Annotated in this window: 48 protein-coding genes and 4 pseudogenes (2 of these 52 cut by a window edge); 27 read left to right on the top strand and 25 right to left on the bottom strand. The window is 71.6% G+C overall.

The features are described 5' to 3' along the window. Positions 1 to 919: pseudogene (locus ACIBL4_RS17675) on the bottom strand (cytochrome bc complex cytochrome b subunit) (it extends 562 nt beyond the left edge of the window). Continuing rightward, on the bottom strand, positions 916 to 1,848 hold the full coding sequence (locus ACIBL4_RS17670; protein ID WP_399410933.1) for a sigma-70 family RNA polymerase sigma factor: 933 nt from the start codon (positions 1,846 to 1,848) through the stop codon (positions 916 to 918). The pseudogene ACIBL4_RS17675 and the gene ACIBL4_RS17670 overlap by 4 nt, the downstream one beginning before the upstream one ends. A 186-nt stretch (positions 1,849 to 2,034) precedes the next feature. Here ACIBL4_RS17670 and ACIBL4_RS17665 point away from each other — a divergent pair, with 186 nt between their 5' ends. The 3 genes from ACIBL4_RS17665 to ACIBL4_RS17655 all read left to right on the top strand — a co-directional run bounded on the left by ACIBL4_RS17665 (position 2,035) and on the right by ACIBL4_RS17655 (position 4,600). Next, complete coding sequence (locus ACIBL4_RS17665) at positions 2,035 to 2,280, top strand: hypothetical protein (RefSeq protein ID WP_030845137.1); 246 nt, start codon at positions 2,035 to 2,037, stop codon at positions 2,278 to 2,280. A gap of 3 nt (positions 2,281 to 2,283) precedes the next feature. Next, the gene (locus ACIBL4_RS17660; protein ID WP_029181218.1) at positions 2,284 to 2,661 is read left to right on the top strand and encodes a hypothetical protein; all 378 of its coding nucleotides are present in this window, start codon (positions 2,284 to 2,286) and stop codon (positions 2,659 to 2,661) included. A 289-nt stretch (positions 2,662 to 2,950) separates the two neighbouring features. After that, positions 2,951 to 4,600 (top strand): RICIN domain-containing protein, encoded by a 1,650-nt coding sequence (locus tag ACIBL4_RS17655; RefSeq protein WP_399410930.1) that lies wholly within the window; start codon positions 2,951 to 2,953, stop codon positions 4,598 to 4,600. A gap of 59 nt (positions 4,601 to 4,659) precedes the next feature. On the opposite strand, the gene ACIBL4_RS17650 is transcribed toward ACIBL4_RS17655, so the two are convergent. Then, complete coding sequence (locus ACIBL4_RS17650; protein WP_399410928.1) at positions 4,660 to 5,829, bottom strand: lactate 2-monooxygenase; 1,170 nt, start codon at positions 5,827 to 5,829, stop codon at positions 4,660 to 4,662. Positions 5,830 to 6,142: 313 nt separating this feature from the next. Further along, a complete protein-coding gene (locus tag ACIBL4_RS17645) occupies positions 6,143 to 6,709 on the bottom strand; it encodes a hypothetical protein (protein WP_399410926.1) in 567 nt (188 codons plus the stop codon). A gap of 325 nt (positions 6,710 to 7,034) precedes the next feature. Between ACIBL4_RS17645 and ACIBL4_RS17640 the strand changes: the two genes are divergently transcribed. Then, a complete protein-coding gene (locus ACIBL4_RS17640; RefSeq protein WP_399410924.1) occupies positions 7,035 to 7,469 on the top strand; it encodes a protease inhibitor in 435 nt (144 codons plus the stop codon). 155 nt (positions 7,470 to 7,624) lie between these two features. On the opposite strand, the gene ACIBL4_RS17635 is transcribed toward ACIBL4_RS17640, so the two are convergent. The 3 genes from ACIBL4_RS17635 to ACIBL4_RS17625 are packed head-to-tail and all read right to left on the bottom strand — an operon-like array spanning position 7,625 to position 9,500. Further along, positions 7,625 to 7,831 (bottom strand): CDGSH iron-sulfur domain-containing protein, encoded by a 207-nt coding sequence (locus ACIBL4_RS17635; RefSeq protein ID WP_399410922.1) that lies wholly within the window; start codon positions 7,829 to 7,831, stop codon positions 7,625 to 7,627. Beyond that, positions 7,812 to 8,465, bottom strand: coding sequence for a HemK2/MTQ2 family protein methyltransferase (locus ACIBL4_RS17630; protein ID WP_399410920.1), 654 nt, complete (start codon positions 8,463 to 8,465; stop codon positions 7,812 to 7,814). Before ACIBL4_RS17630 ends, ACIBL4_RS17635 begins: the two co-directional genes overlap by 20 nt. Positions 8,466 to 8,486: 21 nt before the next feature. Further along, positions 8,487 to 9,500 (bottom strand): iron-containing redox enzyme family protein, encoded by a 1,014-nt coding sequence (locus tag ACIBL4_RS17625; RefSeq protein ID WP_399410918.1) that lies wholly within the window; start codon positions 9,498 to 9,500, stop codon positions 8,487 to 8,489. Between the two features lie 76 nt (positions 9,501 to 9,576). Here ACIBL4_RS17625 and ACIBL4_RS17620 point away from each other — a divergent pair. Continuing rightward, positions 9,577 to 10,177 (top strand): annotated as a pseudogene (locus ACIBL4_RS17620) (flavodoxin family protein). Between the two features lie 24 nt (positions 10,178 to 10,201). On the opposite strand, the gene ACIBL4_RS17615 reads toward ACIBL4_RS17620, so the two are convergent. The 6 genes from ACIBL4_RS17615 to ACIBL4_RS17590 form a co-directional block, all read right to left on the bottom strand. Beyond that, positions 10,202 to 10,390 carry a hypothetical protein gene (locus tag ACIBL4_RS17615; RefSeq protein ID WP_399410916.1) on the bottom strand — a complete coding sequence of 63 codons (189 nt, stop codon included), beginning with the start codon at positions 10,388 to 10,390 and terminating at the stop codon, positions 10,202 to 10,204. Between the two features lie 48 nt (positions 10,391 to 10,438). After that, positions 10,439 to 11,446, bottom strand: coding sequence for a Ppx/GppA family phosphatase (locus ACIBL4_RS17610; RefSeq protein WP_399410914.1), 1,008 nt, complete (start codon positions 11,444 to 11,446; stop codon positions 10,439 to 10,441). An 87-nt stretch (positions 11,447 to 11,533) separates the two neighbouring features. Then, positions 11,534 to 14,356 carry an NHLP bacteriocin export ABC transporter permease/ATPase subunit gene (locus ACIBL4_RS17605; RefSeq protein WP_399410912.1) on the bottom strand — a complete coding sequence of 941 codons (2,823 nt, stop codon included), beginning with the start codon at positions 14,354 to 14,356 and terminating at the stop codon, positions 11,534 to 11,536. Between the two features lies 1 nt (position 14,357). Next, positions 14,358 to 16,583, bottom strand: coding sequence for an NHLP family bacteriocin export ABC transporter peptidase/permease/ATPase subunit (locus ACIBL4_RS17600; protein WP_399410910.1), 2,226 nt, complete (start codon positions 16,581 to 16,583; stop codon positions 14,358 to 14,360). After that, positions 16,580 to 17,386, bottom strand: a complete 807-nt coding sequence (locus tag ACIBL4_RS17595) for an HlyD family efflux transporter periplasmic adaptor subunit (RefSeq protein ID WP_399410908.1) — start codon at positions 17,384 to 17,386, stop codon at positions 16,580 to 16,582. The genes ACIBL4_RS17600 and ACIBL4_RS17595 overlap by 4 nt, the downstream gene beginning before the upstream one ends. A gap of 116 nt (positions 17,387 to 17,502) precedes the next feature. Beyond that, the gene (locus ACIBL4_RS17590; RefSeq protein ID WP_020270762.1) at positions 17,503 to 17,718 is read right to left on the bottom strand and encodes a hypothetical protein; all 216 of its coding nucleotides are present in this window, start codon (positions 17,716 to 17,718) and stop codon (positions 17,503 to 17,505) included. Positions 17,719 to 18,462: 744 nt separating this feature from the next. Between ACIBL4_RS17590 and ACIBL4_RS17585 the strand changes: the two genes are divergently transcribed. Further along, complete coding sequence (locus ACIBL4_RS17585; RefSeq protein ID WP_399410906.1) at positions 18,463 to 19,881, top strand: S1 family peptidase; 1,419 nt, start codon at positions 18,463 to 18,465, stop codon at positions 19,879 to 19,881. A gap of 573 nt (positions 19,882 to 20,454) precedes the next feature. On the opposite strand, the gene ACIBL4_RS17580 is transcribed toward ACIBL4_RS17585, so the two are convergent. Then, positions 20,455 to 22,611 (bottom strand): SpoIIE family protein phosphatase, encoded by a 2,157-nt coding sequence (locus tag ACIBL4_RS17580; protein ID WP_399411561.1) that lies wholly within the window; start codon positions 22,609 to 22,611, stop codon positions 20,455 to 20,457. Between the two features lie 515 nt (positions 22,612 to 23,126). Between ACIBL4_RS17580 and ACIBL4_RS17575 the strand changes: the two genes are divergently transcribed. The 7 genes from ACIBL4_RS17575 to ACIBL4_RS17545 all read left to right on the top strand — a co-directional run bounded on the left by ACIBL4_RS17575 (position 23,127) and on the right by ACIBL4_RS17545 (position 30,458). Next, complete coding sequence (locus tag ACIBL4_RS17575) at positions 23,127 to 25,583, top strand: SpoIIE family protein phosphatase (protein ID WP_399410904.1); 2,457 nt, start codon at positions 23,127 to 23,129, stop codon at positions 25,581 to 25,583. Positions 25,584 to 25,852: 269 nt separating this feature from the next. Then, on the top strand, positions 25,853 to 26,272 hold the full coding sequence (locus ACIBL4_RS17570; RefSeq protein WP_356106719.1) for a CBS domain-containing protein: 420 nt from the start codon (positions 25,853 to 25,855) through the stop codon (positions 26,270 to 26,272). Positions 26,273 to 26,451: 179 nt separating this feature from the next. Further along, positions 26,452 to 26,634, top strand: coding sequence for a hypothetical protein (locus tag ACIBL4_RS17565; RefSeq protein ID WP_399411605.1), 183 nt, complete (start codon positions 26,452 to 26,454; stop codon positions 26,632 to 26,634). Positions 26,635 to 26,738: 104 nt separating this feature from the next. Continuing rightward, positions 26,739 to 27,806, top strand: coding sequence for a glucose-1-phosphate thymidylyltransferase (locus ACIBL4_RS17560; protein WP_356929738.1), 1,068 nt, complete (start codon positions 26,739 to 26,741; stop codon positions 27,804 to 27,806). Beyond that, positions 27,803 to 28,783, top strand: a complete 981-nt coding sequence (rfbB, locus tag ACIBL4_RS17555) for a dTDP-glucose 4,6-dehydratase (RefSeq protein WP_399410901.1) — start codon at positions 27,803 to 27,805, stop codon at positions 28,781 to 28,783. Before ACIBL4_RS17560 ends, rfbB begins: the two co-directional genes overlap by 4 nt. Then, positions 28,780 to 29,658 (top strand): dTDP-4-dehydrorhamnose reductase, encoded by an 879-nt coding sequence (rfbD, locus tag ACIBL4_RS17550; RefSeq protein ID WP_399410899.1) that lies wholly within the window; start codon positions 28,780 to 28,782, stop codon positions 29,656 to 29,658. Before rfbB ends, rfbD begins: the two co-directional genes overlap by 4 nt. After that, entirely contained in the window at positions 29,655 to 30,458 is an 804-nt protein-coding gene (locus ACIBL4_RS17545) for a class I SAM-dependent methyltransferase (protein ID WP_399410897.1), read from the top strand. The genes rfbD and ACIBL4_RS17545 overlap by 4 nt, the downstream gene beginning before the upstream one ends. Before the next feature lie 659 nt (positions 30,459 to 31,117). Here the strand turns inward: ACIBL4_RS17545 and rfbC are convergent. Together rfbC and ACIBL4_RS17535 are read right to left on the bottom strand one after the other, a co-directional pair. Beyond that, positions 31,118 to 31,726, bottom strand: coding sequence for a dTDP-4-dehydrorhamnose 3,5-epimerase (gene rfbC / locus ACIBL4_RS17540; RefSeq protein ID WP_399410895.1), 609 nt, complete (start codon positions 31,724 to 31,726; stop codon positions 31,118 to 31,120). Positions 31,727 to 31,730: 4 nt separating this feature from the next. Continuing rightward, entirely contained in the window at positions 31,731 to 33,671 is a 1,941-nt protein-coding gene (locus ACIBL4_RS17535) for a glycosyltransferase family 2 protein (RefSeq protein WP_399410893.1), read from the bottom strand. Positions 33,672 to 33,881: 210 nt separating this feature from the next. Between ACIBL4_RS17535 and ACIBL4_RS17530 the strand changes: the two genes are divergently transcribed. Then, positions 33,882 to 34,391, top strand: coding sequence for a metallophosphoesterase family protein (locus tag ACIBL4_RS17530; protein ID WP_399410891.1), 510 nt, complete (start codon positions 33,882 to 33,884; stop codon positions 34,389 to 34,391). Positions 34,392 to 34,435: 44 nt separating this feature from the next. Further along, positions 34,436 to 35,236, top strand: coding sequence for a methyltransferase domain-containing protein (locus ACIBL4_RS17525; RefSeq protein ID WP_399410889.1), 801 nt, complete (start codon positions 34,436 to 34,438; stop codon positions 35,234 to 35,236). A gap of 1 nt (position 35,237) precedes the next feature. Here the strand turns inward: ACIBL4_RS17525 and ACIBL4_RS17520 are convergent, their stop codons facing one another. Then, positions 35,238 to 36,344: an XdhC family protein gene (locus ACIBL4_RS17520; RefSeq protein WP_399410887.1), complete on the bottom strand. Its 1,107-nt coding sequence runs from the start codon at positions 36,342 to 36,344 to the stop codon at positions 35,238 to 35,240. A 197-nt stretch (positions 36,345 to 36,541) separates the two neighbouring features. Here ACIBL4_RS17520 and ACIBL4_RS17515 point away from each other — a divergent pair, with 197 nt between their 5' ends. Together ACIBL4_RS17515 and ACIBL4_RS17510 are read left to right on the top strand one after the other, a co-directional pair. Beyond that, the gene (locus ACIBL4_RS17515) at positions 36,542 to 38,524 is read left to right on the top strand and encodes a GTP-binding protein (protein WP_399410884.1); all 1,983 of its coding nucleotides are present in this window, start codon (positions 36,542 to 36,544) and stop codon (positions 38,522 to 38,524) included. A gap of 73 nt (positions 38,525 to 38,597) precedes the next feature. Next, positions 38,598 to 40,457, top strand: coding sequence for a cellulase family glycosylhydrolase (locus ACIBL4_RS17510; RefSeq protein WP_399410882.1), 1,860 nt, complete (start codon positions 38,598 to 38,600; stop codon positions 40,455 to 40,457). Here ACIBL4_RS17510 and ACIBL4_RS17505 read toward each other — a convergent pair. Next, positions 40,450 to 41,706 carry a YncE family protein gene (locus ACIBL4_RS17505; protein WP_399410880.1) on the bottom strand — a complete coding sequence of 419 codons (1,257 nt, stop codon included), beginning with the start codon at positions 41,704 to 41,706 and terminating at the stop codon, positions 40,450 to 40,452. The genes ACIBL4_RS17510 and ACIBL4_RS17505 overlap by 8 nt on opposite strands. Before the next feature lie 164 nt (positions 41,707 to 41,870). Here ACIBL4_RS17505 and ACIBL4_RS17500 point away from each other — a divergent pair. Then, positions 41,871 to 42,521 (top strand): annotated as a pseudogene (locus ACIBL4_RS17500) (TetR/AcrR family transcriptional regulator); the annotation flags it as partial. A 9-nt stretch (positions 42,522 to 42,530) separates the two neighbouring features. Here ACIBL4_RS17500 and ACIBL4_RS17495 read toward each other — a convergent pair. Further along, positions 42,531 to 43,562 (bottom strand): GlxA family transcriptional regulator, encoded by a 1,032-nt coding sequence (locus ACIBL4_RS17495; protein ID WP_399410878.1) that lies wholly within the window; start codon positions 43,560 to 43,562, stop codon positions 42,531 to 42,533. Positions 43,563 to 43,690: 128 nt separating this feature from the next. Here ACIBL4_RS17495 and ACIBL4_RS17490 point away from each other — a divergent pair, with 128 nt between their 5' ends. Continuing rightward, positions 43,691 to 44,581 carry an NAD(P)-dependent oxidoreductase gene (locus tag ACIBL4_RS17490; RefSeq protein ID WP_399410876.1) on the top strand — a complete coding sequence of 297 codons (891 nt, stop codon included), beginning with the start codon at positions 43,691 to 43,693 and terminating at the stop codon, positions 44,579 to 44,581. 24 nt (positions 44,582 to 44,605) lie between these two features. Here ACIBL4_RS17490 and ACIBL4_RS17485 read toward each other — a convergent pair whose 3' ends face one another. After that, the gene (locus ACIBL4_RS17485) at positions 44,606 to 44,974 is read right to left on the bottom strand and encodes a hypothetical protein (protein ID WP_399410874.1); all 369 of its coding nucleotides are present in this window, start codon (positions 44,972 to 44,974) and stop codon (positions 44,606 to 44,608) included. Continuing rightward, on the bottom strand, positions 44,971 to 46,578 hold the full coding sequence (gene ctaD, locus ACIBL4_RS17480) for a cytochrome c oxidase subunit I (protein WP_399410872.1): 1,608 nt from the start codon (positions 46,576 to 46,578) through the stop codon (positions 44,971 to 44,973). Before ctaD ends, ACIBL4_RS17485 begins: the two co-directional genes overlap by 4 nt. Before the next feature lie 105 nt (positions 46,579 to 46,683). Here ctaD and ACIBL4_RS17475 point away from each other — a divergent pair, with 105 nt between their 5' ends. The 3 genes from ACIBL4_RS17475 to ACIBL4_RS17465 all read left to right on the top strand — a co-directional run bounded on the left by ACIBL4_RS17475 (position 46,684) and on the right by ACIBL4_RS17465 (position 48,882). Continuing rightward, complete coding sequence (locus tag ACIBL4_RS17475; RefSeq protein WP_399410870.1) at positions 46,684 to 47,244, top strand: RNA polymerase sigma factor; 561 nt, start codon at positions 46,684 to 46,686, stop codon at positions 47,242 to 47,244. 479 nt (positions 47,245 to 47,723) lie between these two features. Beyond that, on the top strand, positions 47,724 to 47,891 hold the full coding sequence (locus tag ACIBL4_RS17470) for a hypothetical protein (protein WP_399410868.1): 168 nt from the start codon (positions 47,724 to 47,726) through the stop codon (positions 47,889 to 47,891). Then, a complete protein-coding gene (locus ACIBL4_RS17465; RefSeq protein WP_399410866.1) occupies positions 47,884 to 48,882 on the top strand; it encodes a CU044_5270 family protein in 999 nt (332 codons plus the stop codon). The genes ACIBL4_RS17470 and ACIBL4_RS17465 overlap by 8 nt, the downstream gene beginning before the upstream one ends. 24 nt (positions 48,883 to 48,906) lie before the next feature. On the opposite strand, the gene ACIBL4_RS17460 is transcribed toward ACIBL4_RS17465, so the two are convergent. Next, a complete protein-coding gene (locus tag ACIBL4_RS17460; protein ID WP_399410864.1) occupies positions 48,907 to 49,272 on the bottom strand; it encodes a nuclear transport factor 2 family protein in 366 nt (121 codons plus the stop codon). A 183-nt stretch (positions 49,273 to 49,455) separates the two neighbouring features. Between ACIBL4_RS17460 and ACIBL4_RS17455 the strand changes: the two are divergent. Continuing rightward, positions 49,456 to 49,737: pseudogene (locus ACIBL4_RS17455) on the top strand (hypothetical protein). Positions 49,738 to 49,796: 59 nt separating this feature from the next. Here the strand turns inward: ACIBL4_RS17455 and ACIBL4_RS17450 are convergent. Further along, positions 49,797 to 51,551: an ABC transporter ATP-binding protein gene (locus tag ACIBL4_RS17450; protein ID WP_399410862.1), complete on the bottom strand. Its 1,755-nt coding sequence runs from the start codon at positions 51,549 to 51,551 to the stop codon at positions 49,797 to 49,799. Between the two features lie 182 nt (positions 51,552 to 51,733). Between ACIBL4_RS17450 and ACIBL4_RS17445 the strand changes: the two genes are divergently transcribed. From ACIBL4_RS17445 to ACIBL4_RS17430, 4 genes are all read left to right on the top strand, one after another. Next, positions 51,734 to 52,819 (top strand): S-(hydroxymethyl)mycothiol dehydrogenase, encoded by a 1,086-nt coding sequence (locus ACIBL4_RS17445; RefSeq protein WP_399410860.1) that lies wholly within the window; start codon positions 51,734 to 51,736, stop codon positions 52,817 to 52,819. Further along, complete coding sequence (locus ACIBL4_RS17440; protein ID WP_399410858.1) at positions 52,819 to 53,448, top strand: MBL fold metallo-hydrolase; 630 nt, start codon at positions 52,819 to 52,821, stop codon at positions 53,446 to 53,448. Before ACIBL4_RS17445 ends, ACIBL4_RS17440 begins: the two co-directional genes overlap by 1 nt. Positions 53,449 to 53,538: 90 nt before the next feature. After that, positions 53,539 to 54,453 (top strand): SDR family oxidoreductase, encoded by a 915-nt coding sequence (locus tag ACIBL4_RS17435; RefSeq protein ID WP_399410857.1) that lies wholly within the window; start codon positions 53,539 to 53,541, stop codon positions 54,451 to 54,453. 176 nt (positions 54,454 to 54,629) lie between these two features. Then, entirely contained in the window at positions 54,630 to 55,325 is a 696-nt protein-coding gene (locus ACIBL4_RS17430) for a L,D-transpeptidase family protein (RefSeq protein WP_399410855.1), read from the top strand. A gap of 27 nt (positions 55,326 to 55,352) precedes the next feature. Here the strand turns inward: ACIBL4_RS17430 and ACIBL4_RS17425 are convergent, their stop codons facing one another. Beyond that, entirely contained in the window at positions 55,353 to 56,552 is a 1,200-nt protein-coding gene (locus ACIBL4_RS17425) for a Gfo/Idh/MocA family protein (RefSeq protein WP_399410853.1), read from the bottom strand. 31 nt (positions 56,553 to 56,583) lie between these two features. Then, on the bottom strand, positions 56,584 to 56,855 hold the 3' end of the coding sequence (locus ACIBL4_RS17420) for an ABC transporter substrate-binding protein (RefSeq protein ID WP_399410851.1). It continues 1,078 nt past the right edge of the window; the window shows 272 of its 1,350 coding nt (coding positions 1,079-1,350); its start codon lies off the right edge, out of view — the gene reads right to left on this strand; the stop codon is at positions 56,584 to 56,586.

Genomic DNA, 56,855 nt, shown 5'->3' with positions numbered 1-56,855 from the left:
GCCCCTCCGCGAAGCCGAGGTACCAGTCGGGCTGGGCGCCCGTGGACACCTGGTCGGCGCGGTAGGGGCCGTACGACCACACCGGGTTGATCGTCGCCACCGCCGCCATCAGTGCGAGCACCCCGGACACCAGGAAGAAGAAGCCGCCTGCCTTCGCGAGGTACACCGGTATGAAGGGCGCGCCCACCACGTTGCGTTCGGTGCGCCCGGGGCCCGCGAACTGGGTGTGCTTGTGGTAGACGACCAGCAGCACGTGGATGACGATCAGCGCCGCCATCACCCCGGGGATCAGCAGGACGTGCAGCGAGTAGAACCGGGCCACGATGTCGTCCCCGGGGAACTCGCCGCCGAACAGGAACATCGCCACGTAGGTCCCAACGATCGGCACGGACAGCAGCGCGCCGTGCACGAACCTCAGGCCCGTGCCCGACAGCAGGTCGTCCGGCAGCGAGTAGCCGAACAGGCCCTCGAACAGGCCGAGGAAGAGCAGCAGCCAGCCGAACAGCCAGTTGACCTCGCGCGGCTTGCGGAACGAGCCGGTGAAGAAGTGCCGCATCATGTGCGTCAGCATCCCGGCGACGAAGACCAGCGCCGCCCAGTGGTGCAGCTGCCGGATCAGGAGCCCACCGCGCACGTCGAAGCTGATGTCCAGCGTCGAGGCGTACGCCTCGGACATGCGCACGCCGTTCAGCGGCGCGTAACTCCCCTGGTAGGTCACCTCGTTCATCGACGGATGGAAGAACAGCGTCAGATACACGCCGGTGAGGACCAGCACCACGAAGCTGTACAGGCAGATCTCGCCGAGCAGGAAGGACCAGTGGTCGGGGAACACCTTGCGCAGGTACTTCCTGCCGAGCGTGTGGGTGCCGAGCCGGCCGTCGAACCAGTCGGCGAGACGCTCGCCGCGTCCGGCGCTCACGCCGCCTCCCTGGGCAGGTGGGCGAGCTTGTCCGGGTTGGCCACGACGTAGATGCCCCGCACCCGGTCGCCCTCCGGGGTGAGGTCCAGGACCAGCACGGCGAACGGTGCGTCGCCGTCGAACAGCACCGCCGCGTCGTCGCCGTTGACCCGCCGGTAGTGGAACACCGGGTTGCTCGGGCCGCCCCGCCCGGACGTGAGCAGGCGGGCCACTTTGTCCCGGCCGTGCACCGGGCGCAGGCTCGCCGGCTTGCGCTTGCCGCCGGCGTCCGTCCACGCCGTGACGTCCGGCGCGAGGACCTCCATCAGCTCGGCGATGTCCCCGCCGAGCGCCGCCCGCACGAAACGCTCGGTCGCCTCCCGCCGCACCCGCGGATGTGCCTCGTACCGCGGACGCCGCGCGTTCACGTGCTCCCGGGCCCGGTGCGCCAACTGCCGGACGGCGGCGGGGGACCGGTCGATGATCTCGGCTATCTCGGCGTGCGGGTAGCCGAACACCTCGCCCAGCACGAACACGGCCCGTTCCAGCGGGGTCAGCGACTCCAGGACCACCAGCATCGCCAGCGACACCGACTCCGAGCGCAGGGCCGGGCCGTCGGCGGTGTCGGAGCCCTCGTCGGCGACCAGCGGCTCGGGCAGCCAGGAGCCCACGTACGTCTCCTGCCTGCGGCTGATCACGGCGCGGCGCCGCAGCGCGTGGTTGACCGCCACCCGGACCAGATAGGCCCGGGGATTGTCGACGCCCTCCAGGGGAGCGCCCCCGCCGCGGGCCGTCCAGGACAGCCAGGTCTCCTGAAGGACGTCCTCGGTGTCGGCGACGCTGCCCAGCATGTTGTAGACGACGCCGGACAGCAGCTCGCGGTGGTCGACGAACACCCCGGTCGCCTCGTCGAGCGGGGCGGCGGTGTCGGGTACGGGGATCTCGGTCATGCGTGGTCCTCCCAGAAACGCGCTCCCTACCGCGAGCCGCGCGGGGACCCGGAATGTGACATCGGGCGGTGCGATGTGATGCAGATCTCAGCGGATGACCCGTGGCGCACCGCCTTTGGTACCGTCGGCTCAACCCTCTGACCTGGGCGTATTTACGAGTCAGTACCCGAGCGGTACCGTGAAGGCATGCCAGCTCTCAACGTGGAGTTCAGCGACCGCGAACTTGAGGACCTGCGGCAGATCGCCAAGGAGCGCGGTACGTCCATGAAGGCGCTCGTGCGGGAGGCGGCCGCCGCCGACATAGCCCGCCACCGGGCGCTGCAGGAGGGCGCGGAGGCCTTCCGCAGGTTCTTCGCGACCCACGCCGACGAGTTCGCCGCCGCCTTCCCGGACGACGAACCGCCCGCCAAGGGCGAGGGGCGGGCTGCCTGACCGATGGCACCCGTCCTCCATATCGACGTGCCCTGGCTGCTCCAGCGCCACGAAGAGGTCCTGCCGGACCAGCCCACCATCAACGACTTCTCCGCGTTGGTGGCCGCGGTCGCCCGGCACCGTGTCGACCCGCCCCGTCTCGGCGTCAACTCCGACCCGGCCTGGCGAGCCGCCGCGCTGCTGCACACCATCACCCTGCTGCGGCCGCTCCCGTCGGCCAACGCCCGCTTCGCGTGTGCGACGGCCGTGGCGTACATGTTCGTCAGCGGCGTCGGCATCGATCCGCCCTACGGCGCCCTCGTCGACCTCGCCCGCGATCTGATGTCCGGCACGACCGACGTCTACGGTGCGGCGGACCGGCTGCGGTCCTGGCAGATCTGAAAGGTCGAAAACCGGTACGAACGGCGTGCGCCTGTTCCTATTTCTGACTTTCTGTCAATGGGCTTGATGTTGCACCGGCGCCTTGTTGGTCGTGTGGGGGTTGTGCAAGAGTGAAACACACGTGCGGGGGGAATGGCCGGGTGTCGCACGCGTTTTGTAGACCGGGTCCGATTCGCCGTCGGTGAATTCGCACCTCCCGCGCCCCGTCAAAAAAGGTACGCACCAACCGGGCTCCTTTTTCGGCGGCAGGACTTCTGGTGCCACATGCGCGTGGGAAGGAACCATCTCAGTGCCCACCCCCCACCCCCCTCGCCCTCCGTATCCCCCGCCCGGCGGGGATCCCGGGGAATCCGATGAATCTCTCGCCGCCCCGCTGAGAGGCAGCCCGGAGGGCGGGGTCGCCGCCCATTCCGTCGCGCTGCTGATGGCGCGGCACTGGCAGCCGGTGTACGAGTACGCGGTCATCTGTCTGGCCTCGTCGGCGCAGGTCGCCGAGATGGTCACCGGGACCGCCTTCCACCGGACCCTGAACCGCCTCGCCTTCGGTGAGTCGGCCGTCGCGCTGCGCCCGGCGCTTCTGGTGACCGTGCGCGACACGGTCCGCCAGTGGTCCGGCGACGATCGAATATCCGCCGTACTGCCGGCGTTGCAGAAACCGGCCGGAGGGCGCGGGCTGCGCGCTGCGACGTCCATGACGCCCGAAAATCGCGTCCTCGCGGAGCGGGCATTTCAGGCACTTCCCGCAGCCGCGCGCTGTTTGCTCTGGCATGTCGAGGTCGAGGCCGATGCTTTAAGTGTCCCGGCCGGTCTGCTGGGCATGGATACCGACCTCGCGTCGGCCGCACTCGAACAAGCGCGTGATAAATTCCGCAAGGGTTGTGTACATGCCCATAGTGAACTCGCGCCGACGCAGGATTGCCGCTTCTACAACCGCCTCCTCGACGTGCCGATCCGCCGCGGCGGCGCACTGCTGCCCGACGTCCAGGAACATCTGGCGGAGTGCCGCTACTGCCGCGACGCGGCCGAACAACTGAGCCACTTCGAGGGCGGGCTCGGCCTGCTGATCGCCGAAGCGGTCCTCGGCTGGGGCGCCCGACGCTACCTCGACTCCCGCCCGGGCCGGAGCGCGCACGGCACGCGGGGCGGACGCGCGGGCCGGCGCGGCGCAGGGCGCGGTGACGGGCGGCCCGGGGGCGGACGCCACCGCCTGCTGTCCCGGATCCCCGTGCAGGTCCGCCGGGTCCAAGGCGTGCGCATCCCGGACGCGCTGCGCTCCTCACGGGCGCTGCTCTCGGGCGTCGGCGCGGTGTCGGCCGGGGTGCTGGCCACCGTGCTCATCATGAGCGCGTCGTCCTACGACGGCGGCCAGGCCGACCCGGCCGGCTCCAACAGCGCCGCCGGCGGCAACGGCGCCGAGACCGGGACCCCGCCCGACACGGCCGGGCTTCCCACGGCACCGGGCGTGACACGGCTGCGCAACGCCGGCGCCGACCTGTGCCTCGACGTCCGGGACCGGCCGAAGGAGGGCGCGGGGACCGAGCTGGCCGAGTGCTCGGCGGCATGGACCCAGCAGTGGACGTACGAGAACGACGGGCTGCTGCGCAGCGTCGCCGATCCCGGCCTGTGCCTGGACTCGCACAAGGACGCCGGCGTCGTCGTCCTCGGCACCTGCGCCGAGGAGGACACCGAGCGGACCGACGACGTGCGCTACGACCTCACCGTGCAAGGGCAGTTGCTCCCCCGCTGGGACGAGCAGCTCGCCCTCGCCGCCACCCACGACGACCCCGGTGCCGACATCGTCGTCAAGGTCCGCGACCGCTCCGACACACAGCGCTGGCAGGCCGAGCCCGTGCCGACGACGGCGGGTTCCCTGTCGATCGAGGAGCCGGAGGAGCCGACGGCCCGGCAGGTGACCCTGCCCCAGGGCCGGACGGCGTGAGCAGGGGCCCAGGAGCCTGAGCGGGGCCGCGCGGCGCACGCGTCGCGCGGCCCCGCTTCTCAGGCCGGGTTCTCGACGAGGTCGGCCGGGCCGATCGTGCCCGGCGTGGCGTGGCCCGACAGGGCGAGGGTCAGGTCGAGTTCGGCCAGCAGGCAGCGGATGACGTGCTCGACGCCCGGCCGGCCGTCGAGGCCGAGGCCGTAGACGTACGGGCGGCCGACGAGGACGGCGCGGGCGCCGAGGGCGAGCGCCTTGAAGATGTCGTCGCCGGTGCGGACTCCGCTGTCGAAGAGGACGGTGAGCCGGTCGCCGACGGCCTGCGCGACGCGGGGCAGCGCGTCGGCCGCCGCGACGGACCCGGCCACCTGGCGCCCGCCGTGGTTGGAGACGACGACCCCGTCCATGCCCGCCTCCGCTGCCTGCCGGGCGTCGTCCGGGTGCAGCACGCCCTTGAGGACGATCGGGCCCTCCCAGTTCTCCCGCAGGAACGCCAGGTCCGGCCAGGACTTCGCCGGGTCGGCGAACATCCCGACGAAGTGCATCACGGCCGCGTTCGGATCCTCGTGCACCGGCTTGGCCAGACCCGTCTGGAAGGCCGGGTCCGAGAAGTAGTTGGCCGTGCCGACGCCGTGCAGGAACGGCAGATACGCCTGGTCGAGATCGCGCGGCCGCCACGCCAGCAGCGGCGTGTCCAAAGTGACCACGAGGACGCTGAACCCGGCCGCCTTCGCCCGGTTCAGGAAACTGCGGGCCACCTCCGGGTCCCTGGGCCAGTACAGCTGGAACCACCGCTCGGCGTCGCCCATCGCCTCGGCGACCTGCTCCATGGGCGTGCTCGACGCGGACGACAGCACGAAGGGCACGCCCTGCGCGGCGGCGGCCCGGGCCGCGGCGGACTCGGCGTCCGGGTGCATGATCGACAGCACGCCGACCGGAGCCAGCGCCAGCGGGGCCGGCAGGGCACGGCCCAGCACCTCGACCGACAGGTCCCGTTCGTGCACGTCCCGCAGCATGCGCGGCACGATCCGGCGACGCTCCAGGGCGGCCCGGTTGGCGCGGGCCGTGCTGCCGTTGCCCGCGCTGCCCGCCACATAGCCGACCGGGCCGGGCCCGAGCCGCTGCTCGGTCAACTCCTCCAGCCGCGTCAGATCGGTGGGCAGCCGGGGTACGGCACCCGTCATCCCGTTCAGATAGATCTCGTACTGGAAGTCCGCCCAGTGCTTGCCCACCGTACGCAGCCGCCTCTCGTCGTCTCCTCGTCGAGACCGTGCTTCACGCCGACGATACCGAGCGGTATGGGCGACGGGGGATCAGGGGCCGACCGCCGACACGAGGACCGTGGTGACCGCGCAGGCGAGGCGGTGGAGCGCGGGGCGGCGCGGTGGCGCGGCGGACGGCCGCTCGCCGACGCGTGGGTGTGCGGCGGCGTGCGGGCCCCGTCCTCTGGGGTGCTGCCGACGGTAGGGCGCCGCCGGCGAGCGACACCACAGGACGGTTCATCCGTTCTCGGTGCGGTGAGTGGATCAATCCTCCACCCCGTGGTCACTCCTCGTCATCCTTGTGCCCGGCGTGATCCGCTTGATCCGGCTCGGCGTCCGGCCCCTGGGCCCGGACCCGCTGCACGTGTTCGAGGGAGTCGCGCAACTCCGCCAGCCAGTCGTCGGTGTGGCGCTGGACCAGGCGCACGCACCAGGCCAGTGCGTCACTGCGGCTGCGGGCGACGCCGCCGGCGATCAGGGTGTCGAGGACCTGGCGCTCCGGCTGGCGCAGCCGCGTCATGACGGGCGCGGCCACGTGCGTGAAGAGCGATCGCCGCCCGCCGCACTCCACACCCCAGGACACCTTCCGGCGGAACCGGTGCTCGGCCTCCCGGGCCACGGACATCCGGTCCTCGCGCGTGCGTTCCCGGAACTCCTGCACCCGGCTCTCCAGGGCCGCCTCCCGCTCGGCGGCCGGGGCGTCCTCGGCCAGCCGGGGTGCGGGGATGCGGCCGATCACGGTGATCTCCTCGCGGTCGACCGTGATCTCGATCAGTTCCTCGAAGAGGTCGTCGGGAAGGCGGCCGGCGAACCAGCCGCGCAGTTTCTCTCGCTGCTCTGTCGTAATCATGTAATGACGATTACTCGACCAGAGCATGAATACAAGGGGTAACAAAGCAGTCGGCCGAGAGCGGAATCGGAATGTTTCAGGCCTATTAACGAACGTGTGGGAATCGGCCATCTGGCCGCTTCGCGTCCCCGGAACCCGTGCGGTTACGGGCTTCACGCGGGCCGATTCCGTAACTTCACGCCACTGATTCAACACGCAAGGTTACTGAAACCGGTGGGGTCGATGTGTGCTTCGGCGATGGACTCGGCAGACTCGCGTTCGCCGTCCCGGGCACCGACCGAGCGCGGGCCGGCACACCCTGTAATCGAGCGGAAGGATGCACACAATGCGGAACACCGCGCGCTGGGCCACGACTCTCGGCTTGACGGCCACCGCCGTCTGCGGACCCCTCACCGGGTCCGCGCTCGCCACTCCGGGTCAGGCCCCCACCGCGCTCTACGCCCCGTCGGCCCTCGTTCTCACGGTGGGTCACGGTGAGAGCGCGGCCGAAGCGACTCCGGAACGCGCGGTCACCCTGACCTGTGCCCCGACGCCCTCCGGCACGCACCCGGTCGCCGCCTCCGCCTGCGCGCAGCTGCGCGGTGTCGGCGGCGACATCCACGCCCTGACCGCCACGGACGGCGTGATGTGCACCAAGCAGTACGACCCGGTCGTCGTCACCGTCGACGGTGTCTGGCAGGGCCAGAGGGTCTCGTACGAGCGCACGTTCTCCAACGAGTGCGTGAAGAACGCCTACGGTTCCGGCGTCTTCGCGTTCTGAGGGACCGGGATCGCGCTGTTCCCGTGAGGCACAGCGGTTCGAGGCTGGGGAGCCGGGCCGCTGTCGCGGGGACCTGCGATCTCGCACAAGGGGGCCGGCGGGCGGAGTGGGGCCACCCGCCGGCCCCTGGGCTCACCGGCCACCGTGCACCGGGCTCAGACCCGGTCGCGGTGGCTCGTGTCGCACCACGGATAGCGGCGGCTGCGGCGACAGGTACACAGGGCCACGCGGAAACGGTCCGAGGTGACGACGGAACCGTCCTCCAGCTCCACTTCGACGGGGCCTTCCATCAGCAGCGGGCCCTTGCGCTGGACCGTGACGCGGCGCGGCGCCGCGGACCGGTCAGACGGGGAGTTCGGCACGGACGACCACCAGCTCTTCCTTGTCCTCGGCGGCGGGCAGCAGCCCCCGCTCCCGCAGCCAGCGTTCCCGGCCGCGCAGCACCGGGCCGAACGCGATCCGCCGCCGGCGCGTCACCGCGGCCTTCAGGCCCGACGAGCGCAGCTGGCCGACGGTCAGGTCCGGGCCGCTGAGCGCGGACTGCACCAGCAGCAGCACCCCGCCCGGACGCAGCAGGTCAGGCGCCTCCCGGCAGATCCGGTCCACGACCAGCCGTCCGTCGTCGCCCGCGTCCCAGGCGCGGGCCGCGCCCCGCGGCCGTCGGGTGCCGCCCGGCGCCGGCACGTACGGCGGATTGGCCAGGATCAGGTCGAACGACTCGCCGCGCACCGGATCAAAGAGATTGCCGTGCCGGATGCGGACCGGCAGCCCAGCCCGTACGGCGTTCAGCCGTGCGGCCCACACCGCCCTGCGGGACACGTCCACGGCCGTGACGCGAAAGCCCCGGCGCGCGGACTCCAGGGCCAGGGCACCGGTGCCGGTGCCGACGTCCAGCACCTCCGCGCCCGGCGGCAACGGCTCGTCGGACAGGGCTCCGGCCAGCAGCTCGGTGTCTTCCTGCGGGGCGTACACGCCCGGGGGTACCAGTGGGTTCACGGCGCTCGGGTACCCGGCTATTCAGGAGATATGGGCCGCTTCAGGGGCAATCGGTGCGCGCAGTGACGAACGTGACACACGCCAGTCGGCGAGCAGCCGGGCGCCGAAGCGGTCCTCGACGAACCCGGTGGCGTCGATCCCGAACGCGACATCCGCGGCCAGGTGCGGCTCCTCCGCCAGCAGACCGCCGATGACGTCATGGCGCACCACCTGCTCGTGGACGGCGTCGGCCTCGACGTGCTCGTCGTAGAAGTGCTCGGCCGCCGGCCCGGCGCCGGTGCGGCGCATCGCCTCGGCGAGCCGCCGGGAACCCGGCGACGAGGTGATCTCGACCGTCGCGAAGTGGCCGACCAAGGCGCCCCTGAGGGCCCGGTGCAGGCCGAAGAGGGACATGAGGTTCACCGTGACCAGGGCCTCGGCGCACACCGCGTCGAGGTAGCGGCCATAGGTGGTGTCCAGGCCCAGGTCCGTCATCAGGTCGGCGAACAGCCGGGCGTGCACCCGGTCGGCCCGGCCGCCGCCCCACTCGTCGAACTCCACCGCCGCCATCCCGGCCTTCGCCCGGCCCCACAGCCTGGGCAGCACCCAGGCATGCGGGTCCGCCTCCTTGAGGTGGTACAGGGAGCGCTGGGCCGCGTACTCGCGCAGCTGCCACAGCTCGCCCTCGTCGCGCAGGAAGTGGCTGACGCCCGTGCCGTCGACGGGCTCGACCAGGAGGTCCGCCAGCGCCTCGTCCACGCTGTCGTGGACCCGGGCGTCGGCGCGCAGGGCCGACAGGAAGCGGTGCTCCAGGGCCGCGCGGGTGCGCAGCAGCTCGGGATCCCATTCGTGGTCGGGGGACACGCCCGCGAACCCGCGGTAGTGCAGCTCGTAGCACACGTACAGGGCCAGCTGGAGATCCTCGCCGTACACCGCGGCCCGGGCGACGTCCTCCAGGCGGGGCAGCCGGCCCGCACCCCGCAGGTACGCCTCGACGCCCCCGCTCAGCGGGCCGCGCGGGGAGGGCAGTCCTGGTGCTCCACGGTCGTGCTCCATGCCGGCCGGGTACCCGGCCGGCGTCCGGAGTCACCTACCCGCGTAGCTCCGGTGCGGACGAGTACTCCGGCACCTCATGAAGGCACTCGTGGTCAACTGCACCCTCGAGAAGTCGCCGGAGACCTCGAACGCCGAGGCATTGGCGAGCGTCGTCGTCGAGCAGCTGGAGAAGGAGGGTGTCGCCTCGTGCGGGCGGTCGACCTGGACATCGGCCCGGGGGTGACCAGCGAGCCGGTGCACGAGGGCGATGCCTGGCCGGACGTGCACGAGTGGCTGCTGGAGTCCGAGATCCTCGTCATCGCCTCGCCGACCTGGCTCGGCGGGCCGTCCTCCGTCGCCCAGCGGGTGCTGGAGCGGATGGACGCGATGATGTCCGAGACCGACGACGAGGGCCGGCCGGTCGCCTACAACCGGGTCGCGGGCGTGGTCGTCACCGGCAACGAGGAGGGGCGCACCATGTGATCAACGAGATCACGGGCGCCCTGGAGGACATCGGCTACACGATCCCCGGTCAGGCGTGGACCTACTGGAACCAGGGGCCGGGCCCGGGGCCCGGCTTCCTGGACGCCGAGCGCGGCCGCGACTGGTCGCGGTCGACCGGACGGGCCATGGCGGCCAACCTGCTCGGCGTGGCGCGGGCCCTGGCGCAGCGGCCGCTCGGCCCGCCGCCGCAGTAGCCCGGGCCCGCCCAGCCCCTCCTTTCAGTCCCCGTGGGACTCCTCCTGGGCGCGCGTGTTGGGGGTGATGGCCTCTCCGGCCTCGCCCCGGCGGCGTCGCTGCTCGGCGGATTCCTCGGTGCGGTTCTCGGCGTCCTCGATCTCGCGCAGAACCTCCTCCAGCGCCGTCTCGGGCTTCTTGTCGGAGCCGTCGTGGTCGTTGTCCTGGGACACGGGGGTCTCCTTCCTGTCTTCGGTGCGTCCGTTGTCGTCTGCCGGCGTTCAGGTGGAGGCGGTGGCGATGCGCAGCGGCACCGGGTCGGGAGGGGCCGCCTCCTCGGTGCGGCGGGTGACCTCCGCCCACCAGGCCGGGCCGTCCTCGATGTGCCGCAGCAGCACGCCCTCGCGGATCGCCCAGGGGCACACCGTGACGGACCTGAGGCCGGTCAGTTTCATCGCGGTGTGCGCGACGACCGCCCCGGCCAGGCTCTGCGCGGCCCGCGGGGCGGAGATGCCGGGCAGCTGCGCGCGTTCCGCGGCGGGCAGGGCGGCCAGCCGCGGGATCGCCTCCCGCAGCGCCGCCCGGTGCAACCGCCGGTCCACGAACGGGCCGTGGCGTCCGGGCGCCGTACCGCACAGCCGTCCCAGCTGCTGGAAAGTGCGTGAGGTGGCGACCGCGGTGCGCGGGCCCTCCCAGCGGATCCGCGCCGCCACGTCCCGCAGCTGGTGACGGACCCTGCGGCGCAACGCCCGCACCCGCTCCGGCGACGGCGGGTCCTCGTCCTCGAAGAACTCGTGGGTGAGCCGCCCGGCGCCCAGCGGCAGCGAGGCCACGAAATCGGGCAACCGGCCGCGTCCGAAGGCGACTTCGAGCGAGCCGCCGCCGATGTCGAGCAGGGCGAGCGGACCCGACCGCCAGCCCATCCAGCGCCGGGCACCGAGAAACGTCAGCTCCGCCTCGACCTCGCCCGGCAGGGTGCACAGGTCCACGCCGGTACGGGTACGGACGGCGTGCAGCACCTCGTGCCGGTTCGACGCGCCGCGCACCACGGCGGTCGCGAACGCCAGCGGGGCCGCAGCACCCCACCGGGTGGCGGTCCGGCTCGCCTCGGCGACCGCGTGCACCAGTTGTTCGACGGCCTGCTCAGGGATGGGTCCCCCCGGTGTGACCTGCTCGGACAGCCTGAGCCGCCACTTGGCGGTGTGCACCGGAAGCGGCACGCCACCGTCCGCGTCGGCGACCACCAGTCTGACCGTGTTCGATCCCACGTCCACCACGCTGATTCGCATGGGCCGTGGGTACCCACTTCCGGGAGAGCCCAACGGTCGGGGCCCCGGAGTACGGCGAAGACGCGCCACCGGGCGGACCGGGCCTCGTCACGCCATCTGGCGCCGCACCAGCTCGTGCAGTCGGCCGCCGGTGTCGGCGAGCAGCTGGGCGGGCGGGCCCTGCTGGACGACCTTGCCGTCCTCCATCACCACGACCCGGTCGGCGTCCAGCACGGTCGACAGGCGGTGGGCGATGACGATCCGGGTGGCGTTGAGGGCCTTGGTGCTCTCCATGACCGTGCGCTGGGTCTCGTTGTCGAGGGCGCTGGTCGCCTCGTCGAAGAAGAGGATGCGCGGCCGGCGGATCAGTGCCTGGGCGATCATCAGCCGCTGGCGCTGGCCGCCGGAGACGGCGCCGCTGCCCGAGACGATGGTGTGCAGGCCCATCGGCATCCGCTTGATGTCCTCGGCGAGACCGGCCATCTCGGCCGCCGCCATCGCCTCCTCCGGCGTGTACGGCTCGGTGCCGCAGATGACGTCCAGGATCGAGCCGGTGAACGGCTGCGCGTGCTGGAGCACCACACCGCACTGGCGGCGCACCGCCGACTGGTCGAGCGCGGCCAGGTCCTGACCGTCGTAGAGGACGCTGCCCGACACCGGGCGGTCGAAGCCGATCAGCAGGCGCAGCAGCGTCGACTTGCCGCAACCGCTCGGGCCGACGACCGCGACGAACTCGCCCGGCCGCACCTCGAACGACACGTCGTCCAGCACCAGCGGACCGTCGTCCGAGTAGCGGAAGGACAGCCGCCGCGCCTCCAGCGCCCCGGACAGCGGGCCCGGACGCGTGCTCGCCGTGCGCACCTCCGGTGTCGCGTCCAGCACCGGCTTGATCTCCTCGTACATCGGCAGCGCCGCCACGGCCGAGACGAAGGCGTTCGTCAGCTGGGTCACCGAGGTCAGCACCATCGTCACCGAGGTGTTGAAGGTGAGGAACGCGGCCGCCGACATCGAGCCGCGGGCCGGACCCGCCAGCAGCATGAACATCAGCAGCGTGCACAGCGGCAGATACACCGCGCCCAGCACCGACGTGAGGTTCTTGATGCGCCCGACCTTCTGCTGGAGCTCGCGGCTGCGCGCGAACCGGGACGCCCACGCGGCGTACGCGTAGTTCTCGGCGGCGGCCACCCGCAGCTTGGGCAGACCGCGCAGCGTCTGGAAGGCCTGGTTGTTCAGCTTGTTGGAGAGCACCACCAGCCGTCGCTGCCACCGCACCTGCCACAGTCCGAGCCCCAGGAACACGGCCGCGATGACCACGAGCATGCCGATCGCGGCCATCGCCATCGGCACGCTGAACCACAGCAGCAGCCCCAGGTTCATCGCCCCGACCGTCACCGACTGGGCGACCGTCGGACCGACTCCCGCCAGCAGCCTGCGGATCGAGCTGATGCCCATGGCCGCACTGGCCAGTTCGCCGGTGGAGCGCTCGGTGAAGAACCTCGTCGGCAGCCTGAGCAGCCGGTCCCACACGGCCGGCTGGAGCGTGGCCTCGATGCGGCCCTCCAACCGCAGGATGGTCAGGTTCTGCAACAGCATGAAGGCCGCCGCCACCACGCTGCTGAGCATCACCGCCAGACACACCTGCACGATCAGGTCCGTCTGCGCCTTCGGCACGAACTCGCCGAGCACCTTGCCGGTCGCGATGGGCACCAGCGCGCCGATCGCGACCGTGACCAGTCCGCTGAGCAGCAGCCCGGTCAGGTCGCCGCGCGTGCCCTGCATGCAGAACCGCAGCAGCCTCAGCGGACTGAGCCCGCGTTCGGGGAGCGGGCGGTAGAACATCACCGCGCGCGGCTCGAACTCGTCGGCGTTGGCCCTCTCGACCGGCGTCTCACGGCCGGTGGACGGATGGACGGCGACGTATCCGCCGCGCCTCCACAGCAGCGCCACCGGCGCTCCGGACAGGGCCCGGTGACCGACGAGCGGCCCGACGTTGTCCCGCCACCAGCGGCCGTCCAGGCGCACGGCCCGGGTGCGGACGCGGGAGGCCAGGGCGACCTGCTCGACCGGGTCGAGGCGGTCGCCGCCGGTGCCCTTCTGGGTGGGCTCGGTGAGGCTGATCCCGGCCGCCTGCGCGACGAGCTTGCACGCCGCGTACGTGGCGTCGGCGTCGGCCGCGGTGGTCCGCTTCGACGACCGCTTCCCGATCGAGGCGAGCAGCGTCTGGTCGGCCTGGGCGCGCACCGCCTCACCGGCCTTGATGCCCTCGGCCGTGCGCGACTCGTGGGTGCGCTCCAGCTGCTCGATCCAGCGGTCCAGCGTGGTCAGCAGGCGGTACTGCTGGTCGACCATGGACTGCCACAGCGCCGGGTCCATCAGCAGGTCGGCCGCGGCCTCCGCGCCGTACAGCGAGCCGTACTGCACGCTGCCCGGGGGCACCTGCATCCAGAACACGTCGTCGTCCGTGGGCGCGGCGGCCCGTTCGGTGGCCATCGGCGCCTGGAAGAGGATCGACAGGCTGCGGCCGACGCCCAGGGCCAAGGCGTACTCCAGCGGGCTCGTCGTCGGCGGCACGTACTGCGGGTTGCCGTACTCGTCGTACGACCAGGTCGCGGTGTTGGCGGGCTGGTACAGCTCGCGCAGGCCGATGCGGTGCACCACGCAGTCCCGCAGCGGGCGGGCCACCAGGGTGTGCTGGGGCCCCGCCACGGGCCCGAGCACCAGCGAGCCCGCCTCCAGCCGGCCCAGGTGGTGCCAGTGGCCCTGCCCGCCGGCGTCCACCGCGAACAGGTCGACGGCACCCGAGGCGACCAGCCACAGCACCTGCGGGCCCTCCAGGTCCAGGCGGTTGAACCCGGCGCAGTCGATGCGCGAGCCCATCTGCCCGAAGGCGTTGAGGACGAGGTCGCCCTCGTGTCCCTGAACGGCCGTCATCTCACCGCTCCCTGACCAGTGCCGCGTACGCTCCGCCGCGCGCCACCAGATCCTCGTGCCGTCCCCGCTCCACGATCGTGCCGTGCTGGAGGACGACGATCTCGTCGCTGTCGCGGACCGTACTGAGCCGGTGCGCGATCACCACACAGGCACAGCCGCGCCTGCGCAGGTTGTCCATCACGACCAGCTCGGTCTCCGCGTCCAGCGCGCTCGTCACCTCGTCGAGCACCAGGATGCTCGGCCGGCGCACCAGCGCCCGCGCGATCTCCAGGCGCTGGCGCTGCCCGCCGGAGAAGTTGCGCCCGTCCTGCTCGACCTTGCTGTGGATGCCGCCCGGACGCCGCGCGATCACGTCGTAAAGGGCCGCGTCGCGCAGCGCGTCCTCCACCGCCTCGTCCGGGATGGACGGGTCCCACAGCGCCACGTTGTCGCGGACCGTGCCCTCGAAGAGGAACACGTCCTGGTCGACGAAGGAGACGGAGGCGGCCAGCGCCCCGCGCGGGATGTCCTCGATGCGCTGTCCGTCGATGCGGATCACGCCCTCCCACGGCGCGTACAGGCCGGAGATCAGCCTCGACACCGTGGACTTGCCGCTGCCGGACCCGCCGACCAGCGCGACCTGCTGCCCGGGACCGACCGTCAGGTCGAACCCGGTGAGCAGGGGCTTGTCGAGCGGGCTGTAGCCGAAGGTGATGTTCTCCAGCTCGACGTGGCCCTGGAGGCGGCGCGTCGACTCGCCGGACTCGGGGCGGCCGTAGAGCGGATCGGCCTTGAAGTTCTCCACGTCCTTCAGCCGCGCCACGTCGGCCGCGAAGTCCTGGATGCGGCCCGCGACGCCGTTGAGCCGGGTCAGCGGGGCCGTGAACCGGGTGACCAGGGCCTGGAAGGCGACCAGCAGACCGACCGAGATGTGGCCCTCGACCGCCCGCATGCCGCCGATCCAGAGGATCAGCGCGCTGTTGAGGGTGGCCAGCGTCGGCGCGACCACGCCCAGCCAGGCACTTGGCACACCGAGCCGCTGCTGCTCCTCCAGCGTGGTGGCGTGCTGCCCGGCCCACTTGCGGAAGTAGCCGTCCTCGCCGCCGGTCGCCTTCATCGTCTCGATCAGCTGGAGGCCGGTGTAGGCGGTGTTGGTCAGCCGGGCCGTGTCGGCGCGCAGCTTCGCCGTGCGCGTGGCCCGCAGCCGGATGACGACCCGCATGGCCACGACGTTCAGCAGCGCCACGCCGATGCCGACGAACGTCAGCTGCGGGTCGTAGGTGTAGAGCAGCACCGCGTACAGGACGACGACGACCGCGTCCACGCCCGCCGCCGCGAGGTCGCGGGACAGGGTCTCGGCGACCGCGTCGTTGGACTGCAGCCGCTGCACCAGGTCGGCCGGGCTGCGCTGGGAGAAGAACGTCACCGGCAGCCGCAGCAGATGGCGCAGGAAACGGGCGCTGGACAGCGTCGAGGAGATGATGCGGCCGTGCAGCAGATTGGCCTGCTGGAGCCAGGTGAGCACGACCGTGAGCAGCACGCAGGCCGCCATCGAGGCGAACAGCACGCCCAGCAGCGAGGTCTGGTTGCCGATCAGGAACTCGTCGATGTAGGTGCGGCTGAGCGCGGGCACCGCCGCGCCGACCGCCACCAGCAGCAGGCTCGACAGGACGGCGGCGGGCATCGTGCCCGCGGTGCCGCGCAGCCGCGCGGGCATCGCGCCGAGGATGCCGGGCTTGCGGCCGCCCCGGGTGAAGTCCTCGCCGGGCTCCATGACCAGCACGACACCGGTGAAGCTGCCGTCGAAGTCCTCCATGGGGACGAAGCGGCGGCCCTTGCCGGGGTCGTTGATGTAGACGCCACGGCGGCCGAAGCGGCGGCCCATGCCGTCGTAGACGACGTAGTGGTTGAACTCCCAGAACAGGATGGCCGGCGACTTCACCTCGGCGAGGGCGGCCAGGTCCATCTGCATGCCCTTGGCCGTCAGGCCGTAACTGCGGGCGGCCTTGAGGAGGTTGCTGGCGCGCGAGCCGTCGCGGGAGACGCCGCAGGCGATGCGCAGCTCCTCCAGCGGGACGTGCTTGCCGTAGTGGCCGAGCACCATCGCGAGGGAGGCGGCGCCGCACTCCACGGCCTCCATCTGGAGCACGGTGGGCGTGCGGACGGTCTTCGCCCCGGCCTTGGGCACCTTGCGCTTCGGCGGGGCGGCGCGGCGGCGGCCCCGGGTGTCCGGTGCGGTCGCGGTCACGGCAGCAGCCAGTCGACGGGACGCTGGTCGGCCAGCCGGATCGACCCCGAGGCCAGCGTCATGGAAGTCAGCTTGAACGGCGGCCCGTCCGCGGAGGACCACTGGTACCCGCTCTTCGTGGCGGACGACTTGTCCAGCCGGACCGTCACGGCCACCGGCCTGCCCTTCTTCGTGAACTGCTCGCCCAGCTGGCTGTCCCCGAGGAACGCGGCGATCTGCTGCGGGGACTGGGCCGAGCGGTCCACCGACTTCACATGGCCGCGCAGCACGCCGTACTCCTGCGTCGGCACCGACTGCACGGTCAGGTCGACGGCGGCGTCGTCGGGGATCGATGCGGCGTTCTCGGCCGGGACGTAGACCGTCGCGTACAACGCGTCCGTGGTGTGGGCGACCTTCTCGACGGAGGCGACGTTCGCGCCGGTCTGGATGATCTGCCCGACGGTCGCGGCGAGCGCGGAGACACGGCCCGCGTCGAGCGTGCGGACGACGGTCTCGCCCTTGGGCGTACGGACCTTGAGCACAGGGGAGTTCGCGGGCAGCGTCTCGCCCTGCTTCGCGAGGACCGCGGTGACCTGGCCGGCGACGGGGCTCTGCAGGAGGTAACTGCCCTGCCCATGCGTGAGGATGGCGGGTGCGCTGACGGTGGAGGTCACCGAGCCGGTCACCGCCCACACCGAGGCGGCCGCCATCGCGACGACCGTCACCGAGAGCACCAGCCAGCCCTGCGGGCGGGCGAAACGCACCGGCAGGTCGAGTTCCTCGGGTGACTGGAGCTTGGCGAGGGCCTGTTGGCGGAACTGCAAGGAACTTCCCTCACCCGTAGAAGAGGTTCTTACGGCCGTAGCAGAGGCTGTTACGGCACCCGAAGATCCCGGAACCGCCGGCTGCGGCTCCGGGAGTCAACGGCACTGGGGCTCGATCAGAGACCGGAGACCAGGTTGGTGACCGGGGCCGTGTTCAGGCCGGTGACACCCTCGACCGTGCCGACGGCCGTGTCGACCAGGCCGGAAACCGGAGCGATGCCGTCGACGGTGTCGGTGACGGTGTTGACAGCGTTCACGGACAGGCCGCCGGAGATGGCGTCGAGCTGGGCGTCAGCGATCTCGACGGTCTCAACCTGGGGGGTGGAGTTCATGATGGAACTTCCCTTCGTATGGATATCTCACAAGGGGGGAGCGGCCCCCTCTGGGGACAGATGACGGCCGCGACCGCGGGTGCCGGACTCTCGTTTCCGAGTGCCCTGTGCGGCCCCTGCGGTGCGATGGATCAAAGCACGCTGCGGGCGCGGGCTTCCAATCAACCACCCGTCTCACCAGGCAACTTGCGCCCCAGCCGCACCGAAGCGTGCAGGTCTGCGCACGTCTTCGTGGCCAGTTCTTCACATGCGTCACGGCATCGGCTCACCCGGCCCCTGTTCCGGGGAGCGGCGAATCCGGCACTCCCGCCCCAAAGGCGTGACCGACGCGGCCGGCGCGTGGTCAATCCTCGACTCGGTGACCGGGTTGAGCAATCGGTGTGCAGATTCGCTGAAGGTGGGATTCGACTCGGCGATCGCAACAGATAGTTTCCGTCCGGATACGGACCGTGTCTGTTCGGTGGGTCGTCACTGGAGCCGTGGCTGAAACGCCGTCATCCGGCCAAGGGGCGGTCGTGGGCCGTCGCCCTTCCCCTTCTCCGGCGTGCCGCTGTGACCAGGACGGTCGCAGACCGTGCGGTTCGGTGCGCGGGCGGCGGGAGTTGGCTGATTCCGCGATGCGAACGGATCACTTGCAAACGGAATTGAACGCCCCAGGAGGCCCGTGCGTACCAACAGCCATCCAGGCGCCCCCCAGAGCTGCCGGACGGCGGCACCTACTCCGTTCCCCAGGAGGAGAGAAGTTTGAGTCACAAGCGAATTCCGAAGCGCAAGGCCGCGATAGCGGCGGGCAGCGTGGTGGCGCTCGGCGCGGCCGCGATCCTGCTCCCCAACGCCAACGCCTCGCAGGACGGTTCGTCCGACGACGCGGCGGCCGCGCCGAAGACCCTGAAGGCGGGCGACGCCTCGGATCTCGCCTCGCAGCTCTCCGGGCTCCTCGGTGAGGCGTTCGGCGGCTCCTACTACGACAGCGACAGCCAGCAGCTCGTCGTCAACGTCGTACCGGGCGACAACAACAACGTGGTCGTGCAGGCGAAGGCGGCGGGCGCGAAGGTCCGCGAGGTCGACAACAGCTGGTCGGAGCTGAAGAGCGGGGCGCAGACCCTGAAGTCGGACGCGACCATCGCGGGCACCTCGTGGTCGATCGACCCGGTCACCAACAAGCTCCTGGTGACGGCCGACAGCACCGTCACCGGTGCCAAGTGGGACAGACTGGAGTCCACCGTGCAGAGCCTCGGCTCCGGCATGGCGACCCTCAAGAAGTCCTCGGGCACCTTCAAGCCGTTCGTCTCGGGCGGTGACGCCATCTTCGCGGGCGGCTCGCGCTGCTCCCTCGGCTTCAACGTCACCGCGGGCGACGGCTCGCCGGCCTTCCTGACGGCCGGTCACTGCACCCTCGGCGGCAACGAGTGGTCGGACACGCAGGGCGGCCAGCCGATCGCCACCGTCGACCAGTCGACCTTCCCCGGCGACGGCGACTTCGCGCTCGTGAAGTACGACGACCCGGCGACCGAGGCGCCCAGCGAGGTCAACACCGGCGACCAGACCGTCCAGATCACCGAGGCCGCGGAGGCGACCGTCGGCCAGGAGGTCTTCCGGATGGGCAGCACCACCGGGCTCAACGACGGCCAGGTCCTCGGCCTCGACGCCACGGTGAACTACCCGGAGGGCACGGTCACCGGCCTCATCCAGACCAACGTCTGCGCCGAGCCCGGCGACAGCGGCGGCTCCCTGTTCACCCAGGACGGTCTCGCGATCGGCCTGACCTCGGGCGGCAGCGGTGACTGCACGGCCGGCGGCGAGACATTCTTCCAGCCGGTGACCACCGCCCTGGAGGCGGTCGGCGCGACCCTCGGCGCGGGCGGCGCGGCCGGTGGCGCGGGCGAAGAGGCCGGTGCCGGTGAGGAAGCCGGTGCGGGCGAGGACGCCGGCGCGGGTGCCGGCGCCGGTGCCGGTGAGGAAGCGGGCGCCGGTGAGGAAGCCGGAGCCGGCGAAGAGGCCGGTGCCGGTGCCGGTGATGAAGCCGGTGCGGGCGAAGAGGCCGGCGCTGGTGCCGGTGAGCAGGCAGGAGGCGAGGAAGCGGGCGCCGGAGCCGGTGCGGGTGCCGGTCAGGACGCGGGCCAGGGTGCCGAGGACCACTCCGGTCTGACCGAGTCCCGCTGACCCGGAAACGTCGGCAGCCGGTCCGACGATGCCGGCCCGGTCCCGCCCCCTTCCTGGCGGGACCGGGCCGGCCCACCGGCGTTGTCGGCCGTCGAGCGGACTGAGGCGCGGTTGCGGGCCGGCGGCTCCCAGCGGCGTTTCGGCCGCTGAGCGGCTTGAGGCGGGCTTGGGCTGGTCCGCGTCGTGCCTGTTGGTGTTGTCGGCCGTCGAGCGGGCTGAGGCGCGGTTCCGTGTCGCGGTGACCATGGCGTTCCGGGCCGCCGAGCGGCCTGAGGGCGGGCTTGGGCGGGCCCGAGCCCGGTGCGCCCACCGGCGGTCCCGGCCGCCGAGCGGCTTGAGGCGCGCTTGGTCCGGTCCGGGCCGGAGGCCCCCGGGCGTTCAACGTCACCGATCAGACTGAGCCGCGCTCTCGTGGTTCCGGCCGGAGGCGCTCCCCGGCGTGCGAAGCCGCCGACCGGCCTGAGCCGCGCTCTTGCGGTTCCGGCCGGCGGTGGAGTGGGCCGGTCCTTCGGCGGGAGGGCAGGTCCGTTCGCGTGTCAGTGGAAATCCGCAGGAGCGCGGAACGCCGGGGCCCTAACCGACGGCCCTGAGCAGCAACAGGGCGATGTCGTCGAGTCGTTCCTCCCCGTCCGTGCGGTGGCGCTCCGGGTGGACGAGGCTGTCGGCCAGTTCGTCCAGCGGCTGGTCCCCGGCGTCGGTCAGGCGACGGCCCAGGGCCGCGAGGGCCTCCTCGAAGTCGGTGCCGGGGGACTCGACCAGCCCGTCGGTGTAGAGGACGAGCAGGGAGCCGGGGGCGAAGGCGACCTCCGTCGTCGGGTACACCGCGGAGGCGTCGATGCCCAGCAGCGGGCCGCCGGCCAGGTCGAGCACGCGCACCCGCCCGTCCGGGCGTCTCAGCAGCGGCGGCGGATGCCCCGCCCGCGACATCACGGCCCGGCCGCGCGCCGGGTCGAGCCGCAGGTACAGGCAGCTTGCGAACAGGTCGGCCCCCAGGTCCAGCAGCAGCCGGTTGGTGCTGCGCATGACCTCCTCGGGCGCCTGGCCCACGGCCGTGTACGCGCGCACCGCGGTGCGGACCTGCCCCATGAGCCCGGCCGCCGTGACGTTGTGGCCCTGCACGTCCCCGATCACCGCCGCCGCCATGCCCTGCGTGCGCACCAGGTCGTAGAAGTCGCCGCCGATGTCCATGCCCTGCGTGGCCGGCACATAGCGGGCGGCCGCCTCGATGCCGGGCAGCGACGGCAGGGAGTGAGGCAGCAGCGCCTCCTGGAGGCCGTGCGCGAGCCGGTGCTTGGCGTCATAGAGCAGCGCCCGCTCCAGCGCCTGGGCGATCAGCCCGGCCAGGCTGGTCATCACCGCCCGTTCCTCGGTCGGGAAGGGGTGCGGCTCGGTGTAGGAGAGCACGCACGTCCCCACCGGCCGGCCCTGGGCGATCAGTGGCAGATACGCCCAGGCCGCGAACCCGTCGGGCGTCGCGACCCGCGCCGGGTAGAGGCGCTCCAGCTGTTCCTGCGACTCGAAGAAGGCGGGCACGCCCGTCCGCAGCACCTGTGTGCCGGGGGTCGATTCGGTCAGCGGCATCCCGTCGAACCGTTCCACCACGTTCGCGTCCTGGTACCCGCGATGCCCGAGCACCCGCAGCCGGTTGGCCCGCGAGCCCAGCAGGACCAAGGCCTGGCTGCCCACGGCCGGGGCGATCTCGTCCGCGACCAGCTGCACCACGTCCTGCACCCCCACCGCCTCGGTGAGCGCGCTGGCCAGGTTCAGCACCTGCGTGATGGTGACCAGCCGGGTCGGCGTCCCGTCGGGCGGCGGTGCGGCCCGGTTCATCTCCGCCACGGCCCGGGCCCTGGTGATCCGGACGCTGAGGCCCGTCGTGCTCGGATACAGCCGGAACGACAGCCACTCGCCGGGCGGACGCAGCGCCACGAAGGAGGCGGTGTGCTGGCTCATCAGCGCGGCCCGGTAACGGTCCTCGTAGACCGGGTCGTTGAGCCACGGCACCGACGCCCACAGCTGTGTGCCGAGCAGCCGGCTGACCGGGACGTTCAGCAGCTCGGCCGCCGCCGCGTTGACGAAGCCGATCCGCCCGTGCAGATCCAGGGAAACCAGCCCGTACGGCAGCCGGCTCACCATCCGGGCCGCCTCGACCGTGCCGAGCGTGCCGGCCATCCCGCCGACCAGGGGTGAGGCGACCAGATCCGTCTCGGGATGCGGCGGGATGCTGTGCTCGGCGGCCCGCTCCAGCCGGACCGCCAGCCGCCCGCAGGCCGCCGTCAGATGCTCGCGCTCCCGGTCGGACAGCTCCGGCGGATGCCCGCCCGGCCAGGTCACGAACACCGCGCCGTACACGGTGGACTCGGTGGCCACCGGCACGGCGGCCAGGGCGAACGGATACGGCAGCACCATGGCGATCCGCGGGTAGCGGCGGGCCATCTCCTCCTCGCCGCCGACCCACACCAGCCGCCGCTCGCGCGCCGCGTCGGCGACCGGGATCGGCGCGCTCAGCCCCACCCGCTCCCAGGGCGCCGCGAACGCCCGGGGCAGCCCCGCCATCACCGCCATCTCCAGCACCGGCTGGTCCCGCCCCAGCAGGTACACCGCGCCGGAGTGGGCGTGCACCTCGTCCATCATCGAGGCCAGCGCCAGGGACAGCAGGGGACGGCCGACCGGCGTCCTGGCGGCTGCCGGCGCCTGCGCGGACGACTGCCCGTCGGACACGCCGACCACCTCCTCGCACGGCCGCGCGACCGGACTCAGGAACAAATGTCCTCCCTGGCGGCCCGTCGCGCACGACGAGCGGCCGGCCCGGGGACAGACCTGGTTGGCATCGGTCACACTCACGGGGTCCCGTTGCAGGCGCCCGCGTACCCCGACCGCCGCGACCCATGCCGCCGAAGTCGAAGCGCGGCAGGGTGTAACGGGCGCTGCGCGTGCGCCCCCGCGCACCCTGATGGCCGGGTCATCGCGCCCACGCAGGGCCACGGTCCCGAACAATGGGGCACGCGCTCAACACGACGAGGTCGACGAGCGCGTACACCTCGTACCGCTTGTCCATGCGTCCCCCTGTCGTGACGGGCACCGAGCCTTCCAGCCACGCGACGGGCCCGGACAGTCACGCCTGTCACCAGAACACCGTGCGGAACGCATGGGTAAAGACATGTTCGGTGGCTTTCGAGCGCCCGTACCGGCCCGGCTCCACGGAACGCTCACAGGGGCTGCGCAGGTGTCTCATAAGCGCTGTAATGGCCAACGTGGTCAGTGAGGGCGCCGAAGAGCGCGGAACGCGAACGGTGCGTGCCGAAGGTGCCCTCAAAGCGATCGCGGCCGATCAGGAGTCGCCCGCACGGGTGCACCGCACCCTCGAACAGGCACTCGTCTTCGCCGGTGCCGCGTTCGTCGCCGTGTACGCACCCGGTCAGGACGGCGAACTGCTCTGCCTCGTCGAGTCGGCCGGGGTGCCCAGGACGCTGTACGGCCTGCGCGACAGCTACCCACGCGCCGGGCGGTCCCCGGTCGCCGAGACCCACCGCGGTGGGCGGCCGGTCTCGCTGGGCCCGGCGGAACTCGCCGAGCACGCCCAGGCACGGCGCGTGCCGTCCCGGGACTTCCATCTGCTGGCCCTGCCCGTGCACGGCAACGGCGGCGGCTGCCTGCTCGCCGTGAGCGAGCGTCCCGCCGGGTTCGACACCGACGACCGCAAGTGCCTGGAACTCATCTCCGAGGCGGTCGCCCTCACCGCGCCGACCGCGCTCGCCGAGGGGGGTGAACTGCCGCCGGGCGCCTTCAGCCTCGCCATGGACACCGGACGCGTCCGGGCCGGCGACGATCTGCTGGACCTGTTCGGGCTGGACCCCGTGGAGTTCGACGGCCGGGTCGAGACCCTGCTCGGCCTGACCGTGCCGGAGGACCTGCCCTCGCTGATGTCCGTCGTGGAGGCGGACCACATGTCCATCGGCGACCGCGAGCTGGAGTTCCGCGTGCTCCAGCCCACCGGGCCGCCGAAGTGGCTCCGGCTCAGCGGGCGTCTCCTGCCCGGCGGCGAGGGCCACCCGGCGCGGCTCGTGGGCACCGTCGCCGACGCCTCCACCCTGCGCTCCGACGTCACCGACGTCGCCCGTGTCCAGCGCCTGGCCACCGCGCTGGCCACCGCCGTCACCGTCCGCGACGTCGGCAACGCCGTGGTCGCCGCCCTGCGCCGACCGCTCAGGGCCGACCGGATCGCCCTCGCCGAGCTGGAGAGCGACCGGCTCGTGGTCACCGTCCTCGACCCGCCCGAGCCCGAGGCCTGGCCCGAGCTGTGGCGCACGGAGTGGCGCGGCGAGTGGCCCGACGCGCCCGTGCGCGCCATGCCCACCCTCGCCGCCGCGCTGCGCGAGGGCCGCGCCCGGATCTGGCCCGCCGGCAGCCCCCTGGAACGCGCCCTGGCGGAGGTCGGCCCCGGCGGCCTCGCCGTCCTGCCGCTGCCCGCCGGGAACCGCATGGCCGGGGCCTGCCTGATCGGCTGGGACACCCCGCACGACTTCGGCACGGACGAGCGCGCCCTGCTCACCGCCTGCGCCGGCCTCGCCGGACAGGCCCTGGTGCGGGCCCGGGCCTTCGACGCCGAGCACGAACTCGTCGGCATGCTCCAGCGCCAGCTGCTGCCACGCCGCCTGCCCCGGCTGCCCGGCGCGGTGGCCGTCGCCCGCTACCTGCCCAGCACGGCCGGACTCGAACTCGGCGGCGACTGGTACGACGTCATCCCGCTGCCCGACAACCACGTCGCCCTGATCATCGGCGACGTCCAGGGCCACAGCGCGGGCGCCGCCACCCTCATGGGCCAGATGCGCACCGCCCTGCGCGCCTACGCCGTCGAAGGGCACCCGCCCGACGTGGTCGTCGCGCACGCCAACCGGCTGCTCATGGACATGGAGAGCGACCTCTTCGCCACCTGCGCCTACGTCGACATCGACCTGGAGGAGGGCTCCGCCTGGTGCGTGCGCGCCGGGCACCTGCCGCCGGTGCTTCGCTACCCCGACGGCCGGACCGAGATCGCGGAGGCCGAGGGCGGCCCGCCCCTCGGGGTGATCACCAGGGCCGACTTCCCCATGAGCCCGCTGCGCCTCCCGCCCGGCACCGTGGTCGCCCTCGCCACGGACGGCCTCGTCGAGACGCCCGGCACCGACATCGACGAGAACATGGACCGCCTCGCCGGCCGGCTGGCCGAAGCCGCCCCCGCCGACCTGGGGCTCGTCGCCGACGCCCTCCTCGGCAACGCCCCGCGCAGCGACGACGTCGCCCTGCTCCTCCTGCGCTACGACGGCATGGACCTGCGCCCGCTGCGGGAGAGCTGGACGGTGTGGCGCGTCCCGCAGGCGGTCGGGCACGCCCGCCGCTTCGCCCGGCGCACCCTGCGCTCCTGGGGCGTCACCGAGGACATCGACGCCGTCCTGCTCATCGTCTCCGAACTCGTCACCAACGCCCTCGTCCACACCGACGGCCAGGTCCGCATGGACCTCACCCTCATCAACAACCGCCTGCGCGTCGCCATCGCCGACGCCTCCCCGCGCAGCCCGGTCCGGCCGACCAGCATCGGCTGGGAGGCCACGGGCGGCCGGGGCATCCTCCTCGTCGAGGCCCTGTCGGCGACGTGGGGGACCCTGCCGGTCAGCGGCGGCAAGCAGGTGTGGGCGGAGGTCGTGCTCGGGCCTGTCGTTTGATCAGGCCGCAGGAAACTGACGGTGCTGGTCGATGCCGGTGAGCGGGGTCCGGTGCGTGCAGCTGCAAGGCGGAGGAGGGCGTCGACGCGGAGCGTCGGCAACCGACGACAACGCGGCAGAAGTGCGTGCCAGACCCCGCGTCTGCGGCGTGATCCAAACGACAGGCCCCAGGGCGGTGAACACGTCCACGATCACCTGTGATCGGGTCGGATCGCCGGGTACCCGGGCGGCGCAAGACGGAGAACCCGAGCCGAAGGAAGAGGAACGTCATGGCTCAGCATGTCCGCGACATCATGACCAGCGATCCGGCCACGGTCGAGCCGCAGACCTCCGTCGCCGAGGTGGCCCGCATCATGCGCGACGAGGACCTCGGCGTCGTCCTGGTGACGGACGGCGACGATCTGCGCGGCGTGGTCACCGACCGTGACCTGGTGGTCCGGTCCATCAGCCAGGGCGGTGACCCGGAGCAGACCACGGTGGCCGGCGCGTGCAGTGACGACCTGGTCACCGTCAGCCCCGATGACGACCTGGACCAAGCGGTGCAGCTGATGCGGGAGCACTCCGTGCGCCGTATCCCGGTCGTCGACCACGGCCACCCCGTGGGCATCGTCTCCCTGGGCGACATGGCCATGGAGCGCGACCCGGACTCGGCGCTGGGCGACATCAGCGCCGCGCGCCCCAACACCTGACCACGGCACCCGGCCGGCCGGTCCCGCGCACGCACGGTGCGCGGGACCGTCGTGTGCCGGGGCCAGCAGCCTTGCACGCAAGGGGCTCGGAGCGCCGCCGAGACGTCACGACTCGTGTTTGTCCGGTTTGTTCATGGGGACTCGAACAGCAGCGGAACGCAGAAGGAAGATGATGAGCCGTGACGACCATGGAGACCAGTGACAAGCCCCTCACCCGTCGGCCCGAGACCGGCTGGTCGGAGGCACGCCGCCTGCGCGGCAAGGCCGCGCTGCGGACCTGCCTCCCCGCCGTGGAGGACCGGGCCACCGCCAGGACCGCGAGCTCCGAGCCGGACTGGAACATCGTCAGGGGCGAGGACTGACCGCTGCCCAGGGGGCCGCGCGGTGACGACGGTCGTAACTCCGCGCATCGACAACTAAAAGAAGTGATGTTCACATCCGCCGGATCACGACTAAGGTGAACCGAATGAAGGCTCTCGTGCTGTCCGGCGGCGCAGGAACAAGACTGAGGCCGATCACACACACGTCGGCCAAACAACTGGTGCCAGTGGCCAACAAGGCCGTGCTTTTCTACGGGTTGGAGTCGATCGCCGAGGCCGGCATCACCGACGTGGGCATGATCGTCGGGGACACGGCCGCTGAGATCGAGGAAGCGGTGGGCGACGGGTCGCAGTTCGGCCTCAAGGTCACCTACATCCCCCAGGAGCGGCCCCTGGGGCTGGCCCACGCGGTGCTGATCGCCCGGGATTACCTCGGCGACGACGACTTCGTGATGTACCTCGGCGACAACTTCATCGTCGGCGGCATCACCGACCTCGTCGACGAGTTCCGCGGCAACCGGCCCGACGCCCAGATCCTGCTCACGCGCGTGGCCGACCCACGCGCCTTCGGCGTCGCCGAACTCGACCCCTCCGGCCAGGTCGTCGGCCTGGAGGAGAAACCCGACCGGCCCAAGAGCGATCTCGCCCTGGTCGGCGTCTACCTGTTCACCCCCCTGATCCATGAAGCGGTACGCGCCATCGAACCGTCCTGGCGCGGCGAGCTGGAGATCACCCACGCCATCCAGCACCTGATCGACTCCCGCGCCGACGTGCGCTCCACGGTCATCACGGGTTACTGGAAGGACACCGGCAACGTCGGCGACATGCTCGAGGTGAACCGCATGGTTCTCGAGGGCATGGACCGCCGGATCGACGGCGACGTGGACACCACGTCGGAGACCATCGGGCGCGTGGTGGTGGAGGAGGGCGCGCGGATCGTCAACTCCCGCATCGTCGGCCCCGCCGTCATCGGTTCCGGAACCGTCATCAGCAACTCCTACGTGGGTCCCTTCACCTCCATCGCGGAGAACTGCCGGATCACCGACAGCGAAGTCGAGTTCTCCATCGTGCTGCGGGACTCCTCGATCCAGGGCGTCGGCCGGATCGAGGCCTCGCTGATAGGCCGGCACGTCGAGGTGACGCCGGCCCCCAGCGTCCCCAGCGCCCACCGCTTCGTCCTCGGAGACCACAGCAAGGTGCAGATCACTTCATGAACCTCCTCGTCACCGGCGCAGCCGGGTTCATCGGCTCCCGCTACGTCCGCGCAACTCTCGCCCAGGACACGCCCGACGCGCCGCGCATCACCGTGCTGGACAAGCTCACCTACGCCGGCACCCTCGACAACCTCGAACTGGGCCATCCCCGGCTGGAGTTCGTGCAGGGCGACATCTGCGACGCCGAACTGGTCGACAAGCTCATGGCCGACGCGGACCAGGTCGTGCACTTCGCCGCCGAGTCGCATGTGGACCGCTCGATCACCGGCGCGGCCGACTTCGTCCGCACCAACGTGCTGGGCACCCAGACCCTGCTGGACGCCGCCCTGCGCCACGCCGTGGGCCCCTTCGTGCACGTCTCCACCGACGAGGTCTACGGCTCCATCGAGACCGGCTCCTGGCCGGAGGACCACCCGCTGCAGCCCAACTCCCCGTACTCGGCCTCCAAGGCCTCCTCCGACCTGCTCGCCCTGGCCTACCACCGCACCCACGGCCTGGACGTGCGCGTCACGCGGTGCTCCAACAACTACGGCCCGCACCAGTTTCCCGAGAAGGTCATCCCGCTGTTCGTCACCAACCTCCTCGACGGCCACAAGGTGCCGCTGTACGGCGAGGGCCGCAACGTCCGCGACTGGTTGCACGTGGACGACCACTGCCAGGGGATCGACCTCGTCCGCACCAAGGGCCGGCCCGGCGAGGTCTACAACATCGGCGGCGGCACCGAGCTCACCAACAAGGAACTCACCGGCCTGCTCCTTCAGGCCTGCGGCGCGGACTGGGACCGGGTGGAGTACGTCGAGGACCGCAAGGGCCACGACCTGCGCTACTCCGTCGACTGGTCCAAGGCCCGCGACGAACTCGGTTACAGCCCCCGCCACGACTTCACCACCGGCCTCGCCGAGACCGTCGCCTGGTACCGCGACAACCGTGCCTGGTGGGAGCCACTGAAGCAGCGCGTCGCCCAGGGGCACGCATGAGGTGGCTGGTCACCGGGGCGGGCGGCATGCTCGGCCATGACGTGGTCGAGGAGCTCACCCGGCGCGGCGAGGAGGTGGTGGGCCTGGACCGGGCGGCCCTGGACATCACCCGGTCCGCGGTCGTCGACACGGTTGTCCGTGACCACCGGCCCGACCTGGTCGTGAACTGCGCCGCGTACACGGCCGTCGACGACGCCGAGAGCGAAGAGGCCCGCGCCCTGGAGATCAACGGCGACGGACCGCGCCTGCTGGCCCGGGCCTGCGCCGCGCACGGCGCCCGCATGATCCACGTCTCCACGGACTACGTCTTCTCCGGCGAGGCCCGCACGACCCCCTACCCGGAGGACCACCCGACGGGCCCGCGCACCGCCTACGGCCGCACCAAGCTGGCCGGGGAGCGGGCCGTGCTGGAGGAACTGCCCGGGGCGAGCGCGATCGTACGCACGGCTTGGCTCTACGGGGTCCACGGCACTAACTTCGTGCGGACCATGATCGGTCTCGAAGCCCGCCGCGACACCCTCGACGTCGTCGACGACCAGCGCGGGCAGCCCACCTGGAGCGCGGACGTCGCCGAGCGGATCGCCGACCTCGGCGTACGGCTCGGCCCCGACGCGCACGGCGTCTTCCACGCCACCAATTCCGGCGAGGCCACCTGGTACGAGCTGGCCCGCGAGGTGTTCTCCCTCGTCGGCGCCGACCCGGACCGGGTGCGCCCCACCAGCAGCGCGGCCTTCCCCCGGCCCGCGCCCCGCCCGGCGTACAGCGCCCTCGCGCACCGCCGGTGGCAGGAGATCGGCCTGCCGCTGCCGCGTGACTGGCGCTCCGCCCTGCACGAAGCACTGCCCCGTATCCGCAAGGAAGGTCCCCCTTCGTGAAACGCCATGAGTTCCTCCGGGAACTGCACAAGGTCAGCGCCAATCGCAACTACCTGGAGATCGGCGTCAACGACGGCCGCAGCCTGACGTTGTCCCGCGTCCCCAGCATCGCGATCGACCCCGCCTTCAAGGTGGTCTCGGAGCTGAAGTGCGACGTCCACCTGGTGAAGGCCACCAGCGACGACTTCTTCGCCCGTGACAACCCCCTCCAGCACCTCAAGGGCGGCCGTCACCCGCTGCGCAACCTGCGCCGCGGCCGCAGCCCGATCGGCTACTGGCGCAAGACGACCCTGGACCTGTCGTTCATCGACGGCATGCACCTGTTCGAGTTCGCCCTGCGCGACTTCATGAACGTCGAGAAGTACTCGGACTGGTCCAGCGTGATCGTCCTCGACGACATGCTGCCGCGCAGCGTCGACGAGGCGGCCCGGGACCGGCACACCAACGCCTGGACCGGCGACGTCTTCAAGATCACCGAGGTGCTGGCGCGTTACCGCCCCGACCTGGTCACGGTCCAGGTGGACACCGCGCCCACCGGCCAGCTCGTCGTCTTCGGCGCCGACCCGAACAACCGGGTCCTGCACGACAAGTACGACGAGATCATGGCCGAGTACAAGATTCCCGACCCCCAGAAGGTCCCCGAGGCGATCCTGGAACGGGCCGGTGCGGTGCGCCCCGAGGCCCTCGTGGAAGCGGGCTTCTGGCGCCCCCTCGTTCAGGCCCGCAACCGCGGCCTGCCCCGCTCCATCGGCTGGGAGCCCCTGCGCAAGGCCCTGCAGCAGGTGGGCGTCAGCCGCTGACCCCTCAGGGGCCGGTCTTCCCGACGCCTTGCGGATCCAGGCCCGGGCGCTGCACGTGCCCGGGTCTTCGGTGTGCCGGAGAGATGCGGCTCGGCCATTGCGCGGTGCGGCGGCCAGTGGTCCCGGGTGCGGGGCGACTCACCTGAGGCGCCTCGGCGGATTGCCGGTATGCCTTCCCGAATCAGCCCTCCGCCTACCGGGGTACCGGCCTCGGGCGCCGAGCACGGCCGCCCTGTCGCCTCCGGCGTGTCACGTGCACTGCGCGGACCGGCCCACGGCGTGTCGCGTACGCCGCTCAGGCGGTCCAACGGCGTGTCGAGGGAGGGAGCCCCTCCGGGCGGCGACGGGCGCGGGCCTCTGGCGCTGTGCGTCCGGGCCCGGACGCGCCCCGGACGGTTCGGCTCAGCCTCGCGCGCCGCACGAGATGCCGGACGGGGAGGGCGGCCCGGTCCCCGGTCGGCGTCCGCAGGGCCCGGGCGCCGCGGCCGGCGCACGTCCGCGCCCGGGACCTCGTGCTCGCCAGGATGCCGCGCAGCATCGGGCTGCGGCCGTCCGGCATCGATCCCCCGCGGCCTGGCACGGGGACCGTCCTGCCGTCCGCGGCCTCGGGTGTTGCGCGCCCCAATGGACCCGCAACGCCCCACATGCCGGAGAAGACGTCAGCCGTCCCCCCGCCGCCCCCGCAGCTCCTCGTAGTACGCCAGGCACGTCTCGTACGACGGCAGCAGGCCCTCGCGTTCCGCCTCGGCCAGGGTCGGGGCCTGGTCGTCCTTGGAGGAGAGGAGCGGCTCGATGCCGTCGGGCCACTCGATGCCCAGGGCCGGGTCGAGCGGGTGGATGCCGTGTTCGCGTTCCGGGGCGTAGCCCGCCGAGCACAGGTACACCACCGTCGCGTCGTCCGTCAGGGCCATGAACGCGTGGCCCAGCCCCTCCGCGAGGAACACCGCGTGCCGGGTGTCGTCGTCGAGCCGCACGGCCTCCCACTGCCGGTAGGTGGGAGAGCCCACGCGGATGTCGATCACCACGTCCAGCACGGCACCGCGCACACACGTGACGTACTTGGCCTGGCTGGGCGGCACATCCGCGAAGTGCACGCCCCGCAGCACGCCCCGCCGGGAGACCGAGCAGTTGGCCTGGGCCAGGGACAGGTCGTAGCCCGTGGCCTCACGGAACTCCGCGCCCCGGTACCACTCGTGGAAGCTGCCCCGGTCGTCCGGGAAGACCTTGGGCTCCAGAACCCAGGCGCCCTCTATCCCCAGTGGTCGCATGCTGTCACTGCCCTCCGATCCTGAGACGGGAAACCTTCCGGCGCGCGGCACCGAGCACGCGCCGGGCACGCCGCGCCACCCGCAGCGCGACACCCGGCTGCGGCACGGGCGCCACCCGCACACTCCCACCCGCGGCGCGCAGCGCGAACGGCAGCCCGGTGTACAGCGGCCGGGCGGCGTCCGGGCCCAGGCACAGGGCCACCCGCCAGATCCCGCCCGAGCGGCTCTCCGCGGGCAGCGCCGCCGTCAGCACCGCCTCCGTCCCACCCGCGGCGGGGGAGAGCGTGCCGGACGCCTCGAGCATCTGCTGGGCGGAGACGAACCGCAGCCGCACCTCCGTGTCGCCGGGGACGTACAGCGGAAGCCGCGCCCGCACCTGGTCCCCGGTGACGGTGACGGCGGACTGCTGCACACGGCTCAGCCCGAGGCGCTTGCCCCGCGGGCCGAGCTCCAGGGAGAGGTTGCCGTGCGGTTCCGTCCAGTACGGCAGCGCCGCACGGCCCCCGACGACCCCGGCCTCCGGCCTGGGCCGGCTCTCCGTAGGCGCCGGGCCCAGCCGGCATTCCTTGGTCCAGCCGCCCAGCTTGACCCGGACGAGCGCGTCCCAGACGCCGTCGCGCGGCAGTTCGGCCGGATCGACGGTGGCGGTCGCCCGCAGCACCAGCCGGACCTCCTCGCCGTCCCCGACGGGCACGGTCTCGCGGGTGAACTCCACGGGCTGGAAGTACTGCGCGGCACTGGACCGCTCCCGCAGCAGCAGGTCGGCGGTGGCCTGGCCGAAGCGCGCGGCGGTCTGCGCGGCCACCCACTCCACCGCCTCCGTGACGTCCTTGGGCGCGTCGTCCAGCGGCGTCGCCCCGGCGTCGGCGGGGAAGGTCATCGGCTCGCCGCCGGAGGTGTACTCGGCCGTGAAGCCGATGCTGAGCGAACCGTCCCGCCACTCCACGTGCCCGGGGGAGGCCTTGGGCGCGACACCCGCCTCCCACTGGGCGAAGGACACCACGTCGTCGTACCGGTCGGCCGCGGTCAGCGCGGCGACGACCTGCTGCGTCGGCTGGAGCCCGGCCGCGACGCCCGGGCCGAACCGCTCGACGACGACCTCGTGGATCTCGGCGAAGAGCTCCCTGCGGTAGTCGTCGGGCAGTTTCAGCAAGCGCCGGGCCCGCAGCCGCTCGACCATCTCCACGCGCAGCCAGCGCCGGAAGAGCTTGTCGCGCACCGGCCCCGGCTCGGTGTACCGCTCGACGACGTCGAGGGCCTCACGGAGGTTCTTGAAGTAGCCGACGGGATCGAATCGTTCGAAACCGGCGTTGGAGCTGTCCTCCCGCCGGAGGTGGTAGTAGCAGACGTAGTCGCTGAGCACGGAGACGTTCTCCGCGCGCAGATACGCCTCGGCGATGAAGACGTGGTCCTCCAGGCGCCGCCGGCTCTCGGGGAAGCGCAGGCCGATGCGGTCCAGGAAGGCACGGCGGAACATCTTGTGCGGGGTGAGGCTGTCGATGAGCGGGGCGTTCTCGACGGTGGCGCGCGGATGGTTGCGGCGGAACAGCTCCACCGGCACCCCGCGGCCCTTGCCGGCCATCTTGCCCACAATGACATCGGCGCCGTTGGCGACGCCGTAGTCGTACATCCGCTCCAGGGCCTCGTCGCCCAGGTAGTCGTCGTTGTCGACGAACATGACGAACTCGCCGCGGGAGGCCTCGATGCCGACGTTGCGGGGCTTGCCCGACCACCCGGAGTTCTCCTGGTGGATGACCTTCATCCGGGAGTCCTCGGCCGCGAGCGCGTCGAGCCGGGCCGGCGTCTCGTCGGTCGAGCCGTCGTCGACGAAGATCACCTCGTACTCTTCGGGAGGCAGGGACTGCCTCTGGAGCGAGGCGATGCAGTCCTCGATGTAGATCCCCGGGTTGTACACGGGGACGATGACGCTGACCTTGACCGGCATCGGGTTTCCGGGCCCCTTCGGGTCGCTTGCCGTAGACGTCCTGTTGTCTTGCGTGATGCCCGATGCTAACCCGGTCGGCGATGCCGCCTCACCTTTCGAGACCCGGCCGTGATCATCTCCGTCCGCGAGGCAACTGAGCTGCGGAGTCAGCTTGTTCGAAGATCGGCCGGGTTCCCGGGCGGGGCGGCGGTGAGCCTCTAGGGTGAGGATGTGCGCCTGCTTTTCATGTCCGATACTCACCTGCCCAAGCGGGCCAAGGTCCTGCCGGCCCCGCTGCTGGCCGAACTCCCGCACGCGGACGTCGTGTTCCACGCCGGCGACTGGGTCGACACGGCCACCCTCGACCTGCTGGAGGACCGCTGCCGCAGGCTCGTCGGCGTGTACGGCAACAACGACGGACCGGATCTGCGCGCCCGGCTGCCCGAGGTGGCGTACGCGGAGCTGGGCGGGCTGCGCTTCGGCGTGGTCCACGAGACGGGCCCCGCGCAGGGCCGGGAGAAGCGCTGCGCCGCCCGCTTCCCCGACCTCGACGTGCTGGTCTTCGGGCACAGCCACATCCCCTGGGACACCACGGCCCCCACCGGCCTGCGCCTGCTCAACCCGGGCTCCCCGACGGACCGCCGCCGCCAGCCGCACTGCACGTACCTGACCGCCACGGTCGCCGACGGCCGGCTCACCGACGTCGAACTGCACCGGCTGCCGCCCCGCACGTCCAGCTAGGGGCTGTCCGATCGCCGTACGAACCGCCATGCCATGATCGGCGCATGGCTCGGGACGACGGATACCTCCTGGACAACCGGCAGGCCGAGGCCGGTACGCGCTTCGACGCGCTGGCCGCGATCTTCGACGCCTCGACATTCCGCCACTTCGAGCAGGTCGGGATCGCCGAGGGGTGGCGGTGCTGGGAGGTCGGAGCCGGCGGGCCGGGCGTCGCCGCGTGGCTGCGCGAGCGCGTCGGGCCGCGCGGGCGCGTGCTCGCCACCGACATCGACGTGTCCTGGACCGAGGCGGCCGCCACCGAGGGAGTCGAGGTGCTCCGCCACGACGTCGGCCGCGACGAACCCCCGGCCGGGCCCTTCGACCTGATCCACGCCCGCCTCGTCCTGGTCCACGTGACCGAGCGCGACGCCGCGCTGCGCGCCATGATCCAGGCCTTGCGCCCCGGCGGCTGGCTGCTGGTGGAGGACGCCGACCCCGCGCTCCAGCCGCTGATCTGCCCCGACGAGTACGGCCCCGAGCAAGAGCTGGCCAACCGGCTCCGCACCGGTTTCCGTGAGCTGCTGCGGCAGCGTGGCGCCGACCTCTCCTACGGACGCAGGCTGCCGCGGCTGCTGCGCGAGGCCGGACTCACCGACGTCCAGGCCGACGCCTACTTCCCGATCACCTCGCCCGCGTGCGACGTCCTGGAGGCGGCCACCGTCCGGCAGGTGAGGGAGAAGCTGGTCGCCGAGGGACTCGCCACGGACGAGGAGATCGAGCGGCATCTCGCCAGCGTGGAGGCCGGGCACCTCGACCTCGCCACCTCGCCGATGATCTCGGCCTGGGGGCGACGGCCCGGGGCCTGACTCACCGCCGGCGGCGCGGATGCACCGCTCCCTCGGTCAGGCTCAGCGGGGCGCCCGTACCGCCCCACCGCAGCGCGATGATCTCGGCGGCGACGGACACCGCCACCTCCTCGGGCGTACGGGCCCCGAGGTCGAGCCCGACCGGTGAGCGCAGCCGGGACAGCTCCCGCTCGGTGAGCCCGGCCTCGGCCAGTCGCTGCGCCCGGTCGGCGTGGGTACGGCGGCTGCCCATCGCCCCGATGTAGGCGGCGGGCCGGCGCAGTGCCTCCAGCAGCAGCGGCACGTCGAACTTGGGGTCGTGGGTGAGGACGCAGACGACCGTGCGCTCGTCGGTGTCCGTGTCCCTCAGGTAGCGGTGCGGCCACTCGGTGACCACCTCGACGCCCTCGGGGAACCGCCGGGGCGTGGCGAAGACGGGGCGGGCGTCGCAGACCGTGACCCGGTAGCCGAGGAAGGCCCCGATGCGGGCGACGGCCGCCGCGTAGTCGATCGCGCCGAAGACCAGCATCCGCGGCGGCGGTGCGAAGGACTGGAGGAACACGCTGACGGAGTCCTCGCGGCGCTGCCCCCGAGGCCCGTAGTGCCGCAGGCCGGTGGCACCGAGAGCGAGCTCGCCGCGCGCGTCGGCGGTCACGGCCGCGTCCAGGCCGTTCGCGCCCAGCGTGCCCGACACCCGGTCCGGCCGGACGGCGAGCGCCGCCCCGCGCGGCGCCGGACCGTCGGTCACCGTCGCCACGGTCACCGGTTCTCCGGCCGCGACGCAGTCCACGACCGTGCCGAAGGCCGGATCCAGCGCGCGCGTCACGGGACGCACCAGCACCGTGATCTCACCGCCGCAGGTCAGGCCGACTTCGAAGGCGTCCTCGTCGCTGTAGCCGAAGGTCTCCAGCCGGGCCTCACCGCTCGCCACGACCTCCTGGGCCAGCTCGAACACCGCGCCCTCGACACAGCCACCGGACACACTGCCCACGACCTCCTCGTCCGGACCCACCGCCATCGCCGCGCCCGGGTCTCGCGGCGCGCTGCGGCTGACCTCGACGACGGTCGCGAGCCCGAACGGGAGCCCGGCCGCGTACCAGCGGCCGAGCACCGGGAGGATGTCACGCACGACCCGCTCCTCTCCTTGCGTGCCCCCGCCGGGTACCCCGTCGGCGGTTAATTCCGTTGTGGCCCACCGGGCCGGTCTGCTGCACTGCACGGGTCGACGATGCGACGACGTCACCGAGTCCAGAGGAGCCCAGATGCGCACTGCGTCCATGTCCCCCCAGACAGGAACGGCTCTCTCTCCGAAGGACATGACGCTTCGTGCAGTTGCTCAACCTTGGAATTCTCGCCCATGTCGACGCAGGTAAGACCAGCCTGACCGAGCGGCTGCTCCATTCGGCCGGGGTGATCGACGAGGTCGGCCGCGTCGACGACGGGAACACCCGTACCGACACCCTCGCGCTGGAGCGGCAGCGGGGCATCACCATCAAGTCCGCCGTCGTCTCGTTCCCGCTCGACGGCGTGACGGTCAACCTCATCGACACACCCGGTCACCCGGACTTCATCGCCGAGGTGGAGCGCGTGCTCGGCGTGCTGGACGGCGCCGTCCTCGTGATCTCCGCCGTAGAAGGGGTGCAGGCGCAGACGCGGGTGCTGATGCGGACCCTCCAGCGGCTGCGCATCCCGACCCTGCTCTTCGTCAACAAGATCGACCGGCGCGGGGCGCGGGACGAGGAGGTGCTGCGGGCGGTCGCGGCCCGCCTGACACCGGCGATCGTGCCGATGGGAACCGCCACCGGCCTCGGCACGCGCGCGGCCCGCTTCGCCCCGGGGCCCGGCCCGGCCGCCGCCCTGGACGTGCTGACCGAGCACGACGACACCCTGCTGTCCGCCTACGTCGAGGACACGGTCACGGACGCCCTCCTGCGCGGATCCCTCGTCGCGCAGACGCGGGAGGCCCTGGTCCACCCGGTCTACTTCGGCTCCGCCGCGACGGGCGCGGGCGTGGACGCGCTTCTGGCCGGCATCGAGGAGCTGCTGCCGGCCGCCGACGGGGACGCGGACGGGCCGGTCTCCGGCACCGTGTTCAAGGTCGAGCGGGGCCCGGCGGGGGAGAAGGTCGCCTATGCCCGGATGTTCTCCGGCACGCTGCGCACCCGCGACCGGATCCCCTGCGGAGCGGATGGCGCCGAGGGCCGGATCACCGGGATCAGCGTCTTCGGCCACGGCACGGACACCCGCGCCGACGCCGTCGCCGCGGGGCAGATCGCCCGGCTGTGGGGTCTCGCCGACGTCAGGATCGGCGACGCGATCGGCGAACCCCGCAAGGCGTACGAGCGCGTCTTCGCCCCGCCCACCCTGGAGACGGTCGTCGTCCCGGGGCCCGGTGTGAACCGAGGCGCACTGCACCTCGCGCTCACCCAGCTCGCCGAACAGGACCCGCTGATCGGCCTGCGCCACGACGAACGCCGGCGGGAGACCTCCGTCTCCCTCTACGGCGAGGTGCAGAAGGAGGTCGTCCAGGCGACCCTGGCCGACGAATACGGTCTCCACGTCACCTTCCGCGAGACCACCCCGCTGTGCGTGGAACGGCTCGTCGGCACCGGGCATGCCGTGGAGTTCAACAAGAAGGACCCGAACCCGTTCCTCGCGACGGTCGGCCTGCGCGTCGAGCCAGCACCGGTCGGCTCGGGCGTCGCCTTCCGGCTGGAGGTGGAGCTCGGCTCCATGCCGTACGCCTTCTTCAAGGCCGTCGAGGACACCGTGCGCGAGACCCTCGGCCAGGGGCTCCACGGCTGGCAGGTCGCCGACTGCACGGTCACCATGACCCACAGCGGCTACTCGCCCCGACAGAGCCACGCCCACCAGGGCTTCGACAAGAGCATGTCGAGCACCGGGGCGGACTTCCGCGGCGTGACCCCGCTGGTGCTCGTCGAGGCGCTGCGGCGGGCCGGGACCCGGGTCCACGAGCCGATGCACCGCTTCCGTATCGAGGCCCCTGCCGACACCCTCGGCGCCCTGCTGCCGGCCCTCGCCGGGCTGGCGGCCGTACCGGAGACCACACGGAACCGGGGCGACCTGTGCGTCCTCGAAGGCACCGTGCCGGCGGCCCGGGTGCACGCCCTCGGACAGCTGCTGCCGGGGCTCACCCGCGGTGAGGGAGAGCTGGAGAGCGCCTTCGACCACTATGCGCCAGTCATGCACGGCACGATTCCCGAGCGTCCGCGCACCGACCACAACCCGCTGAACAGGAAGGAGTACTTGTTGAACGTTACGCGAAGGGTCGGTGGTTGTGGTGTGTGAGCTGGCCGAGAGGGAACTTACTCCAGAGTCAGGGGTGTTGACGGTGTCCTGAAATCACCGGACTGTAGTGGACATGCCGACTATCCGAGTACGTCTGCTGATTGTCCTGGCTGTCCTCTTCGGCTCCCTGTCAGTGGCGGGCGTCCCGCCCGCCACTGCCGCGCCCCCTCCCGGCTCCCTCTGGTTCGACGACCCGGCCGTCACCGTGAAGAACGGCCGCTTCACCGACGCCTCCGGACGCGAGGTCGTCTTTCGCGGCTACAACGTCTCCGGTGAGACCAAGCTGGCGGAGAACAAGGGCCTGCCCTTCGCCTCCGTCGCGGACGCCCGCAAGTCGGCGACCGCACTGCGCGCCCTCGGCGGCGGTAACACCGTCCGCTTCCTGCTCTCCTGGGCCTACGCCGAACCCGAGCGCGGCAAGGTGGACACCGCCTATCTGGCCGCCGCCACCGACCAGATGAAGGCCTTCCTCGACGCCGGCATCCGCGTCTACCCCGACTTCCACCAGGACCTCTACTCCCGGCACCTGTTCGAAGCCGACAGCTGGTACACCGGCGACGGCGCGCCCAAGTGGGCGGTGGACGCCGGGAACTACCCGGACGAGTCCTGCGGGATCTGCCTCTTCTGGGGGCAGAACATCACCCAGAACGAAGCCGTCAAGCGCGCCACGTACGACTTCTGGCACAACGCGCACGGCGTGCAGGACGCCTTCCTCGCCACCGCCGAGAAGACCATGGCGTACGTCCAACAGCACCTGAACTCCGACCAGTTCAAGGGCATCGTCGGCTTCGACCCCTACAACGAGCCGCACGCGGGCGTGTACGACTCCGGGCAGACCAGCCGCGCCTGGGAGAAGGACGTGCTGTGGCCTTTCTTCGAGAAGTTCCGGGCCCGCATGGACGCGGCCGGCTGGCGGGACAAGCCCGCCTTCGTGGAGCCGAACCTCTTCTGGAACGCCAACCTCGACTTCCAGAGGCAGGAGGGCGGCCTGCTCGACGCCGGAAAGCTCGGCCCGCGCTACGTCTTCAACACCCACTTCTACGACCAGAAGGCGATCTCCGGCGTCTTCATGTGGGGCAAGGCGGCCGACGGCCAGTACGCGGGCGACTTCCGCACGGTCCGCGACCGGGCCGCTGCCGCGCAGACCGCCGCCGTCGTCAGCGAGTTCGGCCATCCCCTGGCGGGCAACGTCTCCGACAAGGCGCCCACCGTCCTGAAGGCGATGTACCAGGCCCTCGACTCCCGCCTGAAGGGCGTCGACTGGTGGTCCGACCCGGCGGCCTCCGGCCCGGTGCTCTCCGGCTCGCAGTGGCAGTGGGACATCTACAACGGCCGGCACCGCGAGCTGATGAACGGCAACCCCGACAAGGTGCTCACCGCCGGTGACGCCTGGAACGACGAGGACCTGTCCGCCGTACGCCTCGACGACTCGGGCAAGCCGGTGCTGCGCCAGGACGCCCGGCTCCTGGACCGCGTCTACCCGAGCGCCACGGCCGGCACGACCGTCGGCTTCACCTACGAGGACCGCTCCCGGGACGGTTCGACGACCCTGACCTGGAACCCGGTGCCGGACTCACTGCCGAACGTGAAGCGGCTGGTGGGCTCCGGACAGTACGGGCTGCTGCTGTGGCGCTCGGACGGCGGCCGGGCACCGACGGAACTGCACCTGCCAGCGAGCTTCCCGACCGCGTCCACCACGGTCGTCTCCGATCTGGGCACGTCCCACGCCCCGCCCGCGTACACCTCGACGAGCCCGGTCGGCGTGGCCCAGGAGCCCGGCGGCACGGGAAGCCGCCGCCTGCTGCTCACCGCGCCGGACTCGGGCGTCCTGCACTACGCGCTGGTGACCAACGGGGCGACGGCTCCCTCGGCGGATCTGCTGAACGCGGCCCGCTCCGAGCTGGCGGCGTGGGCGGCGAAGGAGGTCAGCTAGCGGACGGGCTCGTCCAGCCGGCCTCCACCTGACCGAGCCGGACGCGCTGCGGGTGGTCCCCGACCGGCACGGACGCGACCTTCTTCCCGGTGGCGAAGTCGATGGCCGTGACCTGGTCGGTGCCGCTCTCGGAGACGACGCAGCTCTTGCCGTCACCGCTGACCGTCGCCCAGTAGGGCTTGGCGGCGGTGACGAGCGGGCCCTCCCGGAGGGTGCCGCGGTCGACGACCGTGGCGTAGTCGTCCATGGTCCCCGCGACGCACAGCTTCTTGCCGTCCGGGCTCATCGAAAGGCCGTGGTGGCGCGAGTCGTTGACGAAGGTGGTGCGGTCGTCGCTGGTCGCCGGGTTCTTCGGCAGGGTCTTCGTGCGGGTGATCTTGTCGGAGGCCAGGTCGTACTCGAAGAAGCCGTTGAAGAACGACACCTGGAAGTACAGCTTCGACTCGTCCGGCGAGAACACCGCCGGCCGGACCGCGTCGGAGAAGTCCTTCAGGCCGATCGCGTCCAGGCGCGAGCGCATGTCGATGACCTTGACCTGCTGGTACGTGGTCGCGTCGATGACGGTGATGCGGCGGTCGCCCTTCGTCCAGTCCAGCCAGGGCGCGTCGGTCTGCGTGTTCACGTCGCCGATCGACATGTTGTAGATGTACTTGCCGTCCTTGGTGAAGATGTTCTCGTGCGGCTTGTCGCCGGTGGCGGCCTTGCCGAGCTGCTTGCCGGTCTCGATGTCCAGGACGTGCACGGCGTTGCCGGTCGAGGCCGACACGGCGACCCGCTTGCCGTCGGGGGAGACGGCCATGTGGTCGGCGCGGAAACCGGACACCGGGAAACGCCAGTTGATCCGTCCGGAGGCCAGGTCGATCGAGACGACGTCGGCGAAGCTGGGCCGGGAGACGACCACCGACTTCCCGTCCGGCGTGGAGTACATGTCGTCGACGAACTGGTCGTGTCCCTCGCCGACGCTGTTGCGGATCGTCATGAAGGCGATCCATCTGATCGGATCGGCGTTGATCTCCGCCATCCGCTCGTCCTTGTCGGGGATGACGTTGATCCGGCCGATCCTCGCGAAGTCGCCGGTGGACTTGATGACTTCGGCGGTGCCGTCCCAGTTGTTGCCCACGAACAGCACCTGGCGCAGCGCGGCGGAGGCGTCCGGGGCGTCCGCGTGAGCGGCGGTCGCGGGAACGGTGGCGGTCAGGGCGAGGGCGGCGGTCAGGGAGCACAGATGCCGTCGTCGGAAGACGGGCATGGCTGATCCCTCCTCTGCGGGTGGGGTGAGGAATCTGAACACACGTGCTTTCAGAATGAACTTACTGCAAAGTAAGGAAGGGGCGGCCTTCTTCACAAGACCGCGGTCACGACAAAATCGCGTGCGAGCGAAGATGGGTGTTCGAGCGGATGAAGGGAGAGCCGATGCCGGGCAGACTCAGAGCGCCGACCGGCCGCTATGGCGGCAAGACCGCCGAGGAGCGGCAGGCCGAGCGGCGCCGGCGGTTCCTGGACGCTGCGCTCCAGCTGTTCGGCGACACCCCCGGCTTCCGCACCACCACCGTCGCGGCCCTCAGCGAGGCGGCCGGACTGTCCACCCGTCAGTTCTACGAGGAGTTCCGCACCCTGGAGGACGTGCTCGCGGCCCTGCACCTCCAGGTCAACGACTGGGCGGAAGCAGCGGTGTTGGAGGCGGCAGCAGGTGCGGCGGACCTGCCGCTCGTCGAGCGCGCGACCGCCGTCTTCCGCGCCTACGCCGGGAACCTCGCCGCCGATCCGCGCCGGATCCGCATCACCTTCGTCGAGATCATCGGCGTCAGCCCGCGCCTGGAGGAACAGCGGCTCGCCCGCCGGGCCGGCTGGGTCGACCTCATCTGCGCCGAGGCCCGGGCTGCCGCCGCGCGCGGGGAGGCGGCACCCCGCGACTACCGCCTCGCGGCGACGGGTTTCATCGGCAGCGTCAACGGCCTGCTGCACGACTGGAGCGCCGGCTGGGTCGACGCGACCCTGGACGAGGTCGTCGACGAACTCGTCCGGCAACTGCTGGGGATCCTGCGGCCCCCGGGCTGGAGTCCGCAGACTGACTCAGACCCGCGTACGTCCACGCCCGTTCGCCCGGGCTCCGGGGAAGGCCCGCCGGTAGTCGCCGGGCGACACCCCGAGGTGCCTCAGGAAGTGGTGGCGGAGATTGTTGGCCGTGCCGAGGCCGCTCAGCTCCCCGACCTTCTCGATCGGCAGGTCCGTCGACTCCAGCAGTGACCGGGCGCGCCCGAGCCGCTGGTCGAGAAGCCACTGGAGCGGGGTCGTCCCGGTGACCGCCTGGAGCCGCCGGTAGAACGTACGGGGGCTCATCGCGGCCCGCCGCGCCAGGTCGGCGACGGTCAGCGGCCGGTCCAGGTGGGCCCTCGCCCACTCCAGGACGGGAGCCAGCCCCTCGTCGTCGCCGGCCGGCACGGGCAGCTCGATGAACTGCGCCTGCCCGCCCGGCCGGTGGGCGGGCACCACCATGCGGCGCGCCAGCTGGTTGGCGACGTGCGCGCCGAGGTCGCGCCGCACCAGGTGCAGGCACAGGTCGAGTCCGGCGGTCAGTCCCGCGCTGGTGAGCACGTCGCCCTCGTCCACGTACAGCACCGACGCGTCGACCTGCACCTTCGGGTAGCGCTCGGCCAGCTGTGCGGTGTGCATCCAGTGGGCGGTGGCCCGCCGTCCGTCGAGCAGCCCCGCCTCGGCGAGCGCGAAGGCACCGGTGCACAGGGAGACCATGCGGGCGCCCGCGTCATGAGCCCGGCGCAGGGCGTCGATCAGCTTCCGCGGCAGCGGCCTGCCCTCCTCGACGCACGGATCGGGCACCGAGGGCACGATCACCGTGTCGGCCCCGACCAGATCGTCCAGTCCGTAGCGGGTGCGCAGGCTCAGCCCATGACCCTCCGCCGCACCGTCCTCCTCGCCCTCCTCCGCCCGGGTCCCGGTCCCGCACAGCCGCAGGTCGTACCAGGGATCGGCCAGATCGGGCTGCGGCTTGCCGAACACGGTGCACGGGATGCTCAGTTCGTACAGATCCCACGAGGGGACCCCGATCTCCTCGGTCACGACCACGGCGACAGAACCGGCACTCATGCTCCGCAGCCTATGGCAGGAATTTGGTGGAGGCCGTCACCGCTGTCACTGTTTCCGATCTTCGTGCCCTGCGAGCGTGGTCGTACGTGATCACACGTCACTTCGCGAGGATATACGAGGAGTTGGGCATGAACGCAGGACACCGCCAGCCGGTCACCGTCGTCGGACTGGGCTCGATGGGCTCGGCACTGGCCGCCGCACTGCTGGACCGGGGCCACCCGACCACCGTCTGGAACCGGTCCCCCGACAAGGCCCGCCCCCTGGTCGACCGTGGCGCCCGCCTGGCCGGCACACCCCAGGAGGCGATCGCCGCCTCACCGCTGACGATCGCCTGTGTGCTGGACTACGAGGCGCTGTACACGGCCCTCGACCCGGCCACCGGCGAACTGGCGGGCAGAACCCTGGTCAACCTCACTTCCGGCTCTCCCGAGCAGGCCCGGGAAGCCGTCAAGTGGGCCCACTCCCACGGGGCCGGCTACCTCGACGGCGCCATCATGACCACCCCGCCCGGCGTCGGCGACCCCGCCATGATGTTCCTCTACAGCGGCTCCCAGGAGGTCTTCGACGCCCACCGCTCCACCCTGGCGTCCCTCGGCGACCCCCTCCACCTGGGCACCGATCCAGGCCTCGCCTCCCTCTATGACGCCGCCCTGCTGGGCCTGATGTGGTCCACCATGACCGGCTGGCTGCACGGCACCGCACTGGTCGGCGCCGAGGGGACGTCCGCCACCGCCTTCACCCCGGTGGCGGTCCGCTGGCTGGGCGCGGTGGCGGGCTTCCTCAGCACATACGCGCCCCAGGTGGACGCCGGCCGGTACCCGGGCGACGACGCCACCGTCGACGTGCAGATCGCGGCCATCGACCACCTCATCCACGCGGCGGCGGCCCGCGGCATCGACAACGCGCTGCCCGAACTCCTCAAGACCACCATGGAGAAGGCCGCCGCCGCCGGGCACGGACAGGACAGTTACGCCAGCCTGATCGAGGTGATGAGGAATCCCGCGGGCAGCGAAGCCTGACGCGCTGGGCCGAGACCAACGCCGCTAGACCGACACCAGCACCACGAGATTCACCGCCACCAACAGCGCGCATCCCAGCAACAGACCGGCCAGCAGCCGTGCGCGGAGCCTGCGGTACACCGCCTCGTACTCGCCGCGCAGTTCCTGCCCGCGTCGCGCCGTGCGCTGCCACGAGGCCCGGGCGAGGGCGAGGTACTCGGCCGCGAACAGCCGCTCCACCTCCTCCCGTTCGGCCTCCGGCAGCCCTTCGAGCCGGGCGGCGAAACGCGCTGCGGCCGCGCGGGCCTCCTCGTGCGCGGCGGCGGCGAGCAGATGACCCTCGACCTCGTTGTGGAACGCCCGCAGATCCGGATCCAGGTCCAGGTCCACGGGGAGACCTTCCATCGCGGTCATCGGAGCGTCAACTCCCGCTCCGCCCCCGCGACGTCCGCGTGGTGCAGGTCGAACGCCGGGGACTCGCTGCGGATCCGGGGGAGGACGACGAAGTTGTGGCGGGGCGGCGGGCAGGAGGTGGCCCACTCCAGGGAACGGCCGTAGCCCCACGGGTCGTCGGCCGTGACCCGCTCGCCGTACTTCGCCGTCCTCCAGACGTTGTAGAAGAACGGCAGCATCGACATACCGAGCAGGAACGAGCTGATCGTCGACACCATGTTGAGCGTCGTCAGGCCCTCCACCGCCAGATAGTCGGGGATGCGCCGCTGCATGCCCTGAGCGCCCAGCCAGTGCTGGACCAGGAACGTGCCGTGGAAGCCGGTGAACAGCGTCCAGAAGGTGATCTTGCCGAGGCGCTCGTCCAGCGTCTTGCCGGTGAACTTCGGCCACCAGAAGTGGAAGCCGGAGAACATCGCGAACACGACGGTGCCGAAGATGACGTAGTGGAAGTGCGCGACCACGAAGTACGTGTCGGAGACGTGGAAGTCGATCGGCGGCGAAGCGAGCAGCACGCCCGTGAGCCCGCCGAAGACGAACGTGATGAGGAAGCCGGTCGCCCACAGCATGGGCGTCTCGAACGAGAGGCTTCCGCGCCACATGGTGCCGATCCAGTTGAAGAACTTCACGCCGGTCGGGACCGCGATCAGGAAGGTCATGAAGGAGAAGAACGGCAGCAGCACACCGCCGGTGACGTACATGTGGTGCGCCCACACCGTCACGGACAGACCCGCGATCGCGATGGTCGCGCCGATCAGACCCGAGTAACCGAACATCGGCTTACGCGAGAAGACCGGGATGACCTCGGAGATGATCCCGAAGAACGGCAGCGCGATGATGTACACCTCTGGATGACCGAAGAACCAGAAGAGGTGCTGCCACAGCAACGCGCCGCCGCCCGCGGAGTCGAAGACGTGCGCGCCGAACTTGCGGTCCGCCTCCAGGGCGAACAGGGCCGCGGCCAGGACCGGGAAGGCGAGCAGGACCAGCACACCGGTCAGCAGCACGTTCCAGGTGAAGATCGGCATCCGGAACATCGTCATGCCGGGCGCGCGCATGCAGATGATCGTGGTGATGAAGTTGACCGAGCCGAGGATCGTGCCGAAGCCGGAGAAGGCCAGACCCATGATCCACATGTCGGCGCCGATGCCCGGGGAACGGACCGCGTCCGACAGCGGGCTGTAGGCGAACCAGCCGAAGTCGGCCGCGCCCTGCGGCGTCAGGAAACCCCCCACCGCGATGAGCGAGCCGAACAGGTACAGCCAGTAGGCGAACATGTTCAGCCGGGGGAACGCCACGTCCGGCGCGCCGATCTGCAGCGGCATGATCCAGTTCGCGAAGCCGGCGAACAGCGGCGTCGCGAACATCAGCAGCATGATCGTGCCGTGCATCGTGAACGCCTGGTTGAACTGCTCGGTCGACATGATCTGCAGACCGGGCCGGGCGAGCTCGGCGCGCATGAACAGCGCCATCACGCCACCGATGACGAAGAACGCGAACGACGTCACCAGGTACAGCGTGCCGATCGTCTTGTGATCCGTGGTCGTCAGCCACTTCAGGTGCTTCATGCCCCGCCTGTGTCCGCGCCCCGCCCGGAGGTCACACTTCCCTGACGCGACGAGAATCACGGAAACGGGTGTGACGATCGGGAAGGTGCCGGACACGAACGGGACATGAGCAACGACGAGATCTTCGCCGCTGCCTATCGCGAGCACTACTGGGCGGTCAGCCGCTATGTCGCGCGGCGACTGGACGGGCGGGCCGGCGAGGTGGAGGAAGTGGTGGCGGAGGTGTTCACGGTCGCCTGGCGGCGCCGGGCCGACCTGCCCTCCTCCCCGCTGCCCTGGCTGTACGGCGTGGCACGCAACTGCCTGGCCAACGCGGTGCGCGGCCACGGACGCCGCCGCCGGCTCGTCGACCGGCTCGGCAACGACGACACCGCGCACGGGCGGCACATCGCGGAAGGCCCCGAGACCGAGACCCCCGGCGCCTGGGTGCACGAGGCCCTCGCCCGGCTCTCCGCGTCCGACCAGGAGGTGCTGCGCCTGACGGCGTGGGAGGAACTCGGCATCGAGGACGTCGCGGTCGCCCTCGGCTGCGGCAAGCGGGCCGCCGCGATGCGGCTGCACCGGGCTCGCCGCCGCCTCAGAGCCGAGATAGTCGGGATGCGGCCGTCGGATACAGCGGACATGGCGGAGACGGGACACTCACTGCGCGAGGGGGACCGGCGATGACCGACGTCCTCCACGCGCGGGCGCCCGCCCCGGGCGACGTCCCACGACCACAGCGCCCCACCGACGCGGCGAACGCGCGTGCTCTCCTCCGGGCCGGGGCGGGTTGTGCCGCGTGCCTTCTGACCGGGGCCGCGGTCGGCTGCGCCACCCGCGCCGTGTCCGCGGCGGGAGCCGCGCGCACCGCCCGTGCCGTGTCCGGGACTGGGGCTGGTTGCGTCGCCCGTGCCGTGTCCGGGACTGGGGCTGGTTGCGTCGCCTGTGCCGTGTCCGGGACTGGGGCTGGTTGCGTCGCCCGTGCCGTGTCCGGGACCGCGACCGGTTGTGCCGCATGCGCCGTATCCGGGACCGGGGCTGGCTGCGTCGGCCGCGCCGTGTCCGGGACCGCGATCGATTGCGACGCACGCGGCCCGTCCTGGCCCGTGGCCGGCCGCGCCAGACGGTCCTTGACCTGGCCCGTGGCCGGCCGCGCCGGACGCCCCTTGACCTGGCCCGTGGCCAACCGCATCGGACGCGTCCAGTCCTGGACCACCGCCTGCCGCGCCGCACGCGGCCTGACCACGCCCCCGACCGGCCGCGCCCGCGCTCATGCCCCGCGCCCCCTGCCCGCCGCCCACATGACCGCACCTAAGGAACACGGCCATGGCTGACGAACTCGAACTGCTGCGTGGCGCCAACCCGGTGCCGTCCGACGGTCCCCACTTCGGCGACGGTCCCCTGGACCACGGGGCCGAGCGGCGGCTGGAGCTGCTGCTGCGGGAGCGGCCCTCCGGCCGTCTGCGGGACCGGCTGCTGCCGGGCGCCGGGCGGCCTCGGCTGGCGTGGGGGCTCGTCGCCACGGCCGTCGTCGCCGCCCTCGCGCTGACCCTCGTACTGAGCGGCCCGAACACCACCCCGGCGGTCGCCGCACCCCGTCCCCTGGTGGTGCAGACCGGCTCCACGCCCCTGCCCCTGGACCGGCTGGCCCAGCGTGCCGAACAGGCCGCCGCCGACGGCTCGCCCCGCCTGCGCAAGGGTACGCACGTGCAGACGTGGAGCATGGGCATGTCGGACGACAAGCCCCCGATCACCGTCCCCGAGGAGCGGATCGTGCGCTGGCGGGCCGACGGAAGCCACACGGAACTGGTCGTGGCGACCGACCCGAGGCACCCGGGCCGCCCGGTCCTCTCCGGCGCGGGCGGCGAGCCGCACCTCGTCGAGGACGGGCACGTCCTGAGCGACCAGACCTATCCGCCGAGCTGGAGCGACGCCCCGCCCCAATCCCCGCCGCCGCGCGACCCCGCCCGGCTGCGGGCCTACCTGACGGAGGCCCAGTACTCGGACACACCGCTGACCACGCCCCAACTGCTGGACGCCGTCAAGGTGCTGCTCGACACCTGGACCCTCGGCGCCCGCGAGACCGCGACGCTCGCCCGCCTCCTGGCGGGCACCGAGGGGCTGCGGCCCGTCGGCCAGGTGACCGACCGTCTCGGGCGACGCGGTCAGGCGTACGTGTACGACGGCCCCGGCGCCCACCACATGCTGATCATGGACCCGGTCACCGGCGCCGTCCTCGGTCTGGAGACCACCTTCTCCACCGCCGAGCCGGAGTACGGCGTCAAGAAGGGCGACGTGATGTCGTACAGCGCGTGGATGCGCTGATCACACCTCGGCCGCACGGAACCGCTACTCGTCCCAGGCCTGGATGAGCGTCTGCTCGGCGATCTTGCCGTCCCGCAGCGAGAGCATGGACTCGGACAGGACGCGCACACCGTCCGCGTACTCGCAGCTCTCGCTGTAGGCGGCCGCGTCGCCCTCGATCACGCACCGCTCCAGCTTGTGCGACATGTCGCGGCTGTAGACGTCCTCCAGCATCCGGCTGATCTCGTCCCGGCCGTGCAGGACCTTGGGGTGGCTGGGCTGGGTCGTGTGGTCGACGATGCGGAAATCCGCGTCGTCCGCGTAGAGCGAGAGCAGAAGATCCGGGCTCTGTCCCTCCACGCCCCGGCGCAGTGTCTCTCTGTCGAAGGCGGGGTCTGCCGCGGTTCCCATGATGACCTCCTTCGAAGGGCCGCGACCCGGTCGGGACCGGGCCGCGAGGGGCCTCTCCTGTCGAGCCTCCTCCCGTCCGGCGAGCTCGGCAAACGCAGGCAGGGAGAGCCGGGACGCCGGGCCTGACGGGTGAGGGGGCCCGCCCGCCCGTGTCCGCCGGGGACCCGCTCGCGTTGCGATCGGTTGATCTCAACACGACGTTTCGTCGCCGCCGTTGGTCTCGCCGCGGGTGTCACCGGCCTTGCCGCGCCGATGGCGAACGCGGCCGACGCGGAATCCCGGAGCCGCTCAGCCCGGTGGCCACGCTGACCGTGAGCGACATCCCCGCCGAGCACAAGGACGAGATCCCGCGGCCCTCCAACCAGCTGGCCGGGCTCAACCGCCTCAACGACCTGAACCAGCTGAACCCAGGTCGTCGGACTGGTCTCGCCGCTCTTCGGCTTCGTTCCGAACGTCCGGCCCTGACGGCAGCGCGTGCGACGAGGGCCGCCCGGCTCGGGCGGCCCTCACGCATGCCCGGTGGCTCAGTCGGCCGTGGCCAGGAACTGGGTCGCCGCCAGCTCCGCGTAGAGCGGGTCGGCGGTCACGAGCTCGCGGTGCGTGCCGACCGCCCGGACCCGCCCGGCATCCATCACCACGATCCGGTCGGCCATCGTCACCGTGGACAGCCGGTGCGCCACCACCAGGACCGTCGTCGTACGGGCCACGTCCGCGACGGTGTCGCGCAGCGCCGCCTCGTTCACCGCGTCCAGCTGCGAGGTCGCCTCGTCGAGGAGCAGCAGCCGGGGGCGGCGCAGCAGGGCCCGGGCGATGGCGACCCGCTGCCGCTCACCGCCCGACAGCTTGGTGCCACGATGCCCGACGAGCGTGTCGAGTCCGGCGGGCAGCCGGGCGATCAGACCGTCGAGACGGGTCGTCTTCAGCACCAGCGCGACGGCGTCGTCGTCCGCCTCCGGGTTGCCCAGCAGCAGGTTGTCCCGCAGGGAGCCCGACAGGACGGGCGCGTCCTGCTCCACGTAGCCGATCGCGGCGCGCAGCTGCGTCAGCTCCCAGTCGGCGAGGTCGCGCCCGTCGAACGTGATCGTTCCGGATTCCGGCTCGTAGAAGCGCTCGATCAGCGAGAAGACGGTGGTCTTGCCGGCGCCGGACGGGCCCACGAACGCCGTCATGCCCTGCGCGGGCACGGCGAACGTCACGCCGTGGTGGACGTACGGCAGGTCGTCGGCGTAGCGGAAGCGGACGTCGTCGAAGGCGAGGGCGGCGGGCCGCGCGCCGGGGGTGGAGAGCGGGGCGGCGGCGGCCGTCGGCTCGGCGGGCAGCCGTAGCGCCTCCTGGATGCGGGTGAGGGCCGCGGCGCCCGTCTGGTACTGCGTGACGGCGCCGACGACCTGCTGTATCGGCGACATCAGATAGAAGACGAACAGCAGGAACGCGACCAGCGTGCCCACGTCGATCGCGCCGGTCGCCACGCGCGCGCCGCCCACCGCGAGCACCGTGATGAAGGCGATCTGCATGGCGAGCCCCGCCGTGTTGCCCGCGGCCGCCGACCACTTGGCGGCCCGCACGCTCTGCCGCCACGACTCCTGCGCCGCCTCGTGCAGCGTGCGTTCCTCCCGGTGCTCGGCACCGGACGCCTTCACGGTGCGCAGGGCGCCGAGGATCCGCTCCAGCGAGGCGCCCATGACACCCACCGCGTCCTGCGCCTGCCGGCTCGCCTTGTTGATGCGCGGCACGATCACGCCGAGGATCACGCCCGCGCCCACGATCACGGCCAGCGTGACGCCGAGCAGCACGGGCTCCACGAGGCCCATCATCACCACCGTCGCGACGAGCGTGAGTCCGCCCGTGCCCAGCCCGACCAGCGAGTCGGTGGTGACCGCGCGCAGCAGGGTGGTGTCCGAGGTGATGCGGGCCATCAGGTCGCCGGGTTCGCTGCGGTCCACGGCCGGGATCCGCAACCGCAGCAGATACGACGACAGGGCGCGCCGCGCACCGAGCACCACCGACTCGGCGGTGCGCTGCAACACGTACGAACCCAGCGCTCCGACCGCCGCGTTGGTCACGACCAGGGCCGACATCGCCAGCAGCGCCCCGGTGATCGCCCGGTCGTGCGCCAGATCGTCGATCAGGCCCCGTGCCACGAGCGGGAGCATCAGCCCGGTCGCCCCGGTGACCAGCGAGAGCACGGCACCGGCGATCAGGGAGCGGCGGTGCGGCCGTACGTAGCCGAGGAGCAGCCGCCAGGCGGGTGTCCCGGTCTCGGTCTCTGCGATGCTCACGTCGCTCCCTCGGCGTCGGGCGGAGCTGTCAGGTTACGGGGCCCGCCGGGTACGGTGCCCCGCGTTTTCGGGCAGCGCGTGAGCTGGTGTTACGGCACCGCGGGTGGCTGATCCGCATCCCTTACCGATCAGTCGCGCGTAGGGTCGGAAAAGAAGGCATCCGGGCCGACGAAGGAGTCAGCATGGCGCAGGAAGTACGCGGTGTGATCGCACCCGGCAAGGACGAGCCGGTACGGATCGAGACCATCGTCGTGCCCGATCCCGGCCCGGGGGAGGCGGTCGTGCGCGTCCAGGCCTGCGGGGTGTGCCACACCGACCTGCACTACAAGCAGGGCGGCATCAGCGACGACTTCCCCTTCCTGCTCGGCCACGAGGCCGCGGGCGTGGTCGAGGCGGTCGGCGACGGCGTCACCGACGTCGAACCCGGTGACTTCGTGATCCTCAACTGGCGTGCGGTGTGCGGCAAGTGCCGCGCCTGTCTGCGCGGGCGGCCCTGGTACTGCTTCGACACCCACAACGCCGGGCAGAAGATGACCCTCACCGACGGCACCGAGTTGTCCCCGGCCCTCGGTATCGGTGCCTTCGCCGAGAAGACGCTGGTCGCGGCCGGGCAGTGCACCAAGGTCGACCCGGCCGTCGCCCCGCAGGTGGCCGGGCTGCTCGGCTGCGGCGTGATGGCCGGCATCGGTGCCGCGATCAACACCGGAAACGTCGGCCGGGGCGACACGGTCGCCGTCATCGGCTGCGGCGGCGTCGGCGACGCGGCCGTCGCCGGCTCGCGCCTCGCCGGAGCGGCGAGGATCATCGCCGTCCACATCGACGACCGCAAGCTGGAGACCGCCCGGACCATGGGCGCCACCCACACCGTCAACTCGCGCGAGACCGACCCGGTCGAGGCGATCCGCGACCTCACCGGCGGCTTCGGCGCCGACGTCGTCATCGAAGCCGTCGGCCGCCCGGAGACGTACAAGCAGGCCTTCTACGCCCGCGACCTCGCCGGCACGGTCGTCCTGGTCGGCGTGCCCACCCCCGAGATGAAGCTCGAACTGCCGCTGCTGGACGTCTTCGGGCGCGGCGGCGCGCTGAAGTCCTCCTGGTACGGCGACTGTCTGCCCTCCCGCGACTTCCCCATGCTGATCGACCTGCATCTGCAGGGGCGCCTGGACCTCGGGGCGTTCGTCACCGAGACCATCCAGCTCGACGAGGTGGAGAAGGCGTTCGAGCGGATGCACCACGGCGACGTGCTGCGCTCGGTGGTGGTGCTGTGATGGCCCCGCGCGTCGAACACCTCGTCACCTCCGGGCAGTTCAGCCTCGACGGCGGCACCTGGGACGTCGACAACAACGTCTGGATCGTCGGCGACGACCACGAGGCGATCGTCATCGACGCCGCGCACGACGCCGACACCATCGCCGAGGCCGTCGGAGACCGCAGGCTCACGGCCATCGTGTGCACCCACGCCCACAACGACCACATCGACGCCGCCCCCGCCCTCGCCGAGCGCACCGGGGCCACCATCTGGCTGCACCGCGGCGATCTGCCGCTGTGGAAGCAGACCCACCCGGACCGCGAGCCCGACGCCTGGCTGGTCGACGGCCAGGTGATCGAGGCCGGCGGCGCCGACCTGCGGGTCCTGCACACCCCCGGGCACGCGCCCGGCGCGGTGTGCCTGTACGACCCCGGGCTCGCCACCGTCTTCACCGGGGACACCCTCTTCCAGGGCGGTCCCGGCGCCACCGGCCGGTCCTTCTCGCACTTCCCGACGATCATCGACTCGATCCGCGACCGCCTGCTCACGCTGCCGCCCGGGACGAAGGTCCTCACCGGCCACGGAGACTCCACGACCATCGGGGCGGAGGCCCCGCACCTCCAGGAGTGGATCACCCGCGGCCACTGACCGCGTGTCGCGCGCAAAAGGCGACAGAAGATGTCCGGCTTCCCCGGCACCCTCGAACCATCACGCGTTCACGGCAACGGGAGGCCGGACATGTCAGTTCCGCTGAAGGGCAAGGTCGCACTGGTCGCCGGTGCGACCAGGGGCGCCGGACGGGGTATGGCGGTGGAGCTCGGAGCGGCAGGCGCCACCGTCTACGTCACCGGACGCAGCACGCGCACCCGCCGCTCGGAGTACGACCGGCCCGAGACCATCGAGGACACCGCCGACCTGGTCACCGAGGCGGGCGGGCAGGGCATCGCCGTACCCACCGACCACCTCGACCCGGCGCAGGTCCGCGCCCTCGTGGACCGCATCGCGGACGAACAGGGCCGCCTCGACGTCCTGGTCAACGACATCTGGGGCGGCGAGAAGCTCTTCGAGTGGGACACCCCGCTCTGGGAGCACGACCTCGACAACGGCCTGCGCCTGCTCAGACTCGCGGTCGAGACGCACGCCATCACCAGCCACCATGCCCTGCCCCTGCTGCTGCGCAACCCCGGCGGCCTGGTCGTCGAGGTCACCGACGGCACCGCCGACTACAACGCCGACAACTACCGGGTGAACTTCTTCTACGACCTCGCCAAGACGTCCGTCCTGCGCATGGCCTTCGCCCTCGGCCACGAACTCGGCCCGCGCGGCGCCACCGCCGTCGCCCTCACCCCCGGCTGGCTGCGCTCGGAACTCATGCTGGACGAATTCGGGGTACGCGAGGACAACTGGCGCGACGCCCTGGAGCGCGTCCCCCACTTCGCCATCTCGGAGACCCCGCGCTACGTGGGCCGGGCCGTCGCGGCGCTCGCCGCCGACCCGGACGTGGCGCGCTGGAACGGCCGCTCCCTCTCCAGCGGCGGCCTCGCCCAGGTCTACGGCTTCACCGACCTCGACGGCAGCCGCCCGGACGCCTGGCGCTACCTCGTCGAGGTCCAGGACGCGGGCAAGCCGGCCGACACGACCGGCTACCGCTGAAACACGGGCGCGCCCCCGCCTCATCTGCCGGTCACCGGGCGGCGCCGCCGCCCGGTGAGGTATGTCACCGTTTCGTCCCAGGCAGAGAGCCCGCACAACCCGACCCCCCGTACGCCCGTCTAGCTGGCAGGGATCGCAGACCATGTGACCACTTCCGCGAAAGGGCAGGACCAACCATGGGGGACGTACGCAGACGGGGTGCCGTCGTACTCGGGATCACCGGACTGGTGGCACCGCTCACGCTCGCGCTCGGCGCCACGCCGGCCGCGGCCGCGAGCTGCACCGCGAAGACCGGCCCGTACCAGAAGCAGGTGGAGAAGTTCCTCGGCCGCCCGGTCGACGGCAAGCAGTCCGCCGCCGACTGCAAGGCGATCCAGGCCTTCCAGACCAAGCACGGCATCTCCCCGAACGCCGGCTACGCCGGGCCCGTCACCTGGGGTGTGATGGACCTGATGCAGAAGCAGAAGGCCGTCGGGAACAACCCGAACAAGGACGGCAAGTGCCCGGTGAACAAGGGCCGGATCGCCTGCGTGAACCTGAGCCTCCAGCTGAGCTGGATCCAGGACGGCAAGAAGCTCGTCTACGGCCCCGTCCCGGTCCGCACGGGCCGCGACGGCTACGAGACCCGCACCGGCCTGAAGAAGATCTACTGGCGGGACATCGACCACGTCTCGTCGATCTACGACGTGCCGATGCCCTACAGCCAGTTCTTCGACGGCGGCCAGGCCTTCCACTCGGTCGGCGTCAGCATGTGGAACCCGCCGGGCTCGCACGGCTGCGTCAACATGACCAAGACCGACGCGAAGAAGTACTGGTCGCTGCTGAAGAAGAACGACGACGTCTTCGTCTACGGCCGCAAGCCGGGCACCTGATCCAGGCACCCGGCTCGGACCTGCCCCTTACTGCGGCGCGTCCCCGAAGTCCGGGATCTCCAGCCGTACCCCGCCCTGCCGCGCGGACTCGTGCGCGATGATGCCCGGCAGGGTGTAGCGGGCGGCCACCCACGCGTTCACCGACGGCAGGCTGCGCGTGTTGACGGCGGTCACGAAGTCGTCCACCAGGAAGTGGTGGCTGCCCTCGTGGCCGTTGTGGAGGTTGTCGAACTCCCTGGGCAGCCGCGCACGGTCGTGCACGGGAGCCGACCCGGAGGTGAACGCGGCCCGCAGCTCGGGCGCGATGTGCTGGAGGGACGGGTCGTCGGGCGCCATGGTGGGCTTGGGCTCCAGCAGTTCGCTGATGTCCTTCACGCCCTGCTTGTCCTGCCACAGGGCCACCGTGGCGAGCTGCTCCATGCTCGCCTCGGTGCCGAAGAAGCGGAAACGCGACTCCCGTATGTGCGAGGGGTAGCCGACCCGCCGGAACTCGTTCGTACGGAACGAGCCGCCGCCCGCGACCTCGAACAGCGCCGTGGCGTTGGAGAAGTCGTTGTCGAACTGGCTGACCTCCTTGTCGAAGACGCCGTCGCCCCGGTCGTCGACGACACCGATCGCCGACACGCTGACCGCGTGCGTCCGCCAGGCGCCCAGCACCCCGCCGACCGCGTGCGTCGGGTACAGCAGCGGGGGATAGCTGGCGGTGGCCTTCCAGTTCTCGCCGCCGCTGTACTGGTAGGCCTCGTAGAACCCCAGGTCCATGTCGTGGACGTAGTCGCCCTCGGCGTAGAACAGCCGCCCGAAGGCGCCCTCGGCGATCTGGTTGCGGGCGTGGACCGTCGCCGGGTTGTACTCGCTGGTCTCGCCCATCATGTACGTCAGCCCGGTGGCCTTGACCGTGTCGATGATCGCGGCGATCTCCTCCGTGCTGATCGCCATGGGGACGGCGGAGTACACGTGCTTGCCGGCGTTGAGGCCCTGGAGTACCAGCGGCCCGTGCGTCCAGCGCTGGGTGAAGATCGCGACGGCGTCGACGTCCTCCGATTCCAGCATGGCCTGGTACGACGGGAAGGTGCCCGTCAGCCCCTGGGCGGTGGCGAGTTGCTCGGCCCGCTCGGGCAGCAGGTCGGTGACGTAGACGGCGCTGACGCCGGGGTGGGCCTGGAACAGCGTGGCGAACTGGCCCGAGAACTGTCCGGCGCCGACGATGCCGATGGAGAACGTCATGTAAGGCGTGCCCTTCACTGGTCGGTGGTGATCACTGCGAGAGGATCAGGTTGATCTGCTCGTTGGTCTGGTCGAGGCTGCTGACCGGCTTGCCGTTGCCGTAGATGTCCTCCATCGCCGGCGCCATCAGTGCCGTCATGTCCGCCGAGTAGCTGGCGATCGGGTAGGAGAAGGTCCGGAAGTTCTTCTTGTCGGCCACGGGCTTCGTGAACGACGAGACGTCGATGCCCTTCTTCCGGTACGCGGCGACCGCGGCCTCGGTCCCGGCCTTCGTCGCGGGGAACACGACGCCGTAACCGCCGA

The organism is Streptomyces sp. NPDC050416, assembly GCF_044458845.1.
Lineage (GTDB): Bacteria > Actinomycetota > Actinomycetes > Streptomycetales > Streptomycetaceae > Streptomyces.
The sequence above is the reverse complement of the archived record's forward strand: the minus strand, read 5'-3'. Positions and strand labels throughout refer to the sequence as shown.

Coding starts and splice junctions, on each gene's coding strand:
- ACIBL4_RS17670 (WP_399410933.1), bottom strand. CDS start 1,848: ATGACCGAGATCCCCGTACCCGACACCGCCGCCCCGCTCGACGAGGCG.
- ACIBL4_RS17665 (WP_030845137.1), top strand. CDS start 2,035: ATGCCAGCTCTCAACGTGGAGTTCAGCGACCGCGAACTTGAGGACCTG.
- ACIBL4_RS17660 (WP_029181218.1), top strand. CDS start 2,284: ATGGCACCCGTCCTCCATATCGACGTGCCCTGGCTGCTCCAGCGCCAC.
- ACIBL4_RS17645 (WP_399410926.1), bottom strand. CDS start 6,709: ATGATTACGACAGAGCAGCGAGAGAAACTGCGCGGCTGGTTCGCCGGC.
- ACIBL4_RS17640 (WP_399410924.1), top strand. CDS start 7,035: ATGCGGAACACCGCGCGCTGGGCCACGACTCTCGGCTTGACGGCCACC.
- ACIBL4_RS17625 (WP_399410918.1), bottom strand. CDS start 9,500: ATGGAGCACGACCGTGGAGCACCAGGACTGCCCTCCCCGCGCGGCCCG.
- ACIBL4_RS17610 (WP_399410914.1), bottom strand. CDS start 11,446: ATGCGAATCAGCGTGGTGGACGTGGGATCGAACACGGTCAGACTGGTG.
- ACIBL4_RS17605 (WP_399410912.1), bottom strand. CDS start 14,356: ATGACGGCCGTTCAGGGACACGAGGGCGACCTCGTCCTCAACGCCTTC.
- ACIBL4_RS17590 (WP_020270762.1), bottom strand. CDS start 17,718: ATGAACTCCACCCCCCAGGTTGAGACCGTCGAGATCGCTGACGCCCAG.
- ACIBL4_RS17575 (WP_399410904.1), top strand. CDS start 23,127: ATGGCCAACGTGGTCAGTGAGGGCGCCGAAGAGCGCGGAACGCGAACG.
- ACIBL4_RS17570 (WP_356106719.1), top strand. CDS start 25,853: ATGGCTCAGCATGTCCGCGACATCATGACCAGCGATCCGGCCACGGTC.
- ACIBL4_RS17560 (WP_356929738.1), top strand. CDS start 26,739: ATGAAGGCTCTCGTGCTGTCCGGCGGCGCAGGAACAAGACTGAGGCCG.
- rfbB (WP_399410901.1), top strand. CDS start 27,803: ATGAACCTCCTCGTCACCGGCGCAGCCGGGTTCATCGGCTCCCGCTAC.
- rfbD (WP_399410899.1), top strand. CDS start 28,780: ATGAGGTGGCTGGTCACCGGGGCGGGCGGCATGCTCGGCCATGACGTG.
- rfbC (WP_399410895.1), bottom strand. CDS start 31,726: ATGCGACCACTGGGGATAGAGGGCGCCTGGGTTCTGGAGCCCAAGGTC.
- ACIBL4_RS17535 (WP_399410893.1), bottom strand. CDS start 33,671: ATGCCGGTCAAGGTCAGCGTCATCGTCCCCGTGTACAACCCGGGGATC.
- ACIBL4_RS17525 (WP_399410889.1), top strand. CDS start 34,436: ATGGCTCGGGACGACGGATACCTCCTGGACAACCGGCAGGCCGAGGCC.
- ACIBL4_RS17510 (WP_399410882.1), top strand. CDS start 38,598: ATGCCGACTATCCGAGTACGTCTGCTGATTGTCCTGGCTGTCCTCTTC.
- ACIBL4_RS17505 (WP_399410880.1), bottom strand. CDS start 41,706: ATGCCCGTCTTCCGACGACGGCATCTGTGCTCCCTGACCGCCGCCCTC.
- ACIBL4_RS17495 (WP_399410878.1), bottom strand. CDS start 43,562: ATGAGTGCCGGTTCTGTCGCCGTGGTCGTGACCGAGGAGATCGGGGTC.
- ACIBL4_RS17490 (WP_399410876.1), top strand. CDS start 43,691: ATGAACGCAGGACACCGCCAGCCGGTCACCGTCGTCGGACTGGGCTCG.
- ACIBL4_RS17485 (WP_399410874.1), bottom strand. CDS start 44,974: ATGACCGCGATGGAAGGTCTCCCCGTGGACCTGGACCTGGATCCGGAT.
- ctaD (WP_399410872.1), bottom strand. CDS start 46,578: ATGAAGCACCTGAAGTGGCTGACGACCACGGATCACAAGACGATCGGC.
- ACIBL4_RS17475 (WP_399410870.1), top strand. CDS start 46,684: ATGAGCAACGACGAGATCTTCGCCGCTGCCTATCGCGAGCACTACTGG.
- ACIBL4_RS17465 (WP_399410866.1), top strand. CDS start 47,884: ATGGCTGACGAACTCGAACTGCTGCGTGGCGCCAACCCGGTGCCGTCC.
- ACIBL4_RS17460 (WP_399410864.1), bottom strand. CDS start 49,272: ATGGGAACCGCGGCAGACCCCGCCTTCGACAGAGAGACACTGCGCCGG.
- ACIBL4_RS17445 (WP_399410860.1), top strand. CDS start 51,734: ATGGCGCAGGAAGTACGCGGTGTGATCGCACCCGGCAAGGACGAGCCG.
- ACIBL4_RS17440 (WP_399410858.1), top strand. CDS start 52,819: ATGGCCCCGCGCGTCGAACACCTCGTCACCTCCGGGCAGTTCAGCCTC.
- ACIBL4_RS17435 (WP_399410857.1), top strand. CDS start 53,539: ATGTCAGTTCCGCTGAAGGGCAAGGTCGCACTGGTCGCCGGTGCGACC.
- ACIBL4_RS17430 (WP_399410855.1), top strand. CDS start 54,630: ATGGGGGACGTACGCAGACGGGGTGCCGTCGTACTCGGGATCACCGGA.
- ACIBL4_RS17425 (WP_399410853.1), bottom strand. CDS start 56,552: ATGACGTTCTCCATCGGCATCGTCGGCGCCGGACAGTTCTCGGGCCAG.